This is a genomic window from Acinetobacter sp. ANC 5378 (genome assembly GCF_013004315.1).
Lineage (GTDB): Bacteria > Pseudomonadota > Gammaproteobacteria > Pseudomonadales > Moraxellaceae > Acinetobacter.
The window spans coordinates 1-56,728 of the sequence record NZ_JABERK010000011.1; the positions used below are offsets into that span (position 1 = coordinate 1).

Annotated in this window: 58 protein-coding genes and 4 tRNA genes; 31 read left to right on the forward strand and 31 right to left on the reverse strand. The window is 41.2% G+C overall.

Annotation, left to right across the window (positions count from 1 at the left end; all coding sequences use genetic code 11):
- Positions 1–167 precede the first annotated feature (167 nt).
- Positions 168–2,999 (reverse strand): excinuclease ABC subunit UvrA, encoded by a 2,832-nt coding sequence (gene uvrA / locus HLH16_RS03080; protein WP_171528203.1) that lies wholly within the window; start codon positions 2,997–2,999, stop codon positions 168–170.
- A gap of 259 nt (positions 3,000–3,258) precedes the next feature.
- Between uvrA and HLH16_RS03085 the strand changes: the two genes are divergently transcribed.
- Entirely contained in the window at positions 3,259–3,612 is a 354-nt protein-coding gene (locus HLH16_RS03085; RefSeq protein WP_171528204.1) for a DUF1304 domain-containing protein, read from the forward strand.
- 57 nt (positions 3,613–3,669) lie between these two features.
- Positions 3,670–4,011 (forward strand): GlpM family protein, encoded by a 342-nt coding sequence (locus HLH16_RS03090; protein WP_171528205.1) that lies wholly within the window; start codon positions 3,670–3,672, stop codon positions 4,009–4,011.
- Positions 4,012–4,415: 404 nt separating this feature from the next.
- On the opposite strand, the gene tenA is transcribed toward HLH16_RS03090, so the two are convergent.
- A complete protein-coding gene (gene tenA / locus HLH16_RS03095) occupies positions 4,416–5,087 on the reverse strand; it encodes a thiaminase II (RefSeq protein ID WP_171528206.1) in 672 nt (223 codons plus the stop codon).
- A gap of 238 nt (positions 5,088–5,325) precedes the next feature.
- Between tenA and HLH16_RS03100 the strand changes: the two genes are divergently transcribed.
- The 7 genes from HLH16_RS03100 (at position 5,326) to HLH16_RS03130 (ending at position 13,230) form a co-directional block, all read left to right on the forward strand.
- The gene (locus HLH16_RS03100) at positions 5,326–6,411 is read left to right on the forward strand and encodes a DUF475 domain-containing protein (RefSeq protein ID WP_171528207.1); all 1,086 of its coding nucleotides are present in this window, start codon (positions 5,326–5,328) and stop codon (positions 6,409–6,411) included.
- Positions 6,412–6,559: 148 nt separating this feature from the next.
- Positions 6,560–7,924, forward strand: coding sequence for an MFS transporter (locus HLH16_RS03105; protein WP_171528208.1), 1,365 nt, complete (start codon positions 6,560–6,562; stop codon positions 7,922–7,924).
- Between the two features lie 51 nt (positions 7,925–7,975).
- Entirely contained in the window at positions 7,976–8,572 is a 597-nt protein-coding gene (gene ssb, locus HLH16_RS03110; protein WP_171528209.1) for a single-stranded DNA-binding protein, read from the forward strand.
- A gap of 215 nt (positions 8,573–8,787) precedes the next feature.
- On the forward strand, positions 8,788–9,351 hold the full coding sequence (ahpC, locus tag HLH16_RS03115) for an alkyl hydroperoxide reductase subunit C (protein WP_171528210.1): 564 nt from the start codon (positions 8,788–8,790) through the stop codon (positions 9,349–9,351).
- Between the two features lie 443 nt (positions 9,352–9,794).
- Positions 9,795–10,682 (forward strand): pirin family protein, encoded by an 888-nt coding sequence (locus tag HLH16_RS03120; protein ID WP_171528211.1) that lies wholly within the window; start codon positions 9,795–9,797, stop codon positions 10,680–10,682.
- A 427-nt stretch (positions 10,683–11,109) separates the two neighbouring features.
- Complete coding sequence (locus HLH16_RS03125) at positions 11,110–12,408, forward strand: FAD-dependent oxidoreductase (protein ID WP_214646603.1); 1,299 nt, start codon at positions 11,110–11,112, stop codon at positions 12,406–12,408.
- A 3-nt stretch (positions 12,409–12,411) separates the two neighbouring features.
- Positions 12,412–13,230: an SAM-dependent methyltransferase gene (locus HLH16_RS03130; protein WP_171528212.1), complete on the forward strand. Its 819-nt coding sequence runs from the start codon at positions 12,412–12,414 to the stop codon at positions 13,228–13,230.
- Between the two features lie 85 nt (positions 13,231–13,315).
- Here HLH16_RS03130 and HLH16_RS03135 read toward each other — a convergent pair.
- Together HLH16_RS03135 and HLH16_RS03140 are read right to left on the reverse strand one after the other, a co-directional pair.
- Positions 13,316–13,391: transfer RNA gene (locus tag HLH16_RS03135), tRNA-Thr, on the reverse strand.
- A gap of 138 nt (positions 13,392–13,529) precedes the next feature.
- Positions 13,530–13,757: a hypothetical protein gene (locus HLH16_RS03140; protein ID WP_131290763.1), complete on the reverse strand. Its 228-nt coding sequence runs from the start codon at positions 13,755–13,757 to the stop codon at positions 13,530–13,532.
- Positions 13,758–15,263: 1,506 nt separating this feature from the next.
- Between HLH16_RS03140 and HLH16_RS03145 the strand changes: the two genes are divergently transcribed.
- The 4 genes from HLH16_RS03145 to HLH16_RS03160 all read left to right on the forward strand — a co-directional run bounded on the left by HLH16_RS03145 (position 15,264) and on the right by HLH16_RS03160 (position 20,003).
- Positions 15,264–16,673 carry a hypothetical protein gene (locus tag HLH16_RS03145; RefSeq protein WP_171528213.1) on the forward strand — a complete coding sequence of 470 codons (1,410 nt, stop codon included), beginning with the start codon at positions 15,264–15,266 and terminating at the stop codon, positions 16,671–16,673.
- Between the two features lie 7 nt (positions 16,674–16,680).
- The gene (locus tag HLH16_RS03150; RefSeq protein ID WP_171528214.1) at positions 16,681–17,355 is read left to right on the forward strand and encodes a glycoside hydrolase family 24 protein; all 675 of its coding nucleotides are present in this window, start codon (positions 16,681–16,683) and stop codon (positions 17,353–17,355) included.
- 4 nt (positions 17,356–17,359) lie between these two features.
- Complete coding sequence (locus tag HLH16_RS03155) at positions 17,360–19,540, forward strand: hypothetical protein (protein WP_171528215.1); 2,181 nt, start codon at positions 17,360–17,362, stop codon at positions 19,538–19,540.
- A gap of 73 nt (positions 19,541–19,613) precedes the next feature.
- Positions 19,614–20,003, forward strand: coding sequence for a DNA-packaging protein (locus tag HLH16_RS03160; protein WP_171528216.1), 390 nt, complete (start codon positions 19,614–19,616; stop codon positions 20,001–20,003).
- A gap of 88 nt (positions 20,004–20,091) precedes the next feature.
- Here the strand turns inward: HLH16_RS03160 and HLH16_RS03165 are convergent, their stop codons facing one another.
- The 13 genes from HLH16_RS03165 to HLH16_RS03225 all read right to left on the reverse strand — a co-directional run bounded on the left by HLH16_RS03165 (position 20,092) and on the right by HLH16_RS03225 (position 29,725).
- Positions 20,092–20,706 (reverse strand): hypothetical protein, encoded by a 615-nt coding sequence (locus HLH16_RS03165; protein WP_171528217.1) that lies wholly within the window; start codon positions 20,704–20,706, stop codon positions 20,092–20,094.
- Between the two features lie 618 nt (positions 20,707–21,324).
- Positions 21,325–21,942 (reverse strand): surface-adhesin E family protein, encoded by a 618-nt coding sequence (locus HLH16_RS03170; protein WP_171528218.1) that lies wholly within the window; start codon positions 21,940–21,942, stop codon positions 21,325–21,327.
- A 244-nt stretch (positions 21,943–22,186) separates the two neighbouring features.
- Positions 22,187–22,513 (reverse strand): single-stranded DNA-binding protein, encoded by a 327-nt coding sequence (gene ssb / locus HLH16_RS03175; protein WP_171528219.1) that lies wholly within the window; start codon positions 22,511–22,513, stop codon positions 22,187–22,189.
- Between the two features lie 33 nt (positions 22,514–22,546).
- The gene (locus tag HLH16_RS03180) at positions 22,547–22,996 is read right to left on the reverse strand and encodes a hypothetical protein (protein ID WP_171528220.1); all 450 of its coding nucleotides are present in this window, start codon (positions 22,994–22,996) and stop codon (positions 22,547–22,549) included.
- Positions 22,997–23,348: 352 nt separating this feature from the next.
- Positions 23,349–25,481, reverse strand: coding sequence for a DUF3987 domain-containing protein (locus tag HLH16_RS03185; protein WP_171528221.1), 2,133 nt, complete (start codon positions 25,479–25,481; stop codon positions 23,349–23,351).
- Positions 25,478–25,876 (reverse strand): hypothetical protein, encoded by a 399-nt coding sequence (locus tag HLH16_RS03190; RefSeq protein ID WP_171528222.1) that lies wholly within the window; start codon positions 25,874–25,876, stop codon positions 25,478–25,480. The genes HLH16_RS03185 and HLH16_RS03190 overlap by 4 nt, the downstream gene beginning before the upstream one ends.
- A complete protein-coding gene (locus tag HLH16_RS03195) occupies positions 25,869–26,219 on the reverse strand; it encodes a hypothetical protein (protein WP_171528223.1) in 351 nt (116 codons plus the stop codon). The genes HLH16_RS03190 and HLH16_RS03195 overlap by 8 nt, the downstream gene beginning before the upstream one ends.
- A gap of 3 nt (positions 26,220–26,222) precedes the next feature.
- Positions 26,223–26,699: a Rha family transcriptional regulator gene (locus HLH16_RS03200; RefSeq protein WP_171528224.1), complete on the reverse strand. Its 477-nt coding sequence runs from the start codon at positions 26,697–26,699 to the stop codon at positions 26,223–26,225.
- A complete protein-coding gene (locus HLH16_RS03205; protein ID WP_171528225.1) occupies positions 26,696–26,911 on the reverse strand; it encodes a helix-turn-helix domain-containing protein in 216 nt (71 codons plus the stop codon). The genes HLH16_RS03200 and HLH16_RS03205 overlap by 4 nt, the downstream gene beginning before the upstream one ends.
- Before the next feature lie 2 nt (positions 26,912–26,913).
- Positions 26,914–27,201, reverse strand: a complete 288-nt coding sequence (locus HLH16_RS03210) for a helix-turn-helix transcriptional regulator (protein WP_171528226.1) — start codon at positions 27,199–27,201, stop codon at positions 26,914–26,916.
- A 139-nt stretch (positions 27,202–27,340) separates the two neighbouring features.
- On the reverse strand, positions 27,341–28,033 hold the full coding sequence (locus tag HLH16_RS03215; RefSeq protein ID WP_171528227.1) for a hypothetical protein: 693 nt from the start codon (positions 28,031–28,033) through the stop codon (positions 27,341–27,343).
- Between the two features lie 103 nt (positions 28,034–28,136).
- A complete protein-coding gene (locus HLH16_RS03220; protein ID WP_171528228.1) occupies positions 28,137–29,426 on the reverse strand; it encodes a tyrosine-type recombinase/integrase in 1,290 nt (429 codons plus the stop codon).
- Between the two features lie 209 nt (positions 29,427–29,635).
- Positions 29,636–29,725, reverse strand: a tRNA-Ser gene (locus HLH16_RS03225).
- A 122-nt stretch (positions 29,726–29,847) separates the two neighbouring features.
- Between HLH16_RS03225 and HLH16_RS03230 the strand changes: the two genes are divergently transcribed.
- Positions 29,848–31,728 carry a potassium transporter Kup gene (locus HLH16_RS03230; RefSeq protein WP_171528229.1) on the forward strand — a complete coding sequence of 627 codons (1,881 nt, stop codon included), beginning with the start codon at positions 29,848–29,850 and terminating at the stop codon, positions 31,726–31,728.
- Between the two features lie 89 nt (positions 31,729–31,817).
- Here HLH16_RS03230 and HLH16_RS03235 read toward each other — a convergent pair whose 3' ends face one another.
- Complete coding sequence (locus HLH16_RS03235; protein WP_171528230.1) at positions 31,818–32,537, reverse strand: hypothetical protein; 720 nt, start codon at positions 32,535–32,537, stop codon at positions 31,818–31,820.
- 254 nt (positions 32,538–32,791) lie between these two features.
- On the opposite strand from HLH16_RS03235, the gene HLH16_RS03240 reads away from it, so the two are divergent.
- On the forward strand, positions 32,792–33,910 hold the full coding sequence (locus HLH16_RS03240; protein ID WP_171528361.1) for a DNA/RNA non-specific endonuclease: 1,119 nt from the start codon (positions 32,792–32,794) through the stop codon (positions 33,908–33,910).
- A 69-nt stretch (positions 33,911–33,979) separates the two neighbouring features.
- Positions 33,980–34,225 (forward strand): hypothetical protein, encoded by a 246-nt coding sequence (locus HLH16_RS03245; protein ID WP_171528231.1) that lies wholly within the window; start codon positions 33,980–33,982, stop codon positions 34,223–34,225.
- Between the two features lie 76 nt (positions 34,226–34,301).
- Here the strand turns inward: HLH16_RS03245 and aqpZ are convergent, their stop codons facing one another.
- Both aqpZ and HLH16_RS03255 read right to left on the reverse strand, forming a co-directional pair.
- Positions 34,302–34,991 (reverse strand): aquaporin Z, encoded by a 690-nt coding sequence (aqpZ, locus tag HLH16_RS03250; protein WP_171528232.1) that lies wholly within the window; start codon positions 34,989–34,991, stop codon positions 34,302–34,304.
- 130 nt (positions 34,992–35,121) lie between these two features.
- Positions 35,122–36,123 (reverse strand): AraC family transcriptional regulator, encoded by a 1,002-nt coding sequence (locus HLH16_RS03255; protein ID WP_171528233.1) that lies wholly within the window; start codon positions 36,121–36,123, stop codon positions 35,122–35,124.
- Positions 36,124–36,226: 103 nt separating this feature from the next.
- Between HLH16_RS03255 and HLH16_RS03260 the strand changes: the two genes are divergently transcribed.
- A complete protein-coding gene (locus HLH16_RS03260; protein WP_171528234.1) occupies positions 36,227–36,838 on the forward strand; it encodes a sterol desaturase family protein in 612 nt (203 codons plus the stop codon).
- 358 nt (positions 36,839–37,196) lie between these two features.
- Here the strand turns inward: HLH16_RS03260 and hisF are convergent, their stop codons facing one another.
- Positions 37,197–37,955, reverse strand: coding sequence for an imidazole glycerol phosphate synthase subunit HisF (hisF, locus tag HLH16_RS03265; protein ID WP_171528235.1), 759 nt, complete (start codon positions 37,953–37,955; stop codon positions 37,197–37,199).
- Between the two features lie 113 nt (positions 37,956–38,068).
- On the opposite strand from hisF, the gene HLH16_RS03270 reads away from it, so the two are divergent.
- The 3 genes from HLH16_RS03270 to HLH16_RS03280 are packed head-to-tail and all read left to right on the forward strand — an operon-like array spanning position 38,069 to position 40,081.
- Entirely contained in the window at positions 38,069–39,019 is a 951-nt protein-coding gene (locus tag HLH16_RS03270; RefSeq protein ID WP_171528236.1) for a homoserine kinase, read from the forward strand.
- A gap of 15 nt (positions 39,020–39,034) precedes the next feature.
- On the forward strand, positions 39,035–39,658 hold the full coding sequence (locus HLH16_RS03275; protein WP_171528237.1) for a DUF1294 domain-containing protein: 624 nt from the start codon (positions 39,035–39,037) through the stop codon (positions 39,656–39,658).
- Between the two features lie 30 nt (positions 39,659–39,688).
- Positions 39,689–40,081 (forward strand): DUF4870 family protein, encoded by a 393-nt coding sequence (locus tag HLH16_RS03280; protein ID WP_171528238.1) that lies wholly within the window; start codon positions 39,689–39,691, stop codon positions 40,079–40,081.
- Between the two features lie 178 nt (positions 40,082–40,259).
- Here the strand turns inward: HLH16_RS03280 and HLH16_RS03285 are convergent, their stop codons facing one another.
- The 5 genes from HLH16_RS03285 to hisB form a co-directional block, all read right to left on the reverse strand.
- A complete protein-coding gene (locus HLH16_RS03285; protein WP_171528239.1) occupies positions 40,260–41,162 on the reverse strand; it encodes a DMT family transporter in 903 nt (300 codons plus the stop codon).
- Between the two features lie 80 nt (positions 41,163–41,242).
- Positions 41,243–41,974, reverse strand: coding sequence for a 1-(5-phosphoribosyl)-5-[(5-phosphoribosylamino)methylideneamino]imidazole-4-carboxamide isomerase (gene hisA, locus HLH16_RS03290; RefSeq protein ID WP_171528240.1), 732 nt, complete (start codon positions 41,972–41,974; stop codon positions 41,243–41,245).
- 67 nt (positions 41,975–42,041) lie between these two features.
- On the reverse strand, positions 42,042–42,719 hold the full coding sequence (locus HLH16_RS03295) for a 3'-5' exonuclease (RefSeq protein WP_171528241.1): 678 nt from the start codon (positions 42,717–42,719) through the stop codon (positions 42,042–42,044).
- 109 nt (positions 42,720–42,828) lie between these two features.
- The gene (gene hisH, locus HLH16_RS03300) at positions 42,829–43,446 is read right to left on the reverse strand and encodes an imidazole glycerol phosphate synthase subunit HisH (protein ID WP_171528242.1); all 618 of its coding nucleotides are present in this window, start codon (positions 43,444–43,446) and stop codon (positions 42,829–42,831) included.
- Positions 43,446–44,039 (reverse strand): imidazoleglycerol-phosphate dehydratase HisB, encoded by a 594-nt coding sequence (gene hisB / locus HLH16_RS03305; RefSeq protein ID WP_067725592.1) that lies wholly within the window; start codon positions 44,037–44,039, stop codon positions 43,446–43,448. Before hisB ends, hisH begins: the two co-directional genes overlap by 1 nt.
- Positions 44,040–44,134: 95 nt before the next feature.
- Here hisB and HLH16_RS03310 point away from each other — a divergent pair, with 95 nt between their 5' ends.
- From HLH16_RS03310 to HLH16_RS03340, 7 genes are all read left to right on the forward strand, one after another.
- Complete coding sequence (locus HLH16_RS03310) at positions 44,135–44,512, forward strand: acetyl-CoA sensor PanZ family protein (RefSeq protein ID WP_131290718.1); 378 nt, start codon at positions 44,135–44,137, stop codon at positions 44,510–44,512.
- Between the two features lie 197 nt (positions 44,513–44,709).
- Positions 44,710–44,785: transfer RNA gene (locus HLH16_RS03315), tRNA-Phe, on the forward strand.
- A 135-nt stretch (positions 44,786–44,920) separates the two neighbouring features.
- Positions 44,921–44,996: transfer RNA gene (locus HLH16_RS03320), tRNA-Phe, on the forward strand.
- Between the two features lie 107 nt (positions 44,997–45,103).
- The gene (locus HLH16_RS03325; protein ID WP_171528243.1) at positions 45,104–45,556 is read left to right on the forward strand and encodes a hypothetical protein; all 453 of its coding nucleotides are present in this window, start codon (positions 45,104–45,106) and stop codon (positions 45,554–45,556) included.
- Positions 45,557–45,570: 14 nt separating this feature from the next.
- Positions 45,571–46,272, forward strand: coding sequence for a hypothetical protein (locus HLH16_RS03330; protein WP_171528244.1), 702 nt, complete (start codon positions 45,571–45,573; stop codon positions 46,270–46,272).
- A gap of 27 nt (positions 46,273–46,299) precedes the next feature.
- The gene (locus HLH16_RS03335) at positions 46,300–47,034 is read left to right on the forward strand and encodes a class I SAM-dependent methyltransferase (protein ID WP_171528245.1); all 735 of its coding nucleotides are present in this window, start codon (positions 46,300–46,302) and stop codon (positions 47,032–47,034) included.
- 270 nt (positions 47,035–47,304) lie between these two features.
- Positions 47,305–47,835: a hypothetical protein gene (locus HLH16_RS03340; protein WP_250850219.1), complete on the forward strand. Its 531-nt coding sequence runs from the start codon at positions 47,305–47,307 to the stop codon at positions 47,833–47,835.
- A 98-nt stretch (positions 47,836–47,933) separates the two neighbouring features.
- Here HLH16_RS03340 and HLH16_RS03345 read toward each other — a convergent pair whose 3' ends face one another.
- Positions 47,934–48,455, reverse strand: a complete 522-nt coding sequence (locus HLH16_RS03345; protein WP_171528246.1) for a hypothetical protein — start codon at positions 48,453–48,455, stop codon at positions 47,934–47,936.
- A 395-nt stretch (positions 48,456–48,850) separates the two neighbouring features.
- On the opposite strand from HLH16_RS03345, the gene HLH16_RS03350 reads away from it, so the two are divergent.
- From HLH16_RS03350 to HLH16_RS03365, 4 genes are all read left to right on the forward strand, one after another.
- Positions 48,851–49,123, forward strand: coding sequence for a hypothetical protein (locus tag HLH16_RS03350; protein WP_131290707.1), 273 nt, complete (start codon positions 48,851–48,853; stop codon positions 49,121–49,123).
- A 202-nt stretch (positions 49,124–49,325) separates the two neighbouring features.
- On the forward strand, positions 49,326–50,192 hold the full coding sequence (gene tehB / locus HLH16_RS03355; protein ID WP_171528247.1) for an SAM-dependent methyltransferase TehB: 867 nt from the start codon (positions 49,326–49,328) through the stop codon (positions 50,190–50,192).
- A 119-nt stretch (positions 50,193–50,311) separates the two neighbouring features.
- Positions 50,312–50,776 carry a hypothetical protein gene (locus tag HLH16_RS03360; protein ID WP_171528248.1) on the forward strand — a complete coding sequence of 155 codons (465 nt, stop codon included), beginning with the start codon at positions 50,312–50,314 and terminating at the stop codon, positions 50,774–50,776.
- The gene (locus HLH16_RS03365) at positions 50,767–51,075 is read left to right on the forward strand and encodes a hypothetical protein (protein WP_171528249.1); all 309 of its coding nucleotides are present in this window, start codon (positions 50,767–50,769) and stop codon (positions 51,073–51,075) included. Before HLH16_RS03360 ends, HLH16_RS03365 begins: the two co-directional genes overlap by 10 nt.
- A gap of 29 nt (positions 51,076–51,104) precedes the next feature.
- Here HLH16_RS03365 and HLH16_RS03370 read toward each other — a convergent pair whose 3' ends face one another.
- From HLH16_RS03370 to HLH16_RS03385, 4 genes are all read right to left on the reverse strand, one after another.
- Positions 51,105–51,608, reverse strand: coding sequence for a glycine-rich domain-containing protein (locus HLH16_RS03370; RefSeq protein ID WP_171528250.1), 504 nt, complete (start codon positions 51,606–51,608; stop codon positions 51,105–51,107).
- Positions 51,609–51,756: 148 nt separating this feature from the next.
- Complete coding sequence (fadA, locus tag HLH16_RS03375) at positions 51,757–52,929, reverse strand: acetyl-CoA C-acyltransferase FadA (RefSeq protein ID WP_171528251.1); 1,173 nt, start codon at positions 52,927–52,929, stop codon at positions 51,757–51,759.
- A 12-nt stretch (positions 52,930–52,941) separates the two neighbouring features.
- Positions 52,942–55,095, reverse strand: a complete 2,154-nt coding sequence (fadB, locus tag HLH16_RS03380; protein WP_171528252.1) for a fatty acid oxidation complex subunit alpha FadB — start codon at positions 55,093–55,095, stop codon at positions 52,942–52,944.
- 502 nt (positions 55,096–55,597) lie between these two features.
- Positions 55,598–56,647, reverse strand: a complete 1,050-nt coding sequence (locus HLH16_RS03385; protein WP_171528253.1) for an AAA family ATPase — start codon at positions 56,645–56,647, stop codon at positions 55,598–55,600.
- Positions 56,648–56,728 lie beyond the last annotated feature (81 nt).

The window sequence follows — 56,728 nt, forward strand, 5'->3', positions numbered from 1 at the left end:
TCCAAGTAAATCTGTTTGAGAGAAAAACCTTAAAAGCTTTATTCATGCCCGATAAAATACCGATAAAACAAAAGGAAGCTCAATTGAGCCTCCTTTTATGAAAAATTGTGGGACAGCAGTGGGGAATTTCCCCCTCTTTTACAAAGAGGGGGCTGGGGGGAGATTTTTTATTTCAATAAAGGTTTTAAGAACTTCGCCGTATGTGAAACTTTAGATTTCACTACCTGTTCAGGCGTACCTTCCGCAATAATCATACCGCCACCGGCACCACCTTCAGGACCCAGATCAATCACCCAGTCTGCAGTTTTAATCACATCCAGATTATGCTCAATCACCACAATGGTATTACCCTTATCGCGGAGCTGATGCAGAATGTCTAACAGCTTGGCGATGTCATGAAAATGCAGACCGGTGGTCGGTTCATCTAGGATATATAAGGTTTTACCCGTATCTCGTTTTGCAAGCTCACGTGCCAGTTTCACCCGTTGTGCTTCACCACCAGAAAGGGTGGTCGCAGATTGACCTAAACGGATATAACCCAAACCGACTTGAGTTAAAGTTTCTAGACGGCGGTGAATCACGGGAATGGCTTCGAAGAAATGCATCGCATCTTCAACAGTCATGCCTAAAACATCGGAAATGTTTTTACCTTTATAACCGACTTCTAGCGTTTCACGGTTATAACGATCGCCATGACAGGCATCACATGGTACGTACATATCTGGTAAGAAGTGCATCGCTACTTTAATCATACCGTCGCCTTCGCAGGCTTCACAACGTCCACCTTTCACGTTAAACGAGAAACGACCCGCAGCATAACCACGTGCTTTAGCTTCAGGCGTTTGCGCAAACAATTCACGAATCGGGGTGAACAAACCTGTATAGGTTGCAGGGTTGGAACGTGGAGTACGTCCAATCGGGCTTTGGTCAATATCCACGACTTTATCGAGGAATTGCAGACCATCAATCGAATCGAATTTTTCAGCGGTTAAAGTGGTTGCACCATTCAATTGTGTTGCTGCAAGCGGTAAAAGGGTACGGTTAATCAGCGTGGATTTACCAGAACCTGAAACCCCCGTCACACAAGTCATAATGCCTAAAGGAATGGTTAAATCAACATTCTGCAAGTTATGACCAGCAGCACCCATCAACTTGATTTTTTCTTCAGGTTTTGGTGGTTGAGTGCGAACTTTTGGTACTTCAATTTTTAACTTGCCTGATAAATATTGTCCGGTAAGCGATTCAGGATTCGCCAGAATTTCGTCATAAGTACCTTCGGCAATAATATGACCCCCGTGTACACCGGCACCCGGACCAATGTCAATAATATGATCCGCAGCACGAATTGCATCTTCATCATGTTCGACTACAAGTACGGTATTACCCAAGTCACGCAGGCGAACCAGAGTTTCAAGCAGACGGTCATTATCACGCTGATGCAAACCAATCGACGGTTCATCGAGGACATACATCACACCCATCAAGCCGGCACCAATTTGCGAGGCTAAACGGATACGCTGTGCTTCACCACCCGACAAGGTTTCGGCAGAACGTGAAAGACTTAAATAGTTCAAGCCGACAGAAACCAGGAAGTGCAGACGTTCACGGATTTCTTTAAAAATCTTGTCGGCAATTTCGCCTTTGGCACCTTCAAGCTGTAAGTCTTGATAATAAGCTTCAGCATCGCCAATCGACATTTTGGTAATCTGCGCGATGGTTTTGTCTTTGACCCGGACGTTACGTGAAATTTCATTCAGACGTGAACCGCCACAGGCATCACATGCAGCATTGGATAAATATTGCGCTAAATCATCACGGACATAATTAGATTCGGTTTCACGATAGCGACGTTCCAGATGCGGCAGAATGCCTTCAAAAGGTTGCACACGTTTATGCTGACGACCACGCTCATCGATATAACTTAAATCAACTTTGTCTTTGCCGGTTCCGTAGAGGAATTTCTTTTTGGTGTCGACATCCAGTTCATTCCAAGGTGTATCCAAAGAAAAGCCGAAATGTGCTGCGACTTTTTCAATCATGCTGTAGTAATACGGACGTTGTCTGTCCCAACCACGAATGGCACCTTGGCTGATTGAAACTTCATTGTTTGGAATCAGTTTGTCTGCACTAAAATGACTGCGGGTACCTAAACCATCACAGACTGGACAGGCACCAAATGGATTGTTGAAGGAGAACAACCGTGGTTCAAGTTCGGCAACGGCACGGTCACATTCAGGGCAAGAATGCTTTGCCGAGAACACACGATCCGCCTGTTCGCCTTTCATCCACGATAAAATCGCGATGTCACCGCCTAGGCGCAGTGCAGTTTCAAAAGATTCCGCAATACGATTGCCCAAATCATCACGGACTTTAAAGCGATCCACGACTACTTCAATGGTGTGTTTTTTCTTTTTATCCAGTTCAGGTGGGGTATCAATTTCGACAATTTCACCATCCACACGGGCACGGACAAAACCTTGGCTTTGCAATTGCTCAAACAGGTTGGTGTATTCGCCTTTACGTTCACGCACCACAGGCGCAAGCAGCATTAAAGCGGTGCCTTCTTCTAAGTTTTTAACTGCATCGACCATTTCTGAAACAGTTTGTGCCACCATCGGCAGGTCATGTTCAGGACAATACGGTGTTCCGACACGTGCATATAAAAGGCGTAAATAGTCGTAAATTTCCGTGATTGTTCCCACAGTTGAACGTGGGTTGTGGCTGGTTGATTTCTGTTCAATTGCAATAGCAGGGCTTAAGCCTTCAATAGAATCGACTTCTGGCTTTTCCATTTGCGAAAGGAACTGGCGTGCATAGGCAGAAAGCGATTCCACATAACGGCGCTGACCTTCAGCATATAAAGTGTCAAAAGCTAAGGAAGATTTACCTGAGCCTGAGAGTCCCGTAATGACCACGAATTTGTCGCGTGGAATATCGAGTGACACATTTTTTAAGTTATGGGTACGTGCGCCTCGAATACGGATATGACTTTGGCTCATAAAACATCTCGGTAATGTGCAAATTGAAGGTTATATATGATAGCGATTTAATTTTGTTCAAGCTGAATAAAATCGTTTTTTAACGACATATTATGTCGGCTGAATCAGTTGAGTTAAATTTTATAAGACTGTAGCGAGCTTTCGGAATAGTCACAAGCCTGAATAAGCTACTTTTAATGTGAATCGTGTTGCAGAGGGTGTCGCTAAAAAAGCAAAATCACCGCACAATAGCATGAAAATAAAAAGGGAAATGAAAACAATGATTGCCAAAATTTTAATCACACTGATTGCATTACTGCATGTTTATTTCTTGGTTCTTGAAATGTTCCTGTGGGATAAACCTGTTGGAATGAAAGCCTTTGGCAATAATGCAGAAAAGGCAAAATTGACCAAAGTTTTAGCGCAAAATCAGGGCTTATATAATGGTTTTCTAGCAGCCGGATTAATTTGGTCGCTGTTTGCACCAGAAGCTTATGCCACAGCACTGGCCAACTTCTTTTTAGGCTGTGTTTTGGTTGCCGGAATTTATGGTGGCATCACCGCCAGTAAAAAGATTATTTATATTCAGGCTATACCGGCATTGATTGCCTTGATTGTGATGAATGTATTCTAACTATAAGGATTGGCTAGAATTCATTTCTCAAAACGTTTGCCTGCTGGATCTGTGAATATGTTGTCTTTATTTTTAAAATGCAGTTTAGGGGCAGCCGTTGTTTTAATTATTTCTCTCCTTTCCAAGAGTAAAGCTTTTTATATTGCAGGATTGGTTCCTTTATTTCCGACTTTTGCCTTGATTGCACATGTGATTGTGTCGCAACAGCAGGGGGCAGAAGCTTTGCGTAAAACTGCATTATTCGGTTTATGGTCGCTTATTCCATATTTTATTTATCTGTTGATGGTGTATGTGCTGGCAACCAAGATGTCGATGTGGTCGTGCCTGGGTATAGCGACGCTATGCTGGATTGTGGCTGCGGCAGGGCTGATTTATGGATGGCAGATGTTTCAGCAGTAAAAAACAAATTTCTCCCCACCTATGCTTTATGAAAGGAGTTTAAGGGAAGGCTTAAATAATCTTTGTGACGGATTTTCACTTATTAAAAATATAAACGAACAACGTATTTCTTATGATTGATTATTAGATAATTTGTATAAGTCAAAAAAAGTTCAATATTAGGTTCTTTAAAATCAGCACTGCCTCATTTAATTGATTCAATTTCTATACCTTTGCGTAGGCATTAGCTCTACTTTTGAAAGGTCAAAAGTAGACAAAAACCTTTTTTTTCCCATACACGACATCCTTGTCGTGTATGGGAAACGTGTGGCATCCATGCCACACTCATGACTCGCTAAAATCTATTTTTAATTTTGACTTTAAGAACGACTTATAGTGATTGAAAAATGATTTATGAAAAAAGTCTATTCATCCAAACCTAACCACTGGCGTTGATCATAGGCACTATCCCAGAACAGCCATTCTAGTTTCGCAGCTTGAGTATAAGCGTGATGCATTTTCTCAAGCGTATCGGCATCACAACGTGCAGCAACTTTATCAACCGTGGCAATCACATTACGTACAGCCTCATTGAATTCTTCACCTGCATAGGTATCGACCCAAGCTTGGTACGGATTATTCGGTATTGAATTATCAACAATATCTTTACCCACTTCTGCATAAATCCAGAAACATGGCAGTAAAGAAGCCAAGACCACCGGATAGCTTTCAGACCAAGCCGTCGCGGTTAAAAATGAAGTGTAATGATGACAAGCCAAGGTTAAAGGAGTGGATTCAAATTCTTTTTTGGTGATATCAAATTCTTGCATAAAGCCATCATGCAGGCTGCGTTCAACCACAATGGCAATTCTGGCAGCATCAGCAAACTGAATCACGTCATCGGCTTCGAAGGCTTTGGCGGCACAGACTGCAAGTGATCGACCATAAGCCAGTAAATAATGCGCATCTTGAATCACATAATGACTAAAAACGTCTTTGCTCAAAGTACCTTGTGCAAGTTCTTGGTTAAATGGCAGGGCTAAAGTTTTTTGATATAAAGCCAGATTTCGCTGCCATACATCTTGAGAAAAGCTCATGTCATCATCCTGTCGAGAATAAAAGAAGAATTTACAGAAGCGGGACTATAACAAGAGTTTTCGCGCTAAGATATCAAGCTGCATAAATAGTGTATTTATCTTCAAAAAAAAATCATACGAAGAATTTTGGATTAATATCAAAAAGCCGTCATAATTGTGCACATAAAATCTTAAGCTTCTATTTTTAAGTTTTACCGAATTTATTCTCTATACATATTTGTTCATAGGTCGATCTATCATGATGAAACATTTTGGTTTCTCAATCATTTTTACGATCGTGTGTCTGGCTATATCTGCATATTGGGGCTTTACGCATGGCCCGGAAGCAGGTTTAAAGACCATGTTCACGGCGTTAACCATTACTGCCATTCTGGCCGTCATGGAAGTATCACTTTCTTTCGATAATGCCGTGGTGAATGCCTCGGTACTGCGCGGTTGGGATCATTTCTGGAAAATGATTTTCTTAACCGTCGGTATTGTTATTGCTGTATTTGGCATGCGTTTGGTGTTCCCGATTGTGATTGTTGCAGTCACTGCGGACATGGGCATGCTTGAAGTCGTGAAAATGGCGATCAATGATCCGATTAGTTATTCAGAAAAACTGATGGCACATCATGCTGAAATTGCAGCATTTGGTGGCTCATTCTTATTGCTCGTGTTCTTGAATTTCTTCCTGGATAGCGAAAAAGATACCCACTGGTTTAGATGGCTTGAGGCACGTTTGTCTAATCTAGCCAACGTACCTGCAATGTCAGTATTCCTTTCACTGGTTGGCTTGCTGATCATGGCAGCAAATGTAGAGGAAACTGCACGTTTAGCCGTGACCATGGCAGGAATCTGGGGGATTGTCATTTACATTGGGGTTCAAGTACTGAGTCACTTGTTAGGCGGTGAACCTGAAATTGATGAACAGGGTAATGCTGTGGCACATGATGCCAGTGGGGCATCTACAGGTGTGATTAAAGCCGGTTTTGGTGGTTTTATTTACCTTGAAGTACTTGATGCATCATTCAGTTTTGATGGTGTCATCGGTGCTTTTGCGATTACTTCGGATGTGGTCATCATTATGCTGGGTCTTGCGATTGGTGCAATGTTCGTGCGTTCAATGACCATTTATCTGGTTGAAAAAGGCACATTAGATGCTTATGTTTTCCTTGAACATGGCGCGCACTATGCCATTGGTGCTTTGGCATTCATTATGCTGGCGAGCGGTACTGGTCTACATGTACCAGAAGTCGTGACTGGTTTGATTGGCGTGGCATTTATTGTTTGGGCAGTCATTGCATCCATTCAATATAGTAAGCGTCAAGAACGGATCGGTTAATGGTTTTTTAAGAAAAACGGTTACAATAGGGGCGCATGAAAATGCGCCCTTTTTTATGATGGCTGATCTTTGAATAAATCAACATCCATAACATGAATGTTGTAGGATAGGCCATCGAAATTAAACTTATAAACCTAAGCTTATTGATATGATGAATGCTTTAGAACGCCGTTCAACCTTTGCCTTAAGCAGTATTTTTGCCCTGCGTATGTTGGGCTTGTTCATGATTATTCCTGTGTTTTCTGTGGCAGGGCAGTCATATCAAGGGGCAACACCTGCGCTGATTGGTTTGGCGGTAGGCGTATATGGTTTAACCCAAGCGATTTTACAAATCCCCTTTAGCTTGCTGGCTGACCGTTTTAGCCGTAAGCCTTTGGTGGTTTTAGGCTTATTGTTGTTTGCGCTAGGTGGTGCAATTGCCGCGATGTCCGAAACCATTTATGGCGTGATCATTGGTCGTGCGATTGCCGGTGGTGGCGCGGTTTCTGCCGTGGTGATGGCATTGTTAGCCGATGTCACCCGTGAAGAGCAGCGCAGCAAAGCCATGGCGGTAATGGGGATGAGTATTGGCGTATCCTTTATGGTGGCTTTCAGTCTTGGACCTTGGCTCACCAGTCTGGTGGGTATTTCCGGACTGTTCTGGGTGACGACGCTGATGGGTTTGGCGGCAATTTCGATGTTGCTGCTGGTTCCTAAAGTGACCCGTCATCATAAAAACTATCAGCAAGGTTATCTCGCACAATTGAAACAGGTACTGAAAATGGGCGATTTAAACCGCCTGCATGTTTCGGTATTTGCGCTGCATTTATTGTTGACTGCGATGTTTATTTATATGCCATCACAGTTGATTCAGTTTGCTGATATTCCATTGGCCAGTCATGGTTTGGTGTATTTGCCATTACTGATCATTAGCCTGTTTTTTGCTTTTCCAAGCATTATTTTGGCGGAAAAATATCGTAAAATGCGCGGCATTTTCCTGACTGCGATTGGTGGGATTATTCTGGGTTTACTGGTGCTGATTTTTGGCTATGAATCAAAATATATCTTACTGGCAGGTTTAGGATGCTTCTTTATTGCCTTTAACGTGATGGAAGCCTTATTGCCTTCGTGGTTGTCCAAATCTGCCCCGATTCAGTCCAAAGCGACGGCCATGGGTGTGAATGCCAGCAGCCAGTTTTTAGGGGCATTTTTTGGCGGCATGATTGGCGGTCAACTCTTGTTACTAAATAATACTTCGATGGGTTGGAGTATCTTGGCAGGGATCGCTGTAGTCTGGTTATTGATCAGCTTTGGCCTGGCTCAACCGCGTTATCTTTCATCGCTGGTATTGGCCTTGCCCGAGACAAAACAAACGGATGAGTGGACTTCTCAACTTTTGGCGATTCGTGGTATTGAAGAGGTTGTGGTGATGTCTGATCAGCAATTTGCTTATGTTAAAATTGATAAACAGCTTATAGATGAAGCTGCGCGACAAGATTTAACGCAGTTGTTGGGTAAAGAGGTAGCCATTTAAGCATAACTCTTATAAAGTAAAATACAGAAATAAATAGGAAGTGTACGTCTGATGCGTGGTGTTAATAAAGTAATTTTAGTCGGAACTTTAGGTAAAGATCCTGAAACCAAAACTTTTCCGAATGGTGGTTCTCTTACTCAGTTTTCAATTGCAACCAGCGATTCGTGGACTGATAAAAATACCGGTGAGCGTAAAGAGCAAACTGAATGGCATCGTATTGTGTTGCATAACCGCTTAGGTGAAATTGCACAGCAATATCTACGCAAAGGTTCAAAAGTTTATATCGAAGGTTCATTGCGTACGCGTCAGTGGACAGACCAAAGCGGTCAGGAACGCTACACCACAGAAATTCGTGGTGAACAAATGCAAATGCTAGATAGCAACCGTCAGCAAGGTGAACAAGCTGCGGGTGGTGACAACGCGGGTTATAACCAACCACGTTTCAACAACAATCAGGGCGGCGGTTATAACAACAATAATAACAACCAAGGCGGTTATGGCAATAATCAAGGTGGTGGTTTTAATAACAACCAGCAAGGTGGTTATGCCAACAATAACCCGTCTGCTTTCCAGCCGAAAGCACCGCAATCTGCACCTGCAGCACCTGTCGCTGCACCTGCTGATTTAGATGATGATCTACCATTTTAACTGAATTAAAACGGCAAATCGTCATCCAAAACCCTTTGTAACAACAAAGGGTTTTTTATTGTCTAAACCAATCACTTTTACAAAATGAACAGGAATTATTAATCGTGTAATTCGATTGTTTTTATAAAAAAGTACGGTTTTACCTATTTTGGAAACTTTTGTATTCTAGCTTCACAAGATAAGCAATCCCAGAAACGAGCTAGAGGAAATATCTCATGAGTTTAATCAATACTGAAGTAAAACCATTCAACGCAACAGCTTATAAAAATGGTGAATTCATTCAAGTGTCTGAAAAAGACATGATCGGTAAATGGTCAGTGGTGTTCTTCTATCCTGCAGACTTCACTTTTGTTTGTCCAACAGAACTCGGTGATTTGGCAGATAACTATGCTGAATTCCAAAAAATGGGCGTTGAGATTTATTCAGTATCTACAGATACCCACTTTACCCATAAAGCTTGGCATGACAGCTCAGACGAAATCAAGAAAATCCAATATACAATGATTGGCGATCCAACCTGGACTTTGGCGAAAAACTTTGAAGTTCTGATTGAGTCTGAAGGTTTGGCTGACCGTGGTACTTTTGTGATTGACCCAGAAGGTAAAATTCAGATTGTTGAAATCAATGCCGGTGGTATTGGTCGTGATGCACAAGAGCTTCTACGTAAAGTTAAAGCAGCGCAATATGTTCATGCACACCCGGGTGAAGTTTGCCCGGCAAAATGGAAAGAAGGTGATGCAACACTTGCACCTTCAATCGACTTGATTGGTAAAATTTAATCTTAAGTTAAAATACTCTCCCAAAAAATCCAGGACGTTGCTCCTGGATTTTTTATAGGTTGAATTTAATAAATAAAACTGGATTGCCAGGCTATTTGCCGCTCAATTTTTTGGTCTTCATCTTTAATGAATGATTTCTGCATGACTTTATTTTTTAGAGGGGTTTCTTATTGACTGCTTAAAGCAACTTAGACTTTTTTAGGGTAATACAGCTTCAACGACACTTCGCTCAATAGGATTAGACTGAATGGAGTGAATAGCTGGTTTCACGATTGGAAAAAGATGATGCAGATTAAAAGCCATTTATGCAGATTTTTATCATTTTAAAATAGTCAGCAGATTATCCTATGCTTGGGACGCTGTATATTGCTCATGCGCTAGGCTGGCTACTTTAAAAGTTTTAAGATAAATCCATATTATTTCCTAGTGATAGGAGCTTTGAAATGAAAAAAATTATTGGCGTTTACCGTAACCAGAACATGCATTGGGTGGGTGATGGCTTTCCGGTTAAAAACCTGTTTTCTTATGATCGTTTAGGGCAGGCGATTAGTCCATTTTTACTCTTGGACTATGCAGCACCGTATCATTTTAGCCCCACTACGCAGCAGCATGGGGTCGGTTCACATCCTCATCGTGGTTTTGAAACGGTGACGCTGGCCTATCAAGGTGGGGTTACTCACAAAGATTCAGCAGGCGGCGGCGGTCAGATTAAAACTGGCGATGTGCAGTGGATGACTGCAGGAGCAGGTTTGGTGCATGAAGAGTTTCACTCTGAAGAATTCGCCAAGAATGGCGGCTTGTTTGAAATGGTGCAGCTTTGGGTCAACTTGCCTGCGGCAGACAAGATGACGGCACCTAAATATCAGGCCATTGAAGCACAAGAAATTCCGGTTATTGAACTTGAAAATGGTGCAGGCCATCTCCGCGTGATTGCAGGTCGCTATATAGACGAGCATGCAGAACATTCAGGCCCTGCCTCTACTTATAGTCCTGTAAATGTATGGGATGGTGAGTTGAAAGCAGAACATGTGCATCACATTCATGTACCTGTCGATCACAATGTACTGGTTGTGGTGCTATCCGGTGAAATGCAGTTGAATGGAACACAGCATGTTCAAGACAGTTCCATTGTCCTATTTGCTCAAGATGGTGAAGCCGATATTCAACTGCAAGCGATTAAAGACAGCAAATTCCTGGTACTCACTGGTCAACCTTTGAATGAGCCCATTCAGGGCTATGGTCCATTTGTGATGAATACCAAAGATGAAATCGTGCAAGCCTTTAATGATTTTAATAACGGTAAGTTTGGTGAGATCCCGGTTGCCAGTTAATTTTGGCCATTCATTGCTCATTCAAGAAATAAAGAAGCCCCTAAAATATTTAGGGGCTTTTTGCGAAATAAATTTTGTTGTTTTTACAGCATTTGCATAGTTATAGGGGGTTAACAGTGGATCTGGTGGTCAAATTATTATGTGATGCATCATAGTGATATTTTGTGCTTTTGTAAAACGATCGTTATAATATTGGTTAATATATATATGCTTTTTAAAAGGTTTTTTTAATATATTTGGAAAAATTTTAATATTTCCTTGTATTTATTTTGGATTTTTTCTATGTAAATAAATGTAAAAATATTTCGGATCTCCATCATGATGACTTTTGTTAAAAAAACATATTCTGGAAGATTTTAATACCGCTTTTTAATCTCGCTTGGTTCATAATTTCAATAATCTTATGTGTAACTGACGGATAATAATTTTGGATATTGCAGTTATTGGTAGTGGCATGGCTGGGCTAGCTGCCGCCAGAATTCTTAAAGATGCAGGGCATAGTATAACTATTTTTGAAGCCTTGCCTGGACGTGGTATGGATAGCCATAGCATTGAATTTGAAGGCGGTTTAATTGATGCGCCCTTGCGTGTAATGAATCCTCATTTGTGGAAAAACACCCTCAGTTTGGCGACATATTTGGGTATCCCCACTTTCCCGGTGCGTACCTATATGGCATGCAGCTGGTTGTTTGAAGACCGCACTGAAACATGGCTGACCACCACGCGTAGTCGTATTGGTAACTTTCCGATTATTAACAACCGTAAAGGGCTTCAGCAATACGGTTGGCGCTTGGTCAAAGGCATGCTGCAACTGAAAGCGGCCATCACTCGATTCTTCAAATCAAAGAATCAAGATATTACCTTGGCTGAATTTATAAATAATAATGATATTGAAGAAGTATTCTGGCATGGCGCAGTGATGCCGGTGCTCTATACCATTTGTACCTGTAACCCGAAAACCATTGGCGAATGGCCAGCAAAACCTTTATTGACATTCTTGCGTCAATTAACTGATGGCGATGCTTTGCTGCGTCTCCAAGGTGGCACGCCGGCGTTGGTAGACAAGCTGATTGAAGGCATTGAAATTCATAATAGCTCTGCCATTACCCAGGTCAAAGAACAAGAAAATGGTGTCTTAGTTGAAAATGCGTTAGGTGAGCAACGCATTTTTGACCGTGTCATTGTAGCGACACCGACCAATAAAATTGAAACCTTTTTAAATAATGAACAATTTGCAGATGATATTGAGCTGTTAAAGAAATTCAAATTTGAACAGGGTCAATTGGTGATTCACACAGATCAAACCGTGATGCCACCCAAGCGTAAAGACTGGGCGGTACTCAGTTATATGATGGATCGTAAATTTACCCGTCAACAATTCACGGTATGGTTGAATTCGGTTGAGCCAAGTCTGGTCGGTAAAAATCCGGTATTCCAGACCTGGCAGCCGGTGACTGAAATTGATCCTAAAAAAATCATTTCTAGCGTTACCTTAACTCGTGCTGTGGTTGACTCACAAACAGTGGCTTTAAATAAAGAGCTGCAACAACGCCATAAAGATCTCAACCGTAAAGTGTTCTATTGTGGTTCTTGGTCTTGCGATGGTTTGCCACTTTTAGAATCGGCAGTGACTTCAGCAATTCATATTGCGGAAATTCTTAATGCCCCATTGCCGTTTATGGGATTAAAACCTAAAGTTGAGGTTGCCCCACAACTCGGCTACTAATACATGAAATGGCTTCAAACGATTCAGCAGCAGTTTTCACAACATAAGTATGCGATTAACGCAAAACAGTTAGGGGACGATGCTGAACTCGCTTGGAGTAATTTGGGCTATTGGGATGATGCAACATCGTCCTATCCCGATGCTTGTCGTCAATTGGCAGATCAGTTGGCGCAAGCAGTCCATTTAAATTCAAAAGACAGATTGCTCGATTTAGGCTGTGGGCAGGGCGCAAGTCTGCTTCATTGGCAGCAGCATTATCATGTTCAACACATTGAAGCTGTGGAATTACAATCCAGCTGTGTGATTCAAATTCAAAACCATTTTCCTCAAATTACTGCGATTCACCCACACTCTTTTTTAAATTTAAAACAGATTCAGTTCAAATCTGGCTTTGATGTGGTGCTCTGTATCGATGCTGCCTATCACTCTAATTTGAATTCATTTCTCGATTCAGTCGGGAGTGTTTTAAATTCAAAGGGCAGATTGGGTTTTCATTATTTAATATTGTCTGATCAATGGCTGAATTTAAATTCATTCCAAAAGAAAAAGTATCAGTGGTTGTTAAAAGCTGCGGATGTGAATTTAAATAATTTAATGACGGCATCAGTCTTGAAGCAAACTTTGCAGAGCTATGATTTTGAGGAGATTGAAATCCATGATTTATCTGAAGAAGTTTTACAGGGTTTTGCAAAATACTTTCAGCAATTACCCCAGCAGACTACAGATTTGGATGCATTTAAAATTCGTATGACAGCAAAATTATGTGCCAAGCTTTATGCAGATGGTTGGGTCAAGTATGTGCAAATCAGCGCGAAAAAATAATAAGCACTGACATTTTAGCTAGTCTTTGAAAAGCCAAAGCCCAGAAACAACAAAGCCTCACTAAAAAGCGAGGCTAAGTATAAAATGGTGCCGGCACACGGATTCGAACTGTGGACCTACTGATTACAAGTCAGTTGCTCTACCAACTGAGCTATGCCGGCAACGTGGGATGAATAATAGCGAATTTTGTTAAAAACGCAAGCCAAAAAATGAGCGATTGAATTGCATTCATATTTTTTGATATTTTGAAGAATCAAAAAAATGTATCGACGTAAAACAATCTTTCAATTTTAGCAGTGTTATTTATTCCTTAAAATTTGATATAAATCTTCAGCACATTCTTCTAATGTTAAGGCCATGTCGATTTGCATTTGTGGCTTGAGTTCATCTGCGAGCTTTCTCCATTGTTCAATTAAACGTATGGCTTTCTGAACTTTATGTTTATTAATATCTTTGGCAATGGTTGGGGTATAACCCCCACGTTTCGCATTTTTGATCTGTTTTACATAATTATGGCTGGTATTCATGCTTACTCCCGAATAGAAGTTTTTTATATGTTGAATATGCTTTTATGATTTGATTGAAGGTGCTGTAATACGATTATTATCAGCAGAATATTGCAGCTTTATGATAATTTTTTTAATTGTTATTTTATCATTGCTTGATTCGAAATTTTAAATAAGAAGATTAAAAAATTATTTATAGTCATGCATAAAAATTTTGAAAATAAATGAACCGAATAGGATTTTAAGCGATTTTATAAGCAATAAAAAAGACCTAAATCGTTCGATTTAGGTCTTTTTCAAATTCTGGCGGTGAGAGAGGAAGTCGTAATAAAAACATAACTTACTGAAATAAATAATAATAAATTTTGGTATTTTTAAATATACCGACAAATATACCGACAAGTGGAAAAAGTTGTGATGTTGGTACGCGTATCGTCAATTCGATTCCTTATCTCTCGATTTGGGTATTTTTGAATATAGAATTGAGTTTTTAGCTTAAAAAAATATAAAGAATAAGCATGTGAGTTGCTGCTCCATTTTATTGTACCGGGTAAGGCCAGATTTAGAATCCAATCCTCTATCTTCTCCCTTGCGCGTAGTTGTTCCGAAACTCATTGCTCCAGTTGATATGGATACCCATATTTTGGGTATCGGTATAGTTTCAGATACCCCAAAACTCGCTATGAGAAAAAGCGCAAACAAAAGTTAGTTAGCTTTAATACTGAGAATCCACACGATGCCGATCTATTGACTCATGCCAATAAGCTCAATGATTTTAGTGGATGGGTTAAAGAAAAATTGAATGAAGATATGACGCAAAAGAAAGGCTCACAATAGTGGGCCTTTTTAATGCCTTAAATTTACATGGTCTTATGCCACGATTTACGCTCTCAATAATTATTTATACCTGATCAATCCGACTGAGATAACTCGCTAAGAATATCGACATGAAGTTATATTTTTTATTTGACCAAAACATCGCATAAGGCATATCGTTTTGATGTGGTAACAGGAAAACAGATATACAAGTTTTGATGTGGTAACAGCATTTTTTTGATGTAGTAACATAGTCCACGTATATAAAATGATCAAAAGTACGGACATGGGGTATACGGTCATAATTTTGTTATCCATCCAAAAAATAGAAATATGAACCTGACAAAACCTGACAATTTTTCCAGTATAAAAAACCTGTCAAAACCTGTTATTTGAAAGTAAGTGATAGTAAGTATTTGAACCTAACAAAACTTAACCTTTGAACCTGATAAAACTTGAAATTAGAACCCTATTTTCTGATGAAAATATCAGTATAAAAACGTATAAAAATCATGTCTAATTTGTACGTAAAAACTTACATAAATTATTGAAAATTAGAGTTAATTTACTTGTTTTACGTGGTAAAATAATAACCAATTTAGAAGTGTTTTTTAATGATTTTTTTCCACCTAGTTAGGGTGAAGATTTGGGATTTTACTAAGCGTTATTAGGCCATCTCTATAGCCCTATAGATACAGCATGAGGTTATGTATGGCACTTGATCCGAGAATTATTACGGATGGCACTGCACAGGGATTGGCTATCCAGCAGCGTAATATGGAGCAGCTGCAAAATCTAATCGGGAATATTGGCCAGATTGGTTATGAAACCAAGCTGCGGAAAATGCGCCAACTTACCAACCCGGAAGACCAGCAAGCATTTGCAAATAATTCACTGTTTGCGAATAAGTTAAATACTCAACTCATAGCCGATCGAGCAGCGGCAGCAAAAGCAGCAAATGACCAGCTAGAATTTAATGCAAAGCTTGGCAAAACTTATGCTGAAACTGGAAAGCTAGGTGCTGAGTCTGGTGAGATTGATGCTAAGACTGGAAAGCTAAAAACCGAAACAGGTATTACACGCCAAAACAATACCGGCACCATCTGGAGCGCGTATTTAACCGGTGGCTCTTCTGTAGCAAAAGCACAGCTGGAAAATATGAAAAACAACGGTGCAATCAGTCCAGAAAGTTACCAGGTTGAATTGGCGGCATTAACTGATCTGGAAGGTAAGGACGCCAAGACGCAGCAACAATATGCGTTTGGTCGGTTTAAAAGCCTGCAGGATCCGAAATACTCACTCACTACTGCTGACAACGTTTTGGATAACAACACATCCGCCAAAAACAATATCCGGACTACTCAGGCGAGCATTTACGGCACTGACAAGCAGTTCCAGTCTAACCAAGATGAACTTGAGTTTAAAAAAAGCAAAGTTTCACCACTTTATACCGAGGGGCAGGCTGCCCTTAAAAATGGAGCAAAATTAGAAACCATTGGCGGGGTTACCTACATTGATTTAGGGGATGGCAAAGGCATTCCGTATGTTGATCAAGATGGAAAACCATTATCAGCAACAAGTAAAGCTAATGGTGTTCCAAAACTCAGTGATAATGCTCTAAAACAGGTAAATGAGGCTAACACACAACTATCACAAGCACGTCAGAGCTACACCAAGATTGGCGACCTAGTGAACGACCTGAAGGGTGGGAAGTTAGATTTAAGTGCATCCAATATTGTAGCAGCAAAGGGGCGCATGGCATTAGGCTTATCAACACCAAATGATTTAGCTATTGATAAATTCCAGGCTGCGCTGAATCAAGCTGCTAATGATGTGCTTATGATGGCTAAAGGCACTCAAACTGAGGGTGATGCTCAACGTGCTGTTGCAACTATTACAGCAAACCCACCTCGTGACAATAATGCGGCTATGCAGGCATTAAATACACTAGCAGGAATCCAGCGCAACACGATAAATACACTTAATGGGAACATTAATACTATTTACGACAACTATGGCATTGCTAGACCTGGAATAAATAAACCAAGTCAAAATGGCGGTGGGTCTCCAACGAATAACACTGGTGGTCGACCATCGTTATCATCAATCCTTTTCGAATAGGTGAAACATGACCAATCCTCAGCAGTATTTAAACAATCCAAATGTCCGAAAGATGCTTGATGTAATTGCTAGTGCTGAGGGTGTGAAGCATGGCTATAACACCATTTTTGGGAATGAGCGTTTTGGCAACTTATCATCACACCCAAATGTCAGAAAGCAATTTAAACAGACTGATGGAAAGATGAATGAAACCACGGCTGCAGGTCGCTATCAGTTCTTAAAACCAACCTGGGATGATACTTCTAGGCGCTATGGATTGAAGGACTTCTCCCCACAATCTCAAGATATTGCAGCTATCGGATTGCTTATGCAAAATGGTGCGCTGCCTTACGTCCTAAAAGGTGATTATCAGACAGCAGTGCGAAAGTCTGGTGGCACTTGGGCATCACTACCTTCATCTCCTTATGCACAACCAAAACGCTCACAAGCAGAAATTGATAAGCTTCTTGGTGGATATTCATCGCAATCACAGCAAAGCTATGAAGCTCAATATGTTGATTTGAATGCCCTAAGAAAGAAGCAGCAACCACAACAACAGTATGTTGACCTTAACACCTTAAGAGGACAGTTGCAGCAGCAACAGTATGTTGACTTGAATGCGCTACGTCAAAATACGCAATCTCAGTATGTCGATTTAAATGCCTTGAGAGGACAGCAACAAGGCGTGCTTACACAGGATTAGAATTATGGCATCACAACTTCAAGATAGAGTTGCAAGAGCAAAACAGGCGAATTACAAAGATTCTGAAATCTGGAACGAGTTGCGAAAAAATTCAGATTTTAATAATCGGGTAAAACAAGCGCGTGCAGCAGGATTTACACAAGATCAAATCGCACAGCAACTTGGCTTAAAAGTTAAGTTTATTGATTCCAAACCCAAACCAAAACCACAACCCGCTCCAAAACCTGAAAAACCATCCCTACTTGTCGATATTGGTGCGGGCATGGATGATATTTTTAGCGGCATAAAGCAAGGCGCATTATGGGCTGGAGATAGAGCTGCAAAGCAATCCAATATTAATCTTGGCACAAATTTCGATACTAACGACTATGGCAAATTCACCAAAGCCAAAGCTGAAGAAAAGGCGTTTTACGAGAAAACACGTAAAGAAAGTGGTGCTGGCATGAATGTTGGTCGTTTTATTGGTCAAACAGTGGCGACACTTCCAGTTTCTGCAGCAGCAAAAGGCTTTGGTACAGCAAAGGTTCTATCTGGCCCTGGTGCTAAAGTATTGGCTCAAAATGCTTTAGTTGGTGGTGCAATTGGTGGTGCTGGTTTCGCTGAAAATGCAGGGCAGCGAGGCTTGAATGTTGCTGCGGGTGCTGCGGGCGGTGCAGTTGGTGCAGTAGCTGGTGACAAGGTTGGTAAAGGTATTGCCAAGGTTGCTCAAAAGACTGTGCCAAGCGTTAAGGCTGCAGCTCAAACACGTGTGAGCCAAACAATTGACGACCAAATCGAGGCGGCACTAAAGCAAAGAAATATTAATATTGGAGACCTGTCAGACAACATTGTGAATGGATTGCGCAAAGACGTTGCAGCAGCGTTAAAGTCAGGCAAGGCAGTTAACCAGGAAGCGGTGGCCCGTAAAGTAGTGTTTGACCGTGTCGGCATCCGACCAACCAAGGCACAGCTTACCGGTGACCCGAAACTATGGCAGAAACAGGCAGAGCTTGCCAAGATTCAAGGTGCTGGCGATCCGCTACGTGAAAAGCTGATACAAGATAACCAGGTGCTCACTGGCTTACTTGATGATGTGACCACCAATACAGGCGGAAAGGCCGATGATGCTTATGGTGCTGCACAAAACGCGGTTACTTCTTTAAAGGCCCAGAATACGCAAAACAAGCAGTTCATTAACGCTGCTTATGACAATGCACGAAAAACACCGGGCAATGATGCTGTATTGGATGGCCGTGGCTTTGCGAATGACGCTATCACTAAACTGGACGAGCAATACGCCATGTCTAGCTTACCGCCAAGCGTAAGCAAGATTATTAAGGACATTGAAAAGACCCCGGATAGCTTCACCCTGGGCAAGTCGGAGGAGCTTGTTAAGATCCTAAACCGTGAGTACAAAGCATCTCTACAAAATGGTCAGCCTACAAGTGCAACTTATGCAATTGGTGTGGTCCGTGATGCGCTGGAAGGACGACAATCTGAAGCTATGCGCAATCTGGCTGCTACTGGTGGTAATGACGCAGCAACGGCGTACCAGTTTGCACGTAATGCCAATAAGTTTAACGCTCAGCAAATCGAAAGCATCCCGCTGCTCAAAGACGCGATTAAAGGAACTGAGCCTGACAAGTTATTTCAAAAGCATGTCCTGAATAGCAACGTAGCAGAACTGAAAAAGACAGTAGATTTACTTAACAACGTAGATCCGCAGTCAGTTGCAGATATTAAAGGCCAGGTGTTGAAACATATCTCCAACCAGTCCATTAATCAAAATGGGCAGTTTAGTCCGGCAGGGATGAAGCGTGTACTTGATTCAATCGGTGACCGCAGACTTAACACCTTGTTCTCACCTGAGGAGGTGTTGAAAATTAAAGATATTGGCATGGCGGGGCATTATCTGGTTACTCAGCCTGCTCATTCCTATGTAAACAACTCGAACACCTCTGCAGCCTTAATGAACTTCTTTCTAGGGGTGGTGGACTTACCTGGTGTGAAGTACGTGGCAGGACCATTCAAGCGAGCTGCTAACGCCGTCAAGGTGAATAATGCTTTAAAACCATCCATTACCAGCGGAACTAAGGTCCCAGAAGCCACACTTAACAACATGAGATATGGCAATGGTGAGAAGGCAGTGATTGAGCAACTGACCAAACTTGGCGTTATTGGTGGTGCTAATCAGGTCTCTCGATAATTATTAAAGATATGAGGTTTAAGCAATCGCTTAGGCCTCTATTGGATTCAAATTTGAGGTAGGGGTGGAAATAATGAAAAAAGAGCTCGGCAGACCAACATGTTTAACGGATGAAGTGATTGCCAAGGCCAAAGAATACTTAATCAGAGGCTTTGAGGACGTTGGTAATACCGTTCCAAGCGTTGCAGGACTTGGCTGTTATCTTGGTGCATCACGCTCTAGTCTGTATGAATGGGCAGGAAAAGATAAGGACTTCTCGGACACGTTAGACGCTATCAAGATGAAGCAGGAGATGATGTTGATTGACGGCGGCTTAGGTAGTTCAATGAACAGCACCATTGTTAAGCTGATGCTGGCCAATCATGGGTATTCTGATAAGCAGAAGATGGATATTAGTGCCAATGTGCAGCCGGCATTTAAAATCATATTTGAAGATGATGAGCCAAACGAATTACCTCACTGATTTCATGCTGTGTTGCAATCCTGAATAGAGAGAAATCTAGGGAAAGATTCTCTCGAAACTAAGGTCTGGAAAGATAATTGAGATGATTTTAGTAAGAAGATTTTTTTTCATTTAATTTTAAGTGAATGTACTTTAATTTGAGCTCATCAATTTTGGTTAGAATTTTAACAAATTTTCTATAAATTATTTTTTCATTCTCTACACTGGCCCACATAGCCAAATAGTCGTTGATAAACTCATCATCTATTTCATAATCACCGAAGCCGAAAGCAATGATTTTTTGCATTTCGAACTGAACGTCATCCTGATAATCCTCTCTCTTCGGCATATTTAATTTACTAAATTCGAGTGCAACTCCATAATTACAAACCCTTTCAAGTGTTAAATATGCAGCAGTACCAGGTGGAGGAGTTATTACTAAATTTTGGTCGGGAACAGGCTCAACATTACTTTTTTTATAAATATAAGCTTCTTTAAAAGTATATGTCTCACTTACACAATCGACTTGAGACCTTTGTAATGTGGTTTGTTGCTTATCTACTGTTTTTTGCCAAAACTCAAATTTGTAACCATTGAGTTTCTTTAACGAATCAATATCGTAATAGTGTTTTGTACCATCATAAGATTCTCCAATTTCACCCCATTCCTCTGCATAACTATTTGTTGCCAGTGCAATTAGCGCAATATAAATAAGATATTTCATTGTTATTCTCTTTCTGTAGTGATGGGGATATATCATTTAATTTTAATCAATTTACGGCGTAGGTTTGAATGGCCAGATCGGTATTAATAGAGCTATGCGGGTATTTATGAAAGCGCAATTTTGCGCCGTCAGCAGTAACCGACTATCTACTAGCTAGTTACTACACAAAAATTGTAGTTAAGAGATGCCAATATTTTGAGTCTCAGTAATCTCTGAAAGCCATGCAGGTGAAATAGATGCCCTCAAATTTGTGGTTATCTTTGTGAGTACCTGATAGTCACTTGCAAACCTCAATTTTGAGGTCTGTCCAGATTTGGACATGCCCCCCAATAGGGTGTATCCAGATTTGGATATACTCCACTCAGCGAAAAATTGCGCTCAGTGCCATTTGTGTAATTATCAGTTCCCAAAAATTTGGGGGTGGTCATCTTGACCATACCTTATTGTTTTCAAAGCAAAGCGCAAAATTGCGTTGACCTACTACGAAACTTTCGTAGTTCATTGCTACTACAAAAAACTACAGTTTTAGCCAGCGCAAAATTGCGTTCGCCACTCAGCGTAAAAATGCGCTCAGTTATGAGCACATCTCTCCAATATTAAAAACAACCCGAGGGTGGCTTATTTATAATTTTTAATAATATTTTGTTCTCTCAATTTATCTAGTTCTATTTTCACATCTTTAAGATATTCATCGTAACTATGGTAATTCTCTATTTTTACATGTGGTGTTAATTGGCCGAAAAATTGAATATTTGGCTGAGGCTTCATTCTCAGGTATGCATAAGATGCTCTCTGATATTCATGATAGTCGTTAAAATCTTCTAAATTCGCATACTTAAAATCCAAGCCTTTTGCAGGCGTTGCACATGCAACATCCCATAAAAGCTCACCGGTTGTATCTGGAAATACGGTTTCTGCCGGGAGTAGATAATTGTCTCTATAGGTATTTTCTGCCTCTCCTGATGCTAGGTACGTTATTGCAGATAATGTTCTGTAAGTTTTGCTGCCACAGTAGAATCTAGATAATGATTTTTTGTGTGTGAAGTATGTGGATCCATTCTGCCTTTCTTTTTTAAACCACATGTCAGCTGCATTAGTTTTCTTATCATATTTGTAATAGTCAAAATCAACATAATATGCATCCCCATCTTGACCGTTCCCAATGGCGACCCAATCTGCAGCATAGACACCACCACACACCAATGAGATTAACCAAGTCAAAGCTATTTTTTTCATAATTACCCCCTTATTAAAATAATCAAATTTATAGCACATAAGTTTGGTCGATTTATTATGCAGCTATCACAAAGGACTGTGTATAGAGAATCTAAATAGATTTTCATGATCTAACTTGATCTAACTGGGGTTAGTTATTTCTAGTCGTTTTTAGTTATTCGCATCGACACGTTATCGCTGTCATGTCGATTTATTGCTTTTTTATCGACATTAAAAAGCCCCCAGTGAAGGGAGCTATTATCATTTAAAGCAATTGCAGCTCATCGGCTCTAATCTCGGTTATTTCCTTTTCTGATCCGCTTTGGTCTTTCCACTTCCTTGTACGCAATGAGCCTTCGATATAAACCTTTCCGCCTTTCTTGAGGTACTTACTGGCAATCTCGGCTAAACGGTTGTTGGTGGTAATCCTGTGCCATTCTGTAGCCTGTTTACGTTCGCCAGTGGTCTTGCCCTTCCAATGCTCGGAAGTTGCAACGCTGAATGTTGTAATACTGCCACCGTTGGGGAAATTCTTAGTTTCAGGGTCACGACCCAAAATACCCATCACTGTCACTCTATTTAAGTTAGCCATCTCTTATCCCTCAATTATTAAATTATTTGTTATTTAGCAATAAACAAACTGTCTAGGTTTGGTCAGCAAAAAGTTCAAGTCAGCACATGCGTCCTCATTCATTGAGTGGTTAATTAGCTCTTGCTCTGAGGTGGTTAGAATCGTGTTTGAGTCATCCAGGTACTTGATGAGCTCATAGTGAATTAACATCCCTTGGATAATGTTCAACTCCGCATCACTGAGCTGTAGCGCCGTCTTAATGGTAGAGCGCCAATACAGGACCGGAACATAGCAGGACAATACACTGACATCATCAAAGGATTTTTGCATCTGATTAAGACAATACAGATACCCGTCAAACGCTCGAGTAAAGAAGTGGCCTATATATCTATCTGTGTACTGGAAGTATTCAACCAGTGCAGCGCTATGATCTGCCACCTCATCTAAAAATTCATGTGGAAGCGTACCTTCTCCACCCCAGCACAATTCATCAAGTGGGCCCATATATATAAAACACTGGTGCAATCTGGCTCTAAAGAGAAGCTCTAACGCTTTCTTAATATTATCGTCAAACCTAACGATGAACTTGTCTGGCTCATCACTGTGACACTGTTTTAAATCTGCCATTATTCAGACCTATTAATTTATATTTTCTAGATTTTTTGCGATTTTGCGATTTTTCCGTGTAAGCCTTGTCCTGTCTAGCTTTCCGTATCGCATTACCCTTGCGATTCGTATGCGGCACGTGCGATTTTTACCGGTTCATGTCGCATACATCGCATTGGAATCGCACACCCTTTGCGACATGGAGAACCTTACACCACAAGGGTTTCAGCCAAAAAACGCAAAATCGCAACTATTTCAGCAATGCCGGATTCAATTCAATGTAAGCGGATCGGTTAATGGTCACCAGTCGAACATAATTGAACTCGATTAACTCGTTTAAACAAGGGTCGAACTCCTTCGCTTTTCTTATTTGAAGTGGTGCGCCTTTCATTGCTATCGTTCTTTGCAACAGGTTGGTTTTTTCCTTTTTGCATTTGGTTAAGAGGTACTTAATCAGCTTCTCAGAATCACTCTCATCAGCAACCTCAATGTCCGAATACCTGAACCACTCAGACAATGAATGTCGAATGACGGCGCAAGCTGCCCGCATGGTTTCTAAATCAATTTCAGACCTGTTTTCAAAGTAAGCTAAGACCGCTCCTAAACGTCTGGCAAGTTCATTTGCACGACTGGCAAAAGGCTGCATAAATTCAAATTGTTTTCCGCTACCTTGTAAAATCTCACACTCATTGTAGAACTCAAGTTCCAGTAGCTCTGCTTCATTCGATAGCTGCATCACAGGGAAGTATGAAACCTCTCCTGAATCATTCAAAAGGACGGGTAACTCATCTTTTAAAATATCTCTACAACGATTCCAAAATTTAGTTAATCGAGGGTCATTGTGTGAGTTTTTCAGCTTTTGTCTAAACTCAACCGTATGCGTTCTTTGTCCAGCAATGCTCTCTGGAGCAGTTAAAATAAATCGAGGTAAAAAGCCTTGTCCTCTTAAAGTTGTGTCATTTAGCGCACTAGCAAGTACCGTTCGTTGCCCAAGTAGGTTGAAGGTCAGGCGAACATCATAGGCTGTTCCATTATCATCAGATGACGCCCGATTTCTCTGGCAATATCCATCATCAAACAACTTGGTGAATGTACCTAAGGCGCTTTTGGCTGTGTCGCCTTTCATGGTGTGACCATCAAAGAACTGTCCGGCCTCATCACTACTTAACGAAGCATTTTTAACTATTCCTTTAATATAAAACTTGGTTAAGGTTTCGATAGTAATGTCTGAAAAAATACTGGTCGGATCGGTTGGTCTTGGATTATCTAACGTCCATTGAGCAAACTCTTTTGATTCAATTGTTTTTGACCTAGCGTTCCAATCGTCCAGCACCTTTTTGTACTCGTCATTCTGTTGGCGCTCATGCTCCCGGATCGGTAGCTCAACCAGCTTTTGGCATGATGACTTACGCCCACCGCTACCACCTTCAGTTAAGAAAAATAGAGAGGAAGGCATTCCCTCCCTGTTGGTTTCTCTAGGTGCATTCACCTTACCTTGTGCTAAAAATGAAATACTGGCTAAAACGCATTGAGCTGCCATTGCTAGGGGAGCTTGAACGTATTCAGTGGTGGCTAAAATTGCCTCTCTGACAACTTCAGGAAGTTCATTAATAGGATAAGGTTTTGATTGAATTAAAGTGTCATTTCTCAGGCTCACTGGAGCCTGCCAGCTTCCTGAATTATCTACCTTCAGATTTACTGGAATCTCCTCAACTTGAGGTTGTACAGATGAATCAGATTCAATTGATTTTATGATTTGCTGCTTTTTTTCAGTAAAAAACTGCTTAATCTGATTGGTTGAAAGTGTCTTAAAATTCTCATTTACCTGAACAAATAAATCCTGATTATGTTTGGATGGATTAAAGCCCACCATCATTCTAAGTATTGATTCCGGCATACTGTTGTTTATAATCTGATACGCTGCATCAATATCCATATGAAGCACAATGGCCTCTCCAGCCTTCGCAAGTTGCACAAATAAATCTATATTGTCTGTACCTAAGACATACGGCATATATTTATTATTTGTGTTGCTTGCAAATACTCCATTTTTACCAATCGAAAAAGATACTTTTTTAGAGTCAATCTCTTTACAAGGTGTCTGGCTAATGTCGTATTTCTTGGCAATACCTCTGATTCCATACCCGATGACTTCAGTCAATTGCTGAGGATTGACCAGGGGGAGCGCTTCACATTCTTCGCAGTTATATTCTGGCAATTCAGAACAAATATAACTCTCAGGTTTAACCTTAAAAGCCTTCTCATCAATACAGCTTTGAGCAAAATCTTCAAGAGAATGATATTCGGTTTTAGTGCCTGTTACTGGATCGGTGCTGACTGCCAAAGTAATTGCAGTTTTATCGCAAGGGAGTTTTGCATTCATACAGCACCCCCTTTCATTACATAATCTACCGCAACTTCTAATAATTCATTTAATGAGCTACAAGCTAGGGTTAATCCGTTTATAGCTGCTGCTGTATAGCCTTTGGCTAAGTCTAAACGTGACAATTCTTCAAGCGTGTATAAGATGCCAGTGGCTCGGCTAACAATCATTGATATATCTAGTATTGTTTTTGCGCTCGCACTTTCAATATCTTCTAAAGCAGCACTTGCCAGCATTTCACATACACTAAGCATTGCCTTCGCTTTGGCATCGGATATATCGTGCTGGTCATAGCTCACATATAAGCGAAATATCGAGCCTTCTAATGATTCAAGAATGACTTGAGAATTTTCCAAAAAGTCTTGAGCTGTTTTATTTGAGATAGATTTAGGCATGAGAATGCGCTCCGTCTGAATTTAAAGGAGCCTTGCCTATTACTGTCAAATAATGGTGGCAAAGCTGAAAAGGGTTGACAGACAGGCTCAAACGGATACCTGCACACATAAATGTGTCCCTCTCCAGCTCCGCCATAACATGCGAATGCATAGAGATTTTACGCACAAAAAAACCGCAGGGAGCGGAATGTACGCCGTTTGAGAATTTACAGTCTGTCAAAACTGATTCACCATGTGGGTGAACGGTATTAGCATAAGCGGAACGTCCATAGCTTGCAACAAGAAAAACAGCTATTGCCCAGGCTAAAAACAGTTTTAATATGTTTAGGGGTAGGTCTTTCATACTTCAAACTCCCCCCAATAAAGGCAATTTCAACTGAATCTTATCCATTAATTCCTGAATCTTTCTTCGAAGCTCGGGCTTAACTTTTTTCCCCAAGTACTGGAGGTCACGCCCAGCGTTACTCGCTCCATCTTCAGCGTACATATACTGCAAAGTGAATTGGTTTAACTGGTAATGAAGTGATTCTTCTTCATGGCTTAATTGCTGGGCCATTTCTTCATAAGCATTGATATACATCTCAATATATTGGTCATTTACACGACCTGAAGTTCGAGAAATAAGGAAGGTAAAGCCCTGTTGAGTGATTTCATACATCGGGCGTTTTTCACCTTTAGCATCGGTGTATTCAACCAGCTCAAAGTTGCGCTCGTTAAATTCTTTAGAGCATTTGAAGCCACGAATAGTACGAAGTACATTTTTATGATGTAAGCCAAAATCTTTAGAAAACTTTAAACTGGAGATAGTGAGTTTTTTATTCATGCTTGCCACTCCTTCAGTTCATATCGTGCATGGCTGCCTTTGCCGTTAAGGTTGGGTTCGCTGTGCGTGACGATGTCATGCCTAGCATTGCGTAAACGCTTAATCACAGCACTCAGGCGGTAACAATCAAACAGATTAATAGCCTCTGCCTGGCTAAGAGTCTTGCCATTTTTAAGATGTGCCAAAACTTTGGCTTGATGGTTTTCACTCATGCTCAAGCCTCCAATCCTTTTGAAGCCATCCATGCTTCAACATCTTCAATGCGCCATGCGGTGATGCGTTCAGTTAGTTTGATCGGGGCAGGGAACTCGCCAGCACGCACCTTGTCCCATATGGTTGTTTCACCCATTGGAAGTAAGCCTTGACGCTCAGGACGTGCCTTGATGATTCGAGTTGTTCCTTCTTTGGTGGTGTACTTGCGTTCCTTGCGTGCAGCAGTAGTCGCAAGGCGCGACATGCGGTAAAAACCTTTTGGAGCAGTAGCTTGTTGTTGAGCAGACATAAAAAACCTCTAACTGTGTGCCGTAGTGCAACGGCGTTAGAGGTATTATGTTGTTGATAATTAAGGTTTAAAATCTATGTGCTAGCACAATGGTTAGTCTGCTAGCACAATGGGTAGTCTGCTAGCAGACAGGGTAAATCTATTTTTTACTGTATTTTCTGCTGAGCCATCCCTCTATTGTGCCCTGTGAGAGATTTAGTATTGGGGCAAAATGTCGAGCACATGCAGCATAACCATGAAATTGATGAGATTCCCAAGCTTTAAAAACAATCTCTTTTTTAGGTCTGTAATGTTTTTCAGCTCTGTAATCTCCACCTTTCTTTTGAGGTGCTCTTTCTTTTTGGATTGCTTTTTCTACGGCTTTGTCTATAAAGTGCTTAGCTATTTTATCGGTGAGATGCGTTGCTGAAATTTCTTCTAGGTCTGATAAATAATCGATTACATCAACAAGATAGTTATGAGTATCTGGGCCAAAAACTAATCTGTGTAATGAGTTATTGCTCTTAGCTGCATCTTCTTGGCAGCAGTACTTATAAGCAGCATCTAAAGTATCTAGAGCGTAGAAGTGAACCAAAAAATCCGATGATTGACTCTCTGGTGACCAAAACTCAACATAACTCATAAAGTCTTTGATATAGCTATCAGCGTAAGGCACATTCTCCAGTTTTAAAATATTTTCAAACACCTGCCTAGTTATTTCGCCGTCTTTAGCTTGTCTGGTAGAAAGGGTACAGACCTTATCAAATATTTTTCTAAAGAAATCGTAATGTTTCCCTTCTAAGCTTAGGACTTCGCTTATAGAAACAGTAGGAACATTGAATGACTTGATCATGTTTTTGTGCCTCCCACAGCATCCCCAAAAGTAGCTAGGTAAACAAGTTGGGTACTTGCTTGTCGGATGCCTCCTATACCTAGCAATTTGATAATACCGAAAATTATGCGGTTTTAGTGTTCTGTTTGAATTGAATCAGATTTTCACTGTCATCATTTGGCTTAAACTTCGATACATCCCCGCCTTGACGAAGGGTGTCCAGATAATCCGACCATAGCTGCATCATTTCGCGTCTGCGGCGTAAAAACTTAGTTCGGTTGTAAGCTGTACCGTTTGGGTCTTTAACCTTGTGTGCAAGCTGGTGTTCTACAATATCGGTTCTGTATTCAATTTCTTCATCGAGCAGCGTTCTCGCTGTTGCTCTGAATCCATGTACTGTGTGCTGTCCTTTAAAACCTACTCGTTTTAATACTTGGGTTAGAGTGCCGTCACTCATGCACTCAGATGAAGTTTTGACGCTTGGAAATACATATTTTGAAGTTGTCCGCAGCTCCTCAAGTTCTTTGAGAATGTCATAAGCTTGAATTGATAACGGCACTATGTGGTCTTGATTCGTTTTACTTGCAGCAAACGACAAGCATCTGTTTTCAAAATCTACTGATTCCCATAGTAAGGTTCTGACTTCCCCTGGGCGCTGATAGATATATGCTGATAACTTTATTGCTAACTCAGTTCGGATCCGTGTACGTGGAAAGTCTTTGGTTAAGTGCCACGTTTTACGGAGTAGATCGGCTAATTCTCTCTCATCCGTCACAGCATTGTGATTGCCCTTGATTGGTTGAGGCAGGCTAATGTCTGGAGCAGGGTTGTAGGTGATGATTCGGCGCTTTAATGGAAGTTTAAGCACCATATTGATAATTGACTTCACACGTCTAGCCGATTCAAGCGCACCACGTTCAACAAGTGCATCGGTTACATCACGTTCTAGTTGCTCAGTGGTTAGTTGTGCTACTGGTAACTTACCAATAAAGGGAAGTATGTCTTTATCAAGTTTGCGTATTGTTTCACTGTCCACCTTTCCTTCACGTCTGCGAATCTCTAACCATTCTGCTGCAAATTTACTAAAGGTGTTTTCTAGGGTTTCGAGCTGCTCACGTTTTTTATTATTGCGTTGCTCGGCTGGGTCGATACCGTCCGCCAGCATCTTTTTAAATTCTTCTCTCTTTGCTCGAGCCTGTTCAAGGCTAATGGTTGGATAAGTACCAATTGCAAGGGTATTGTATTTTTGCGTCACTGGTCGACGGTAATCCATACGCCAATATTTCGCTTCGGTATCATCAATCAATAAATACAGGCCACCGCCGTCAGGATGTCTTTGCTTCTTTGCCCCATTCACATCAAAGCTAAGGTTCTTGACCTCTTTAGCAGTCAGCTTATTAGACTGTTTTGCCATTCTGATTTCTCCTGGTTGTCGGTACAAAATCAGCACTTCTTTGGTTTGGTGGTCAAAATTTAGCTGATTTGAATTTATACCGACAAATATACCGACAAAGTTGTCGGTATACTACAGTTATCCATCGTAGTGTATCGGGCGTAAAAAAGGCTCAATCCCTTTGGAATCAAGCCTTTTGCACTACGGTAAACTACCGTAAAAGTCGAATTTGGCGGTGAGAGAGGGATTCGAACCCTCGATACGCGCAAACGTATACACACTTTCCAGGCGTGCTCCTTAAGCCACTCGGACACCTCACCATTGCGCCGCGATGATAACTAAAAAAATCAACTCTGCCAAGTTGAAACAATTGATTTAAAGCAAAAGTTTTTTCTCGGTGATATGATGGCGAAAAAATTGTGTCTACAAACGAAGACAAAATATGCAAAGTACTGCAAAGAAAGCCGCCTTACCTGTGATTACCCTCGCAGCACTTGGGGTTGTATTCGGAGACATTGGTACCAGTCCATTGTATGCCCTTCGGCAATGTTTCCTCACCGCCCATCTCGCTATCACTGAGGCCTCCGTGCTTGGAATTTTGTCGCTGATCTTTTGGTGCATGATGCTGACGATTAGTTTCAAATACGTCACCCTCATTATGCGTGCAGACAATAATGGTGAGGGCGGGATTATGTCATTATTGGCATTGAACCTGCGGACCTCACGTATTGCCGAGAACAAAAAGATTTATCTGATTGCTTTAGGCTTCATTGGGGCATCGCTGTTCTTTGGCGATGGCATTATTACCCCGGCAATTTCTGTCTTGTCAGCCATTGAAGGCTTGAGTATCGCGACACCCATGTTTAACCAATGGTTAATGCCTTTAGCGATTGGTATTTTGGCTGGATTGTTTCTCGTACAACGGCATGGTACGGCGACCATGGGGAAATATTTTGGCCCCTTAACCATGGCGTGGTTTTTATCTATTGGTGCACTGGGTGTGTGGAGTATTATCCAAACGCCATTTGTATTGACCATGGTGAGCCCGCATTGGGCCTTTAACTTTATTGTCCATCAACCGTATGTGGCTTTCCTGACCATGGGTGCAGTGATTCTGACCATAACCGGGGGTGAAGCCTTATATGCGGATATGGGACATTTTGGTCGCTTACCGATACGCCTCGCTTGGTTCATCATTGTTTTACCTTGTCTACTGTTTAACTATGCAGGACAGGGGGCACTGTTGCTCCGTAACCCAGATGCAATTGCCAATCCATTCTATATGCTGGTTCCGGATTGGGCTTTATTTCCCATGATTGGTTTAGCAACTGCAGCGGCAGTCATTGCATCACAAGCGGTCATTACTGGCGTGTTCTCAATGACCAATCAGGCGATTCAACTGCGCTATTTGCCGCGCTTAACCGTGCATCACACTTCGGATGTTGAACAAGGTCAAATCTATTTGCCGTTCATCAATTGGGTGTTATTCATTTCGGTGATTATCCTGATTTTATTGTTTGAAAATAGTGCCAACCTAGCCAGTGCTTATGGGGTTGCCGTTACCATGACCATGCTGTGCGGTACGATTTTAATTTCGTTCCTGGCCTATGGTTTTTGGCGTTGGCCAGTGTGGAAAGTTCTGTTATTTGCCGTACCCTTTTTGCTGATTGATTTTGTCTTTGTGGCATCAACATCATTGAAAATTATTGCCGGTGGTTGGGTACCAATTTTGATTGGTGCAGTGGTTTATACCATTTTGATGACCTGGAAAGCAGGACGAGAAATTGTACTTGCACGTTTGGAAAGAGATGCGTTGCCGATCAATCTGTTTATCAAAAGTATTGGCATGAGTGCAGAAACACACTTTGTTCCGGGTGCTGCAGTATTCCTGACCGGTACGCCAAATATTGTGCCACATGCCATGTTGCACAATATTAAGCACAATAAAGTACTGCATGAGTTGAATATTATGGTGACAGTCATCACCCGTGATATTCCTTATGTGGCAGAAGAAGAGCGTAATAAAGTCGAGAAACTGGATGAGCGTTTCTATCGTATTTCAGTGTATTACGGTTTTAAAGATCAGCCCAATATTCCAGAGGCACTGGAACAGGCATATCAACAGTTAGGTTTTGACTTCGACATGATGCAAATGAGCTTCTTTATTTCACGTGATCGACTGATTCATACAGTCGGAGATGGCTTATCTCCGTGGCGTGAAAAACTGTTTATTTCCATGCAACGCAATACCAGTCCAGTCAGCGATTTTTATCAAATCCCACCCAATCGCGTGGTCGAGCTGGGCAGTCAAATCGAAATTTAACGACCAGAAATGACAGACAATAAAAAACCAAGGTAGAAAATCCTTGGTTTTTTATTTGGAGGATGAAAGCCCTGAAAACGAGAGAGTGATTAGTTCTCTGTTTGTTCTGCAGCCGGCGCTCCTGGAGAGGCATTTACTGGTGCATCTGTAACATCAGCTTCAGGTGCTGCTTGTACCGCATCACTTGGCTGTGTAGCTTCAGGTGTAGCAGCAAATGCTTCATTTGTTTCAGCAGTATTCATCGGTGCCGCAGCGATAGCCTCGTTGGTTACATCTGTTTGCGACATATCCGTAGCATTGACAGGCGCAGCAGCCACATTTTCATTGGCATCATTCACTGGCGCTTGTGCAGCTGCAGCTTCTTGATCCATCACTTGTTCAGTTTGTTGTACAGCTAATTCAGCATTGGGCTGCATTGGATCCGCACTTTCAGGTGCAGCTTGAGTTGTTTGCTCGAGAGCAGGGGCGTTTGCTTGCTCAGGTGATGCTTCAACTGCTTGTGCTGTTGTATTTATATTCGCAGCTTGTGGTGCGGCTTGTGATGCATCTGCAGCTAAATTGGTTTGTACTTGTTGTGTCTCAGATCCAGCTTGAGTCGGTTCAGCAGCGATTTGGCTTGCATCGACAATACGGATTTGGCCACTTGTCACTAAATCTTGAATTGAACCTGCTTGACCATTCACGGTAGTAGTCACTTTAACTTTAGATAAACTTTCTAAAGAATCGCCAGGTTGAATTGCGGGTTCTGCGAATGCAGTTGCACTCATTAGTCCTGTAACCAAACTTAAACCTAACACCTTCGAATGCATAAAATACTCCGTAGAAATAATAATTCCGAATCTTGCGTATTTTTACCTTGTCATAATGAGGATCGGTTTTTCAATCAAACATACGTAAAGCCATTAAGAGTCTTTATAAAAGCTTTAGAAAATGAGACATACTGTTACAACAACTGTGTTTTTGTTAACCATGTTTTGCTTAAATGTTAAACAAACAACTTTCGCTACATATACTTCATTTTCCGTGCTTGTTAAGCTCATGGAAAATGAGTGTTTATCTAGAAATGGCAATTAAGAAACGTAAAACCGGTAAATCTTGGGTTCAACTTTTAAATCAAAATAGTTTAAAAATTATTTTAGGTTTGGTCGCGACCAGTAGTTTTGCGATTGCGTTTGGACAAGAAAAAATCCAGCAATTTGTTTCATTGCCATCTTCATCAAATTCGGCTTGTTTAGATCAGTTTTATCGTGATATTCCACCTTATTTAAAAAAAGAAAGTCTCAATAAAAATACCTATCCACTGTGTTTTAATGGTTTTAATGTAATGTATTCAGGGGTGTCGAAAACGCCTTTGTGGGTTGCAGAAGCTTTGACCCCACAACGCTTAAGTCAAAAAATTCCGCGTGAAGATAGCTTTCATGAAGAAACCAAAGTCAAAGTGGAGCATCAGGCGACATTAGCGGATTATAAAGCATCAGGTTATGACCGCGGACATATGGCACCGAATGCAGATATGCCCACTAAAGCTGCGCAATATGACAGCTTTTCTCTCGCCAATATGGTGCCGCAAGCACCTAAGAATAATCAGCAGGTCTGGCGTGAGTTAGAGGAAGCTACGCGGGCGATTGTGACCAAGCAGAAGCAGGAAGTTTATGTAGTCACAGGGCCAATATATTCTGCGAAAAAACTCAAAACGATTGGTAAGGGGGTCATTGTTCCAACAGCGACCTACAAAGCCATATATATGCCAAAAACAGGGGCTGCAGGGGTGTACTATGCCGACAATACCCTGAAAGATACTGCACCAAAAGTGCATGTGATCAGTATATGTGCATTGGAAGATCTCACAGGAATTAATATTTTTCCTCAGTTAACAGAAGACCAAAAGCGCAATACTTACAATTTGCCATTAAAGGCAAGTGCGGTCAAAGCGACGCAGAAAATTGCCTATTCACATTGGGATGCAGAAAGCCAGTGTGCCGAAGAAGTTAGTGCAGATGCACTTAGCACTTTGCAAAAACAGTTTAAATCTTCTTCGCTAAGCTCGTCTGCAACCGCTACGACTACAGCAGCGGGTGAGAACAAGAATGTGGCACCAACGATTGATCCCAATACTCAAGATACGATTGTTAAACAATTGATTGAAGGACTTTTACACTACATTTTACAGTTGTTGAAATAAGCCTTTTTTAGGTAGGATGAGGGAAATCATCCTACTTTTTAAATAACAACAAAGATCAGTGAGAATACAATGTTCAAGCCTTTTGTAAATGGTACCGAATCGCATGCTATTCACGACCTCACTTTAGAAAACCAAGAAGATTGTGTCAGTATTTATGGCAATTTGCAGCTGACTAAAGACCAGGCTGGCTTACAGGCTGCTAAGGCTTTACAGGCATTTTTAAACGATGTGGTCAGTGCCTTAGAGAACGAACCCAATTTGCCGGAGAAAATGGATCGTCAAGATGAACAGGAAATTGAAAATCCATTTTTATAAATAGCTATAAAAACAAAATGTTCCACATGGAACATAAAAAAGCTCACCTGATGTGAGCTTTTTTATGGGTGATATTTTAATCTTTTTCCGAGGCCACTACTTTATAAATGAGCGTGCCAAGAATGGCACCAAAAATCGGAGCGACCCAGAATAGCCAAAGCTGACTTAACGCAGCTGTTTCCGCAAAGAAAGCAACGCCGGTACTCCGTGCTGGATTAACCGAGGTGTTGGTCACTGGAATACTGATTAAATGGATCAGGGTCAAAGCCAGACCAATCGCAATAGGAGCAAAACCTACAGGTGCACGTTTGTCAGTCGCACCCATAATTACTATCAGGAAAATAGCGGTGAGTACCACTTCAATGATTAAAGCCGAGGTCATTGAATATTTACCCGGAGATAATTCACCAAATCCATTGCTGGCAAATCCACCTGTACCGACAAAACCAGCGTGACCTTGCACAATGACATATAAAACCAGCGCCGCTAAGGTGGCACCAATGACTTGGGAAATAATATAGGGAATCAGGTCTTTGGCATCGAAACGGCCACCAAACCATAAGCCTATACTGACTGCAGGATTAAAATGTCCGCCAGAAATATGACCCAAGGCATAGGCACCCGTCAGCACGGTCAAACCAAAAGCCAGCGCTACGCCGGCGAAACCAATGCCTAAATCAGGAAAGGCTGCTGCAAGTACCGCGCTACCACAACCACCAAACACCAGCCAGAATGTCCCAATCAATTCAGCAAGATATTTATTCATTTTATTCTCCAGATTTTTTATAAATTTTTTTAATAATCTCAGGTGACATTTTATATTTATCGAGAAATTGAACATTTCTCAATTCCAACATGATGAATAGACATGACACTGGTATGACCGGGACTCGATTTTAGCAATATTGTTGTTGTCGCCATTGTTGTGGTGTATAGCCAGTCCATTGTTTAAAAGCACGTTGAAAGGCGCTTTGTTCAGAATAGCTTAGCAATAAAGCAATGTCTTGCAGGCTTAAATGCGGATCTTTTAAATATTGTTCTGCCAGTAGATGTCGAACTTCCTGCATGCGCTGTTGATAGCTTGTGCCTTGTTGTTGTAAATGGCGTTGCAGTTGGCGTACCGACATGTTTAATTGCTGGGCAATGGGTTCGATTTGATACAGGTTTTTTTGTAAGCCAGTTAAAATTGCCTGTTGTAGACGTTGATCCAGTTGGGTGGAATTGGGAAGCTTGTCCAACAGCGCTTGAGCTTGTTGCATCAGCAGATGTTGCAGGGTTTGATCACCTTGCTGAAAAGGTCTGGCAAGCTCGTAAACAGGGACAACAATTTGCGCAACCGGTTGTGAAAAGCGAACTTTACAACGGAAATATTGCTCATATAGCGCGATATTCTTCGGTGCTGGATGAACAAAATGAACCTCATGCAGATGAATATCATCAAATTCCATGAAGTGTTTCACAAATTGAAACAGCAAGGCGATCGAAATTTCATGGGTGAGTTGGGTGGTCATATGAAAGGGAATATCCCCCCAACCAATGGTTAAATAGTCACCCTGCATATTGACATGTAAAGCACTGCCATCGTAAATCAAGCGGTGAAAATCATGATAACGTTGTAACATTTCCCCCAAGGTATTACAGGACAGCGCAATATAAGCAAGGATACCGAGATGTTTGGGTTGTACAAATTCGGCAATATCCAAGCCCAGTGCAGGCACTTGAATATGCTGTTGCATATCCGTCAGTAAGTCACGCCAAACACCGAATTCAAAACGTTCCAAGTTTTGAATTTGTTCCAGTTTTTTAGAAATAGTTATGCCTTTAGCCTGGCTATAGGCATAAAGTAAATGTCCAAGTCCTCCGTAAACGGAGCCTGTGTAATCCTTGAATTGTTGCATATTGATCTTTTTATTGTCGTAATTTGTCAATGAAGTTTTATATTATGGTCAATATTTAGCACAGTTCATGGCCTATATTCAATACAATTGAAGGAGAACTGATATGTGGAAAGGTTTTTTGGTTGGATTGGTGGTGGCCAATGGCTTTGAATGGATTGCACATAAATATATTTTGCATGGTACGCATCGTACTGGAAAGCCGCGTTATAGCCCTGTGCCAGAGAGTATGAAATCGCATTGGGAGCATCATCGTGAAGTACGAAAAACAGATTTTTATGATCATGGCTATGTCGAAGGCATTTCAAACTGGCGCACTAAAAATGAAATCGTTTCTCTGGCAGTAGTGGCGACGAGCACCAGTTTAATGTTTTATCCTGTCTCGAAAGGCATGGCTTTCGCCGCAGTCTATAGTGCCTGTAATTATTATTATATTCATCGCCGTGCCCATTTAGAGCCAGACTGGGCAATGAAAAAAATTCCCTGGCATTATGATCATCATATGAATTCTAATCAGGATGCCAATTGGTGTGTGACCAAACCTTGGTTTGATTATGTGCTCGGAACCCGGGTGATTTCATCGAAAGATTTGCAAGAACAGAATCCGCTGGGCATCTCATTGCCTCAACCTCTTTCAAAGGTATTGAATTTTGTGGCAGAGACTTACTTTCCAGCAAAATGGGTAGAAAAAGTGCCTCCATTATCGGTTGAGAAATAAAGCTAGCGTTTATGGTTTTTAATTTTAGCGAGTTTAAACACCTTTTGATTTTAAATGGACTATCAATACTCACTTTTTAAAGTCATGTCGTAAATTGTCAATATTTTTGGCATTGATGGTCAATATTCCACTGCTTTTTTATTCTATATTTGCTGCATCGTTAAGTTGTAAGCAAACTTGACCTGGTCAGTGTATATATCTTTTGTTTTATGTTGCAAGAAACCACGCGCTGTAGTTTTCTTGGTTTATAGGGAGTCTCTAAGACTCCTTTTTTTTATCTCAAATTTTATTCTGGCTTTATTAAAATAAAAAAGAGCGTTATTAAAACACTCTTTTTACATGACCAATCATTAAAATTTTAGAGACGCATTTCAATGCCTTGTGCTGCCAGATATTGTTTTGCTTCAGGAATGGTGTATTGACCAAAGTGGAAAATAGACGCTGCCAAAACTGCGTCTGCTCCGCCGAGTAAAATCCCATCCGCTAAATGTTGTAAACAGCCGACACCACCCGAAGCAATGGTAGGAATGTTCACGCGATCATTGATTTGACGCATTAATTTGAGGTCGTAACCCGATTTGGTGCCATCCGCATCCATAGAGGTAATCAGCAGTTCACCTGCGCCATATTCAGCCATTTTAACAGCCCATTCAATGGCATCAATACCGGTAGGTTTACGACCACCGTGAGTGAAAATTTCCCATTTATTTTCACCGGTTTTTTTCGCATCAATGGCGACTACAATACATTGTGCGCCAAAGCGTTGCGATGCTTCTTGTACAAATTCTGGATTAAATACCGCAGCCGAGTTAATGCTGACTTTATCTGCACCCGCATTGAGTAATGAGCGAATATCTTCGACTTTACGCACACCGCCACCCACGGTTAAGGGAACGAATACACTTTCTGCCATACGCTCAACAGTACGGTAAGTGGTGTCACGGCCGCTCGAGGTTGCAGTAATGTCTAAGAAGGTAATTTCATCGGCACCTTGTTCGTTATAGCGACGTGCAACTTCAACCGGGTCGCCTGCATCACGAATATCAAGGAATTGCACACCTTTCACCACTCGACCATTATCTACGTCAAGGCAAGGAATAATACGTTTAGCAAGCATAATTTTTTCCAAAAATAACAGCCGATTATGAAACTTCGCCACGAAGGTGCTACACCTTGGTAGTTGGAGAATGTATTCTATCAAAATTATGTGAGTTTTTTTGCAGGTTTTCTATGTCGGTTTATACCACTTTGACTTTACAGGAAGTTCAGGCTTTTGCAGCACCTTATGGATTAGAGGTGATTGACCTGATTCCAATTCAAGGAGGTATTCAGAATACAAACTATTTTTTAGTTTGTAAAAATGCTACGCAGTATGTACTCACTATATTTGAAGAGATGGATGAGCAAGGCGCAGGCGAGTTGGTTCCAGTACTTGAGCATTTAGGCAAAAATGGTTTAGCGGTGCCAGTGCCCCTAAATTATTATGGTAAAGCTATTCATACTCTAAAAAATAAGCCTGCTCAAATTGCACCACGCATGATCGGTCAACACCCGATGCCATCGACTGTGGAACAAGCACAAGCGATTGCCATTGCCCAGGCGAAAATGCATATCGCATTACAAGATTTTCCTTTAGAACGTGCAGAATATCGTAATCATGATTATTGGTTACAAGTCGCTAAAGAATTAAAACCGACTTTAAATCCTGCAGATGCTATTTTATTGAGTGAAGTTCTGGGTCTGTATGAGGCTTTAACTGCGGTCTATCCCAACCGTCCTAAAGGTTTTATTCATTCAGACTTATTTCGCGACAATACCTTGTTTGAAGGTAACGAATTAAAAGGTATTCTGGATTTTTACGAACTGAATAAAGATGAGTTTCTGTTTGATATCGCCATTACTTTAAATGACTTTTGTACCGAATATCCAGACGTGCATTTAAACGAAATTAAGGCACAAGCTTTCTTGGAAGCGTATGAAACTGTACGTCCATTAACGACTGATGAAAAAGCCTGTTTAGAGCTATATTTGGCTATGGCAGCAGCTCGGTTTTGGCTAATGCGTTTACAAGTTGCACAAAAAAATGCACAGCAGGGACGTACTGGAGATGATATTTTGCAGAAAAATCCACAAGAGATGCGTAATATGCTGGTAGAGAGACTAAAATTTGTGACTGCTTAAAAATAGGAAATAAAAATGCGCGATCAGGGGCGATTAGTCGAATGGTTTGATGAGAAAGGCTATGGTTTTATTCAACCGAATGATACCTCGAAAGATCGCGTGTTTTTACACATTAAGGATTTTGCTCGTCAAGGTCCACGTCCTATTATTGGTTGTGCACTTGAATACACGGTATTGCTGGATGGGGAAGGGCGTTTTCGTGCGCAACAGGTGATGTATCTCAAAGCATCGCAGACACAAAAAATATTGCCCAAACCGAAAAATGTAAATGTACAACAAAAAAAATTAAAACCCATGCAAATCGCCTGTGTGGGTTATATTTTGGCTTTGGCTGTTTTCACCCTATTGGGAATGTTGAGTGGTATGGTGTTGCTGTTTATCAGCATTATTAATGCCCTGACTTACTGGATGTATGCCCAAGATAAAGAGGCAGCTCTGCTGGGCAATCGCCGTGTGCCTGAGCAAACTTTGCATATTTTATCCTTTCTTGGGGGCTGGCCTACAGCATGGCTGGCACAGGAAAAAATGCGCCATAAAACACAAAAACAACCGTTTAGAAAGATTTATTTTTGTACCATAGCCTTAAACATTCTTTTGATTTTATGGCTGATTTCTCCTTTAAATGTCATTAAATTTTAAAAGAGAATAATTACTTTAAAAGGTATAACAATGAATTATTCTATAGATCAAGATTCTAATCGTACCCTGACTTTAATTCTTTATATCCTTTATATTATTGCTATTTTTTCAGGTGGCTTACTGGCGGTCATTGCATTAATCATTAACTATGTCAAACGCAGCGATGTACGCGGCTCTATTTTTGAAAGCCATTTTACCTGGCAAATTCGGACCTTCTGGTGGTATTTATTCTGGAATATTATCGCTTTTATTCCGTTCTTTTTCTTATTTTTTACCGGTGAAAATACTGATCTTTTCGCGGGTGTGGCACTTATTGCAACCACGTTCTGTCTAAGTGTTATTGGGATTTCCTGGATCTGGATCGTCTATCGTGCCATCAAAGGCATTATTCGCTTGAATGATAATGAGCCAATGTATCAATAACAATGTTTGATCATAAAAAGGCAGCGTAAAGCTGCTTTTTTTTATAAATAACATCGTTTTAAAAAATGGGTAGCTTACTTCTCACTTGCAGAGCAGTACTCTTCATCTCTTAATTTAGTTTGTTCCCTCTCCCTATGGGAAAGGGCTAGGGTGAGGGTTATAGAGAGTAATTAAATTTTTAAGGATTCACTTCTTTATTTTTCTTTAAAAATTTCGGTTTCCATTCACTGACAATCACGCCCAATACCACTAAAGCACCGCCAAGTATGGCAAGTAAGGGTAAACGTTCACCTGCGATACGGCCAATCAAGGCAGCCCAAACTGGCTCACCCGAATAGATAATCGCCGCTTGTGAAGGGGCAACTTCACGCTGTGCCCAGTTCATCACCAGTTGAATGGCTGCACTGGCCAATCCCAGTCCACAGAGAATGATAATAAGTGGCCATGAAAATACCGGATTCCAAGTGTCATTCGCCAGCGGCATCATGCAAAAAGCAAAAAGAGAAGCAAAACCCAGTTGAATTACGGTCACACGGCGGACATTGACTTTACCCGCAAAGAAACCAATCAGAATAATTTCAAGGGCGATGGCGATTGAACCGAGAATGGTAATGATCTGCCCAAAGTTCAGCTGGATTTGACCAAAGCCATTGCCGGTTAAAAATACTAAACCGAGAAAAGCTAAACCTGCACCGCACCAAGTCATGATTTGTGGCGTTTTACGAAACAACAGCCATAATAAAATCGGCACTAAAGGCACATACAATGCAGTTAAAAAAGCCGATTCACTGCTACTGATGGTTTTCAATCCAATCGTCTGGGTACCATAGCCAATGGCAATCACCAAGCCAATCAACGCACCTGCAGCAATTTCTTTCAGATTTATACCGCTTAAATCTTTCCATGAAAAAAGACAGACAAATAACATCGCTGCAGCAAAACGACAGCCGACAAAAAACATCGGGCTGGCAAAATTTAAACCGTATTGCACGGTAAGGAAAGACCCACCCCAAATCATGGTAATCAAAATTAAGGCAAGTTGCGGGGCTTTGGTTTTAAACCCGGAAGGAGTGTTTGACATATTTACACGAGGGAGAAATTCATCTGAGAATCTAAAAAATAAAAAAGAGGTCCGAAGACCTCTTTAGGAGGGATCAAATCTTAAATAGATTGGTCATCCCAAAGTGATTGCGCTTCACGAAGGTTCAGTGTGCCTTCGTAAATTGCACGACCGGTAATCGCACCTAAAATGCCCGGTTGGCCTTTTAAATTGCGAACGTCATCAAGATTGGTTACACCGCCAGAAGCAATGACTGGCAAACCTGAATAGGTTGCAAGATTGACCGTCTGTTCGATGTTTACACCTTGCATCATGCCATCACGGGCGATGTCTGTATAAACAATGCTCGATACACCTGCATCTGCAAAACGTTTGGCAAGATCGGTGGCTTTAATGTCAGTAACATTGGCCCAGCCATCCGTTGCCACCATGCCATTCATGGCATCGATACCGACAATGATGTGACCGGCAAATTTCTTGCATGCTTCTTCAACAAACTCAGGATTTTGAACTGCTTTAGTCCCGATAATCACAAAAGATACGCCGGCATCCAAGTAATGTTCGATGGTTTCAAACGAGCGAATACCACCCCCAATTTGAATTGGAAGGTCAGGTTGAGCTTTAGCAATCGCTTCAACCACAGGTTTATGGATGGGCGTTCCGGCAAAAGCACCGTTTAAATCAACCAAATGTAAGCGGCGCGCGCCTTCATTTACCCAATGCTGTGCAGTTGCAACTGGATCGTCTGAAAATACGGTATCGTCTTCCATACGGCCTTGTTTTAAACGGACACATTTGCCATCTTTCAGGTCAATTGCAGGGATGATCAGCATGCTTTCGCTCCTTGCCTAATCTCGTTAAATTCGTTGTATGCCATCTTAGCAAAGTATTGCTAAATCTCTAAGCCTCAGTTTCAGCTTTTATTTTATTCGGGCGAATGCGTAATTTTAATGAACTGTTGGGAATATGTTTAGGAAGTAAGCCCAAAGCAAGTAATTTTTCAAAGATCAGTACCGGTGCATAGGCATCGGCAGCCGCGTATTGAATTTGATGGGGTGTCAGTATTTTGCGCGCCCAATTGGAGGTACTGATTTTTTTACTTTTAGGAAAATTCACCTGAAATAAAAGTGCCATTGCATTTTTCAGCCCCATGGGATTGGAGAAACCAAAGGCGGAGAAGCATTTAGACAGTTCAATCACGCTATTCAGCTCAATACCTTTTTTACGAAACAGATGTGCATCATTCTTTAAACCGAAGCCCACTTTAACTTGATCTCGATTTTCAAAAACAGGTTTTAGAAATGCTAATATTTCAGGGTTAATTTGAAATAAATAGGCTTTATCCTGACTTGCCAATTGAATCAGATGCGGTCCTGTTGATACTTCACCGACTTTAAAGGTGGGTTTGGATTCGGTATCAAAACCAAGTAATGCACAGGTTTTCAGCTCTTGTTCAAGGGCAAGACATTGTTCAATGCTGTGAATCACATGAATCTGCTGTAAGGGAAGATTCTGAAATAAAGGCAATTCCTGAATTTGTTCTTTGCTGGGTAAGGTTTGAAGCAGAAGCTCTTCCATGATGAATTGATACAGTGATTTATTTTAAATTCAGCTTAATCGCTTTTCCGAGTTTAGGCAAAAATAAAGCCCACCGAAGTGAGCTTTTAAAATATCTAAAAATGGATGTTTAGATTTTCCATTCCACAAAGTTTTTCAGCAATTGCAAACCAGCAGTATGACTTTTTTCTGGATGGAACTGAGTAGCAAACAGGTTGTCTTTATGCAGCGCCGTACAGAACTTTAAACCGTAGTCACAGGTTGCAGCGACCAGAGCCGTATCTTTCGGTTCAACATAGAAACTATGCACGAAGTAGAAACGCGCATTCTGTTCAATGTCTTTCCACATTGGGTGACTTGGATCGACCTGATGCACTTGGTTCCAGCCCATGTGCGGCACCTTGAGGCCATCCATGTGTGGGAAGTGCTTCACTTCACCTTCAAAAATACCCAGCGCATCGGTACCGCCATTTTCTTCAGAGTGCTGCATCAAAGCTTGCATGCCGACACAAATCGCCAAAACAGGCTTGTTGAATACGGCATTGCGTACCACTTCATCAATACCCGCTTCATACATGCCTTGCATACAGTCACGCATGGCACCGACACCGGGAAATACAATTTTATCAGCTTGGGCAATCAATTTGGGATCATTGGTCACATCTACAGTTGCACCCACATGTTCCAGGGCTTTGGCTGCAGAGTGTAAATTTCCCATGCCATAGTCAAGAAGGGCAATACGGGTCATTACAAAGTACCTTTAGTTGAAGCAACAGTATTTTCTGCACGTGGATCAATTTCACATGCCATACGCAAAGCGCGTGCAAATGCTTTAAACACGCTTTCGATTTGGTGATGGCTGTTTTTACCTTTCAGGTTGTCAATATGCAACGTCATTAACGCGTGATTTACAAAACCCTGAAAAAATTCAGAGAATAAATCTACATCAAAACGACCAATCATCGAACGTGTAAATGGAATATCCATAAACAAGCCCGGACGACCGGATAAATCGACCACTACACGACTTAAAGACTCATCCAGTGGTGCATAAAAATGACCATAGCGTTTTAAGCCTTTTTTATCGCCAAGTGCTTGCGCAAATGCTTGTCCGAGTGTGATCCCGCAGTCTTCTACGGTATGATGATCATCGATATCCAGGTCACCATCACAGTGAATATCGATATCAAATAAGCCGTGTCGCTTGATTTGATCAATCATATGATCTAAAAATGGAACACCTGTGTTGAGGGTGCCTTGACCCGTACCATCAAGATTCACCCGAACTCGAATTTTGGTTTCGTTAGTGTTTCTTACCACTTCACTGATACGTTGCGTCATAGACACGTTCCTCAAAAAACGTCAAAAATGATGATGTAAAAATTTTTCGCGATGACGAAATCATCGCATATTAGATTGCTCAGGAGGGTTAATCAATGCCTATTACCGTACATGCTTATACTTCACTAGAAAATGACGAAGTGCGCAGCCAGCTTGAGCGACTGTATGACACAAGCCCGGAATTTGGAGATGGGCAGGATGCCATTGAACAACTAGAGCAAAACTTGGCTCAGTATACCTTAGTTTACACAGCAGAATTTAATACTAAGTTGATTGGGGCAATTTGGTGTACCGGACAAGGGGAAAGTAGAGTTTTGGAAAATATTGTAGTGCATCCAGCTAACCGTGGACGCGGGGTTGCGGAACGCCTGGTGAGCGAAGTCTGCCGACTGGAAGAAGAAAAAGGCGTTAAAGTTTTTGAACCGGGGTGTGGTGCCATTCATCGTTGCTTAGCGCATTTAGAAAAAATTTAAGCTTGAATACCTTATAAAAAAGCAGCGATTGCGCTGTTTTTTTATGCCTAAAAATAGTACTGGGTTAAATAATAAATTGAGTTTTAAATAAAAAATAAGCAAATAACTTGGAATTTGCTGCAAAAATAAACGTTTGTTTAAAAAAGCATAAAACCTGCTTGACTGAAAAACACTTAAACTGTTTAATACGCGACATCGGCGTGATAGCTCAGTAGGTAGAGCAACGGATTGAAAATCCGTGTGTCCCCAGTTCGATCCTGGGTCTCGCCACCATATTCAAAATCTATTCCAAGATTTCAATCCCTGATCCCATCAGGGATTTTTTTTGGGTAAAAAATATTCAATCAAATGAAAATGTGATGAATTATGTTGACTATTGATGACAGATACGGCTTAATACACCGCATCGGCGTGATAGCTCAGTAGGTAGAGCAACGGATTGAAAATCCGTGTGTCCCCAGTTCGATCCTGGGTCTCGCCACCATATTCGAAAAAACCTCAAACAATGTTTGAGGTTTTTTTTTGTCAGCATTTTTTTCGTCTGAACTTTTTTCATATAAAATAACCGCAATAACAATTCGAGAATAAAAAATGAAAAGAATCGGATGTTCAATATTCATTTTACTCTCTGTTCTGCTGACTGCCTGTGGTGGTAGCGGAAGTGGAGATCACTTTAACTCTTCTTTTGAGAAAACTTTTACCTTCGGTTCACAAACCTATGTTTGTCGCAGTGAAAAAGCGGCCAATGCTTGTGACGGTGCGAGTCAGGACTGTTCAGCATGTGAATTACATTCATCATCTTCGCCTGTGATTACTCAGGTATGTGCTCAGCCGGTAGAGAATACGCATAGAGTAACAACCGATGGCTGCGTGTTAAGACTCACCAATGATACCCAAACAGGCATTTGTAATTCTGAAGGGTTGAGATTGCTTTCAGGCATTAATTGGACTAAACAGCAAGTGAGTACTGGTATATTATTTTCACGTGGCAGTTTAAGTATCACGGTCGGAAACCTGACTGAAACCATCACCTGTAATCCATAATCATGAAATTTTTCATGGTGCTTCTGGTTGGCATCCTCTGCTTTGGATTGGGTTATTTTGTTGCCCCATCCAAGCCTGAATTTGTACCGCCTGTTCCTGAACCTCGTCAGGATATTGCTGTGGAAAATTTTATCCAGACAATCCAGCAAAAAGCGCAGGCTCAGCCTGAAGATGACCTTGCATTACAACGGCAGCTAAAAAATCAGAAAGTGCAGGTTAATTCAGTCATAGATAGCGCGACCACTGCACAGGTCAATAAATATCTGGAACAATCCTTTCCGGGCTATGACTTGTCCAATATTCAAAATAAGCACGTATTTGCCAAACGACTGGTCAGTGAATTTGTTGATGCAAAAAATGATCCGAATGAAGTCTTGGTAGGAAAAGCTACAGTGACGACTCAGCAACAATATTCAGCGGGTGGGGTGTTGCCGAGGCAGATTTATGCCGGACAGCAACTATTTGCGCATTTTGATACTTTGGGGAAAGTACCCAATAACGAGCAGGTCTTTGTACGCTGGAGCAACCGGTCTACAGGGGAAGTGCTATTTTTTATGCCACAGCGGGTCAGTGTCAATCGGGAGCAAAACTGGGTCAGCTTTAATCCAGTTAATGGATGGAAAGTGGGTAGTTACGATGTTAAATATTATCAGTTGAATGATCAGCTCAATTCGATTGCCCAAACCAGTTTTAAAATTGATCAGGTGATTGATTGAATTAAGGAATATTTTGAGAATAATTCAATGAAAGACCTGTTTTCCAATCATAGTCTTCGCTATAAACAAGCCCGCCCAAATTATTCCATCCAAATTGTGCAAGAAATTTTAAAGCATGTTCCGGAACGGAATTTCGCATGGGATTGTGGAGCGGGGTCTGGACAATTCACCCAATTATTAGCCCCGTATTTCGATCATGTAGTCGCAACCGATATCAGTGAAGCACAGTTGCAGCAAGCGCCTTATTTTGAAAATGTCAGCTATCAGGTGCAAGCAGCCGAGCAGACCAGTATTCCTGCACAATCCATTGATTTGGTTACGGTGGCTCAAGCCATTCACTGGTTTGACTTTGACGCATTTTATACAGAAGTCAAACGGGTGCTTAAACCGCAAGGTGTGTTTGCTGCCATTGGTTATGGTCTGATTGAGGTGCAGGATGCTGCGATTAACAGTTTGGTTCAACAACTGTACTTTGACACTTTAAACGACTATTGGGACAGTGAGCGCCGTTATATTGATGAGTTGTATCAAACCATTCCATTTCCTTTTAATGAACAGGCTGTAGCAGAGATGTATTTACAATATCAATGGTCACCACAGCAACTGTTGAATTATTTAAAAACATGGTCAGCACTGAAACATTATCAGGATAAAAATGCTCATGACCCGCTTCAACTCATTTCAAACGCTTTACAAGCTGTGCCTGAAAATTTAGATGTAACATTTCCTGTACTTTTACGCATTGGAATGCGAGAAAAATAACGATTGTGGCAGAGGTTTTATATCGGCAGGACAGCATAAGCAGCAGGAGATAAAAATCTGATTTATAGAAACATGATTCAGCGTACAGCTTTTTTATAGCAGCAGATCTGATGTTTTTTAAGATAGGAAATGAGATGGTTTTTTAACGAAAGTTAGAATGTCCCGCAAGACCACCGGTCTGGGGCAACTGGCTGAAAGGCATATACGCTATACAATTACAGGTGTCGACGGTTGTTTGTTTACTTCAATTCATTGTTGAGTAGAACTGCCATGAAGCTCCTAAAAAATTTGTCCTGTGCAATCGTAGCGCTTGCCGGAAGTTTTTCCATTTCCTCTACTTTTGCCGATATGGCGAATGCCCCTAGATTAAGTCCCTTAACAGAATCTGAGTTAAGAGCGGAAACCACACGCCTAATTCAATATAAAGAAGATCCTCAACAAGAGAGAGCTTTGCAGCATCGAATTATGCAGATCCAGATGGATACTCAAAACTTTGTTGTTGATCCCACGATTGTAGCGATGATAGATCTTGTGCCTGATGGACCAATGCCAGATATAAACAGCTTGCCATTGGCATTGCAGCAATATGTTTTGGCCATTGCACAAGGTTTGCAATCAGCTGATCCAAGAGAAGGCTTGTATATTATACTCGCGAATTTTGGTATAGACCGTAACGCAACCACTGTGCAAATTGCTCGAGAGCAACTTTCATTGGGTGTTTTGGAAAATACTTCGCTAAATGAAGCAATCAGAGAGTTGCAGCAACAGCGAAGAACGATACCAAATAATGGCATTCGCTAGTTGGGCAGTATTCAGATAAAAATATTTTTCCTTATCACTAAAAAAAGGATGCTCATCAATGGCATCCTTTTTTTACAGCTAAAATGCGTTACCGCAGATTAAGCAGCAGATTTTTTAAACCAAGAGAAGAATGATTTTTTCTCGGCTTTTACTTCAGTTTTAGCAGCATCCGCTTTTTCAGCAGTTACTTCTTTTACTTCGGCAGTTTTTTCAACAGTTGCATCTTTCATTTCAGCAGTTTTTTCTACAACTGCATCTTTTGCTTCAGTTGCTTTAGCAACAGTCACGTCTTTAGCCGCAACAGTTTTAGCGACAACTGCATTTTTAGCTGCTACGGTTTTAGTCACAGTTACATCTTTTCCGTTAACCGCTTTAGCGACTGCTGCATTTTTTGCAGCAACTGTTTTTTCTGCAGCAATTTCTGTTTTAACTTCAGCTTTTTCTTTTGTTATTGCAGCTGCTGCTTTAACAGTGCTGGCGGTGTGAATGGTATCTGCTTTTACTTGTGCTTTTAGCGCGGCTACTTGAGCCGCTGGAGTTGTTTCTACAGCGGTCGCAGCCATAGCAGATGTAGTCGCTGCAACTAAAGCGATAGCTAAAGTAGTCTTAATCGTATTCATGATGATTACTCAATTGTGAGAATAAAGAGAAATTTTGTACTTTTTATATTAACGCCTGAGATACTGATCTTTTTAAAGTGAAGGACTTAATGATGTTTAGTTGTGTGAATATTCAACTAAATTTACAGAGCGATAACAGGATGTTGCAGAGTGGTTACATGTGTTTGAGTTTGTAGTCCCATCCAGGTTTGATGAAATAGAAATTAATATTATTGATGTTAAATGGGTTGCAAGCTTTGGGTTTTGTCCAGAAAAGCTATCATGCAGTTGAACAAAACCATTTCATCCTTTCAAACATGACAGTTTTGCAATAACACTGTCATCTACTGTTCAAATTTTGTTGCTAGATTAAAACGGTCGTAAAGATCACAACATAAAATCTAGGCAGGTGAGTCATGAAAACCATACACGTTTTTGATGATATTCAGCATGTGTATAGTGAGTTTGTTGCTAATAAAAACTATCCAAAATTAGAAAGCTTAAACAACAGGGGTAAAAATCGTTTTTTCTTTAATCAATACTTTGAAATGATTGAAGGCTGGCATCATACCGAGCAGATTGTGATTCAGTTTAATCAGCAATATTTCAGTTTGGATACCGGTAGTGCTCCCGACTTTATGGATAAAGAAAAATATATGGAATGGTTGCGCGAAGAACTGTTGCAGTAAAAAATATTTTTATCTAGCTTTTTAAAGCCCCCCCAAAAAAAACTGTCCGTACCGGGCAGTTTTTTGCTTTTGATCCGGCAGGGAGTATGCATAAATGGAATGCAAGCAGCTTATTTCAATCTGCGGTTGAACGGGCTATGCTAAAACATCGTCAGCGAATTGATTTCAGCCCAACCACCGATGCTTTGGAGTGCAGTCTTTTATGCAACAGCTTATTTGTTATAAAGAACTTCCTGTCTGGACACAGCAGAGTATTCCGCAAGGTTTTAAAAATCAGCACAATACCAAAGCCGGTACCTGGGCAAAACTGACCGTATTCAAGGGTGAGCTGCATTTTGCCATGCTGGATGAATCGGGTAGCGTACAGTCCGAGCATGTGTTTAGCTCAGAGCAGCAACCTCCTTTTATTGAGCCACAGGCATGGCACAAGATTGTTTCTGCCAGTGATGATGTGCAATGTCAGCTCAAGTTTTACTGTACGCCACAAGATTATTTTTATAAAAAGTATCAGCTTTCACCCACTCACTCAGAAATCTTGGCTGCTACGCCGTATTTGCAAGGTAGCCGTGCTTTGGATGTCGGCTGCGGGCAGGGGCGTAATGCGCTGTATTTAAGTCAGCATGGTTTTGAAGTGGATGCCTGGGATGTCAATGAAAACAGTCTGCAAAAGTTGAGGCAGATTATTCAGAGCGAGCAGATTGATAATATTCATGTACAGCAGCGTGATTTAAATGTAGACCCAAGCATTACAGGTTGTTATGACTTTATTTGCTGTACTGTGGTGATGATGTTTTTGCAAGCCAAAACGGTGAAACCCCTCATTGCACAGATGCAACAAGCGACTAATGTGAATGGTTTTAACCTGATTGTCTGTGCGATGGATACAGATGATATTCCTGCACAGCCTGACTTTCCTTTTGCATTTAAAGCCGGGGAGTTAAGCGCTTTGTACGAAGGCTGGAAAATTGTGAAATACAATGAAGATATCGGTGAGTTGCACCGGGTCGATGCGCAGGGAAATCGGATTAAACAGCATTTTGCAACGTTGTTGGCGCAGAGGGTTAAATAATAATTATTGATCTTTAGTTGTTTTATTAGGAATTTTTTGTTATTTATCTTTTTGATTTATAATAGTAAAAATATTTTTTACTTAATAAAGTTAACTTTAGCATATAAGAAACTGTATCGATGAGTGAAATAGAGACAAATGGCTATTTAATATGCAATAAATGCAATTCAGCAAATAGGGTTGTTGAAATAGGCCGTCAGGGTATTTATAAATGCGGTACTTGTAGAAATGACATCTTGGTTATTAATAAAGAAAAAAAGGGTTCTAAATTAATTCCTCTTTTAGTTGCTTCTGTTTTTATTGGAGCGGTAGGAGTATTTGGTATTGATCAAATACAGGAAAAGCTCAAATCACCAGAGATCAGATACTCTGAATTAAATACGAGTTGGTCGGATTGGCAAATTGCAGTTTTTGATCGGAACTGTAAGGCAAATTACTCACAGTTAAAGCCAAACTGGTCCTCTGAAAAAATTGCTAAAACATGTACGTGTTTTGTGGGTTATATTGTTGAAAGAACTGATTATCCTAAATCAGGAAGGTTGAGTGACGTCATAGTGAATGAGAGCAATAAAGAATGCCGTTAAATGAAAATCAACAAAATGAGCATGTAACAAAATTTCTAGAATTATTGGAAGTATGTTATGACGGAAAATTAAAGACCTTTAGTGATGAGTTTTCAAATTTTGATGATACTTTTTATGAAAAATTAAAAAAAGAAATACAACGTGCAAAAGCTGGAGCGGTTACATTGAAAAAAGAAGATATATTTAAAAAATATAACTTTTTTTTAGAGTATAGGCTTTGGGAAAAGAATAATAAGGATGTAAAAATGAAAAATTTTGACTTAAAAGTTGATGGATTAATTAAGAGTTTATGTAAATAAGGAAGGGAGCAAGAAGCTCCCTAATCTGGTTATTTACATGCTCCAGGAACACGGCACGCACAGCTGGATGGAGCATGACACGCATGATCATCTCCACATCTTGCTGCTATTGTGAAATCTGGGTAAGGGCCATACCATATTTCGTATAACTCTTTTGTTCGTTTAAATGTGTTTTCTAAGTTTTGTTGATCTAACTCATCATGGATTCCAAAATATGGATAATGGTGTAGATAAGATCCAAAAACTTTTAAACAATCCATGTGGTAGTTTCGTGTATCCAAAATATGAGCATGCCAGAACTCATCTACTAATTTGTTTGGTACAAGTGTTTCTTTTGGATAGAAATATTTAAGAGCTAAAAATCTTTTATATTCTTGCTCAGCAAACTGACATACGTCTTTTGACATAACAGCTTCTTTAGCTGACGTAAGTTTAAACTTTAATTTGTCAAAATTTAAAGCCTCGATAGATGCAGGTAAAATGGTGCTTTGTAGAGTTGCGTCGATTGTTAAATTAATTGCTAAATTTGTCATGAACTTATCCCTTTTCGAATGGTTGAAGTTTTGTAGTGATTAGGCTACGAAAGGAATAATGCCAGTTTGAATATATTCAAAAAGGGACAAATAAGGGACAAAAAAAACCCCGCATTAAGCGGGGTTTTTTTATCTAGGTATTTAAATCTTAAACACGTTCGATAATCGTTGCGATACCTTGACCCAAACCGATACACATGGTCGCAAGACCGATTTGTGTATCTTGCTGTTCCATTACGTTCAGCAATGTCGTTGTGATACGTGCACCAGAACAACCGAGTGGATGACCCAATGCAATTGCACCACCGTTCAAGTTCACACGGTCTTGCTGGTCATAAATGCCTAAGCCTTTAAGAACCGACAAACCTTGTGCAGCGAACGCTTCGTTCAATTCAAATGTTTGAATATCAGAAATTGACAAGCCAGCACGTTTAAGCGCTTTTTGCGTAGCAGGTACAGGACCGTAACCCATGATTGCTGCATCACAACCTGCAACCGCCATAGAGCGAATTACAGCGCGTGGCTTAAGACCTAATGCTTGCGCACGTTCAGCAGACATCAATAACATTGCAGAAGCACCATCAGACAACGCTGAAGATGTAGCTGCAGTCACTGTACCGCCTTTCGGGTCAAATGCTGGACGTAAAGCCTGGAACGCTTCAAGGTTAGCATCTGGACGAATCACTTCGTCGATGTCGCACAGGATTTTAAAACCGTTCTGGTCGTGACCTTCAACACCAATAATTTCGTTTTTGAAACGACCTTCTTGCGTTGCAGCCCAAGCACGGCGGTGAGATTCCACACCGAACGCATCCTGTTCTTCACGGCTAATGCCGTTCATACGACCTAACATTTCAGCGGTTAAGCCCATCATGTTAGATGCTTTTGCATAGTGTTTAGACGCTTCAGGGTTGATGTCGATGCCGTGCATCATGCCAACGTGACCCATGTGCTCTACACCACCGATGATGAAGATATCACCTTGGTTGGTTGCAATTTGCGCCGCTGCAGCGTGGATTGCCTGCATTGAAGAACCGCAAAGACGGTTAATCGTTTGACCTGCAACTGTTTTTGGTAAGTCTGCCAATAACGAGATGTTACGGGCAATGTTCATGCCTTGTTCTAGAGTTTGGTTGACACAACCCCAGATCAGGTCTTCAACTTCGTTGACATCAAACTGGTTACGAGCAACCAAGGCACGAACTAACTCAGCAGATAAGCTGTCAGCACGTACATTGCGGAACATACCGTTTTTGGTTTTACCCATTGCTGAACGTACGCCATCAACGATGACAACGTCACGTGGATTTAAAGTAGCCATTCACGTTGCTCCTTAACCGTAGAATTTTTTGTTGTTAGCAGCCATGTCACGCAACATTTGTGGCGCTTCATAAGCTTTACCTAAGTGTGCATATTTGTCGCAAAGCGCAACGTATTCAGCAACACCAGTCTGGTCGATGTAACGGCATGGACCACCGCGGAATGGAGGGAAACCTACACCCATAATCATTGCCATATCTGCTTCAGACGCAGTCGCTACAATGTTGTCTTCCAGGCAACGAACTGTTTCGTTACAGAAAGCCAGCATCATACGGTCAATGATTTCTTGCGCGTCAAATTCACGTTTTTCGCCAGTCACTACAGATGCAATCAATTCATACGCTGTAGGATCAACTTTTTTCGCTTTCTTGCCTTTACGGTCTAACTCGTATTTGTAGAAACCAACGTCATTCTTTTGACCTAGACGTTTGTTTTCATACATGGTTTGAATCGAACCTTTGAAGTCCGGTTTCATACGGTCAGGGAAGCCTTCAGCCATGACTTCTGCACCGTGAACGCCGGTATCGATACCAACAACGTCCATCAAGTAAGCAGGACCCATAGGCCAGCCGAAACGTTCCATGACTTTATCGATTTGCTGGAAGTCAGCACCGTCTTTAAGCAATAGGTCAAACGCGCCGAAGTAAGGGAACAATACGCGATTTACCAGGAAGCCCGGGCAGTCATTCACGACGATTGGTGTTTTACCCATTTTTTGAGCAAGAACCACAGTCGTTGCAATCGCTTCGCTTGATGTTTTCTCACCACGGATCACTTCGACCAACGGCATCATGTGAACTGGGTTAAAGAAGTGCATACCGACGAAGTTTTCAGGACGTTGTAAGCTTTCTGCTAAACGTGTGATTGAAATCGTAGAGGTATTTGATGCAATGATGGTGTTTTCACGAACTGATTTTTCAGTGTCCGCAAGAACCGCAGCTTTGATTTTTGGATTTTCGGTCACTGCTTCGATCACGATGTCCACTTCTTTAAACTCTTCCAAGCTTAAAGTCGGGCGGATGCGAGCAAGGGTTTCACCCATTTTCGCAGGGGTCATTTTTTTGCGTTCAACTTGTTTGGTCAACAATTTGTTCGCTTCAGACATACCTAACGCAAGTTGCGGGTTACCAATGTCTTTCATGATGATTGGTGTGCCTTTGCTTGCCGCTTGGTAAGCAATACCGCCACCCATGATACCCGCGCCTAGAACAGCCGCCTGGTTCACTGGATGTGCACCTTTTTCATGTTTTTTCGAAGTTTTCTTCACCAGCTGGTCATTGATGAATAAACCAATCAATGCACCCGCTTGTGGAGTAACTGCAGCTTTAGCGAAACCTTCCGCTTCAACTTTTAATGCTTCGTTACGTGGAAGGCTTGCACCTGCTTGTAAAGAATCAAGAAGAAGTTTAGGCGCAGGGTATTGAGCAGGGTTTGCTTTCGCAAGAACCACGCCTTTAGATGAGTTAAACGCCATCATCTGTTCGATTGGGCTGAGTTTAACTGGATCGAGTTTTTCCTGACGTTTTGCTTTCCAGTCTAGGCGACCAGCAATGGCTTGTTTTACCAAGTCAATTGCAGCTGCTTGAAGTTTGTCAGCAGCAACCACCGCATCAACAGCACCATCTTTCAGTGCAGCATCAGGGCGTTTAGGATTAGCCATCGCCATCCATTCAACTGCATTGTCGATACCAATCACACGGCTTAAACGAACCGTACCACCAAAGCCCGGGTAGATACCAAGTTTGATTTCTGGAAGGCCGACTTGAGCAGCTTCAGACATGACACGGTAATCACATACCAGGCACATCTCAAAACCGCCGCCCAATGCCATACCATTGATTGCAGCAACTTTAGGAATATCTAAATCTTCAAAGCTGTTGAAGATTTCGTGAACAGGCATTGCCCAATCCACAATTGCTTTTTCGCCTTGAGCAAAGTTATCACCAAATTCAGTGATGTCTGCACCTACGATAAATGTTGATTTACCAGAGGTAACGATTAAACCTTTAATGTCGCTGTTGGCTTTAACGGCGTCAATTGCCGCTTTAAAGTCTTCAATCGTTGCACGGTTAAATTTGTTGACCGACTCACCTTGTAAGTCAAAGCGGAATTCTGCAATTCCGTCCGAAAGCATTTGGACGGTAATGGCATTGCCAGCGTGGATCATGCCTGATCTCCTTTATTTTGGAGGACTTATTAAGTTGATGTTTTGAAGCATGTACGCATTTCCCGCGCACATCGAGCTTCGCTAATCTTACGATAACTATATCCAAAAAGAACATAACAAGTTGTATCAAGCGGTGACGCAAGGGTCATCAATTTTTTTTCAACACACCCTTGTAGTGGATCGCTCTGCTTTTACTGTACTTTGTAAAAATGTGATGAACTTTTTGTTTAAATTAAGGTTTTTTAATCATTTTGTGGCTATTTATATCGGGTATAAGTTTTCAATTTCAAGTTTTTTATGGGGCAGTTTTAGTCAAAATGGTCAATTGAGCTCAATTTTTCCCTCAATGAAGTCGTAGTTGTTGCAAAGTTTTAAGCTGAAGATTGCAAATCGGCAGTGTTGACGCGTATTGCATTGAGATAAAAGTGAACGAAGGTTGCAGTCAAATGCTCTGCCAAATGTTTGACTGCATAGAGGGGGATTTAAAGGATTGTTTAGATGATTATTCGGGATGAATCATCAATTGCCCATCCGCATGGCTCACAGTAAGCAGCGATTTTTCCGGATAATTTAAAAAATAAATTGCCAGAATCGGTTCCAGTTCAGTGCGCATTTTACGCGCCAAATGGCGTGCGCCAAAACGAATATCGTGATCTTTGTAGAAGTGTGCTTTGGCAGCATCAGTTAAAACTACAGCACGCTTTTGATGTTGCAGGCGTTGATTGAGTTTTTCCAGTTCAATTTCCACCAGCTTCGGCAGGGCATTTTTCTGAACCGCCTGATAATGCAAAGTGCGATCAATCCGGTTTAAAAATTCAGGATCGAATTTTTTAAACATCACTTTTTCAATAATAGTTTTAGTCGGTATTTTTTTAAGGCAAATATCCTGCATTTTCTTGGGTAGAAAATTCAGTTTATCCAGATATTGCTGCGCAGCTTGTGCACCGACATTACTGGTCATAAAGATCATGCAGTTACGAAAGTCGATGGTTTTTGTACCGGACGTCAGGGTGAGTTTTCCAGTATCCAGTATATTCATTAAGCCACGAATCACTTCGGTGGAGGCTTTTTCCAATTCATCAAACAGCACAATCCCTGGGCGGGTATGTGAACCGGCAATCGCTGTTTCATCAAACAGGCTATGACCTTCTTTGGAACCGACATAACCGGGAGGTGCACCGGTAATGGCTGCGGCATAATGTTCTTGCGCCAAGGTGTTCATATCAATACGGCAAAAAGCATCCGGGCGAGCATAAATTGCCTCGGAAATTAAACGCACGGTTTCGGTTTTCCCGACACCAGTTGGCCCCAGCATTAAAGTCACCGATAGCGGACGTTCAGGACTGGAAAAATCGGCTTTGACCACATGCAGCATTTTTTCGATTTCTTGCAGTGCAGCATCCTGTCCAATAATGCGAGCATGTAACAATTGCATCACCTGTTTAGGTTCAAAATGAAAACGCGATTTGCCAATCAATTTATCTTTTTCAGATGTGCTATGCGTTGCGGTTACCGGCTTAACGATATGCATGGCATGATTGTGGTTCGTCATTCAGTTTGATCCAAATTTTTCAGATGACTTGAGCATAGCAAAATAAGCGCAATTGACTTATAGCTTTTAGCAATCAGGTGA

Excerpts from the sequence above, each read along its gene's own strand:
- uvrA (WP_171528203.1), bottom strand. The coding sequence starts at position 2,999 with ATGAGCCAAAGTCATATCCGTATTCGAGGCGCACGTACCCATAACTTA.
- HLH16_RS03085 (WP_171528204.1), top strand. The coding sequence starts at position 3,259 with ATGATTGCCAAAATTTTAATCACACTGATTGCATTACTGCATGTTTAT.
- HLH16_RS03090 (WP_171528205.1), top strand. The coding sequence starts at position 3,670 with ATGTTGTCTTTATTTTTAAAATGCAGTTTAGGGGCAGCCGTTGTTTTA.
- tenA (WP_171528206.1), bottom strand. The coding sequence starts at position 5,087 with ATGAGCTTTTCTCAAGATGTATGGCAGCGAAATCTGGCTTTATATCAA.
- HLH16_RS03100 (WP_171528207.1), top strand. The coding sequence starts at position 5,326 with ATGATGAAACATTTTGGTTTCTCAATCATTTTTACGATCGTGTGTCTG.
- HLH16_RS03105 (WP_171528208.1), top strand. The coding sequence starts at position 6,560 with ATGATGAATGCTTTAGAACGCCGTTCAACCTTTGCCTTAAGCAGTATT.
- ssb (WP_171528209.1), top strand. The coding sequence starts at position 7,976 with ATGCGTGGTGTTAATAAAGTAATTTTAGTCGGAACTTTAGGTAAAGAT.
- ahpC (WP_171528210.1), top strand. The coding sequence starts at position 8,788 with ATGAGTTTAATCAATACTGAAGTAAAACCATTCAACGCAACAGCTTAT.
- HLH16_RS03120 (WP_171528211.1), top strand. The coding sequence starts at position 9,795 with ATGAAAAAAATTATTGGCGTTTACCGTAACCAGAACATGCATTGGGTG.
- HLH16_RS03130 (WP_171528212.1), top strand. The coding sequence starts at position 12,412 with ATGAAATGGCTTCAAACGATTCAGCAGCAGTTTTCACAACATAAGTAT.
- HLH16_RS03140 (WP_131290763.1), bottom strand. The coding sequence starts at position 13,757 with ATGAATACCAGCCATAATTATGTAAAACAGATCAAAAATGCGAAACGT.
- HLH16_RS03145 (WP_171528213.1), top strand. The coding sequence starts at position 15,264 with ATGGCACTTGATCCGAGAATTATTACGGATGGCACTGCACAGGGATTG.
- HLH16_RS03150 (WP_171528214.1), top strand. The coding sequence starts at position 16,681 with ATGACCAATCCTCAGCAGTATTTAAACAATCCAAATGTCCGAAAGATG.
- HLH16_RS03155 (WP_171528215.1), top strand. The coding sequence starts at position 17,360 with ATGGCATCACAACTTCAAGATAGAGTTGCAAGAGCAAAACAGGCGAAT.
- HLH16_RS03160 (WP_171528216.1), top strand. The coding sequence starts at position 19,614 with ATGAAAAAAGAGCTCGGCAGACCAACATGTTTAACGGATGAAGTGATT.
- HLH16_RS03165 (WP_171528217.1), bottom strand. The coding sequence starts at position 20,706 with ATGAAATATCTTATTTATATTGCGCTAATTGCACTGGCAACAAATAGT.
- HLH16_RS03170 (WP_171528218.1), bottom strand. The coding sequence starts at position 21,942 with ATGAAAAAAATAGCTTTGACTTGGTTAATCTCATTGGTGTGTGGTGGT.
- ssb (WP_171528219.1), bottom strand. The coding sequence starts at position 22,513 with ATGGCTAACTTAAATAGAGTGACAGTGATGGGTATTTTGGGTCGTGAC.
- HLH16_RS03180 (WP_171528220.1), bottom strand. The coding sequence starts at position 22,996 with ATGGGCCCACTTGATGAATTGTGCTGGGGTGGAGAAGGTACGCTTCCA.
- HLH16_RS03185 (WP_171528221.1), bottom strand. The coding sequence starts at position 25,481 with ATGAATGCAAAACTCCCTTGCGATAAAACTGCAATTACTTTGGCAGTC.
- HLH16_RS03190 (WP_171528222.1), bottom strand. The coding sequence starts at position 25,876 with ATGCCTAAATCTATCTCAAATAAAACAGCTCAAGACTTTTTGGAAAAT.
- HLH16_RS03195 (WP_171528223.1), bottom strand. The coding sequence starts at position 26,219 with ATGAAAGACCTACCCCTAAACATATTAAAACTGTTTTTAGCCTGGGCA.
- HLH16_RS03200 (WP_171528224.1), bottom strand. The coding sequence starts at position 26,699 with ATGAATAAAAAACTCACTATCTCCAGTTTAAAGTTTTCTAAAGATTTT.
- HLH16_RS03205 (WP_171528225.1), bottom strand. The coding sequence starts at position 26,911 with ATGAGTGAAAACCATCAAGCCAAAGTTTTGGCACATCTTAAAAATGGC.
- HLH16_RS03210 (WP_171528226.1), bottom strand. The coding sequence starts at position 27,201 with ATGTCTGCTCAACAACAAGCTACTGCTCCAAAAGGTTTTTACCGCATG.
- HLH16_RS03215 (WP_171528227.1), bottom strand. The coding sequence starts at position 28,033 with ATGATCAAGTCATTCAATGTTCCTACTGTTTCTATAAGCGAAGTCCTA.
- HLH16_RS03220 (WP_171528228.1), bottom strand. The coding sequence starts at position 29,426 with ATGGCAAAACAGTCTAATAAGCTGACTGCTAAAGAGGTCAAGAACCTT.
- HLH16_RS03230 (WP_171528229.1), top strand. The coding sequence starts at position 29,848 with ATGCAAAGTACTGCAAAGAAAGCCGCCTTACCTGTGATTACCCTCGCA.
- HLH16_RS03235 (WP_171528230.1), bottom strand. The coding sequence starts at position 32,537 with ATGCATTCGAAGGTGTTAGGTTTAAGTTTGGTTACAGGACTAATGAGT.
- HLH16_RS03240 (WP_171528361.1), top strand. The coding sequence starts at position 32,792 with ATGGCAATTAAGAAACGTAAAACCGGTAAATCTTGGGTTCAACTTTTA.
- HLH16_RS03245 (WP_171528231.1), top strand. The coding sequence starts at position 33,980 with ATGTTCAAGCCTTTTGTAAATGGTACCGAATCGCATGCTATTCACGAC.
- aqpZ (WP_171528232.1), bottom strand. The coding sequence starts at position 34,991 with ATGAATAAATATCTTGCTGAATTGATTGGGACATTCTGGCTGGTGTTT.
- HLH16_RS03255 (WP_171528233.1), bottom strand. The coding sequence starts at position 36,123 with ATGCAACAATTCAAGGATTACACAGGCTCCGTTTACGGAGGACTTGGA.
- HLH16_RS03260 (WP_171528234.1), top strand. The coding sequence starts at position 36,227 with ATGTGGAAAGGTTTTTTGGTTGGATTGGTGGTGGCCAATGGCTTTGAA.
- hisF (WP_171528235.1), bottom strand. The coding sequence starts at position 37,955 with ATGCTTGCTAAACGTATTATTCCTTGCCTTGACGTAGATAATGGTCGA.
- HLH16_RS03270 (WP_171528236.1), top strand. The coding sequence starts at position 38,069 with ATGTCGGTTTATACCACTTTGACTTTACAGGAAGTTCAGGCTTTTGCA.
- HLH16_RS03275 (WP_171528237.1), top strand. The coding sequence starts at position 39,035 with ATGCGCGATCAGGGGCGATTAGTCGAATGGTTTGATGAGAAAGGCTAT.
- HLH16_RS03280 (WP_171528238.1), top strand. The coding sequence starts at position 39,689 with ATGAATTATTCTATAGATCAAGATTCTAATCGTACCCTGACTTTAATT.
- HLH16_RS03285 (WP_171528239.1), bottom strand. The coding sequence starts at position 41,162 with ATGTCAAACACTCCTTCCGGGTTTAAAACCAAAGCCCCGCAACTTGCC.
- hisA (WP_171528240.1), bottom strand. The coding sequence starts at position 41,974 with ATGCTGATCATCCCTGCAATTGACCTGAAAGATGGCAAATGTGTCCGT.
- HLH16_RS03295 (WP_171528241.1), bottom strand. The coding sequence starts at position 42,719 with ATGGAAGAGCTTCTGCTTCAAACCTTACCCAGCAAAGAACAAATTCAG.
- hisH (WP_171528242.1), bottom strand. The coding sequence starts at position 43,446 with ATGACCCGTATTGCCCTTCTTGACTATGGCATGGGAAATTTACACTCT.
- hisB (WP_067725592.1), bottom strand. The coding sequence starts at position 44,039 with ATGACGCAACGTATCAGTGAAGTGGTAAGAAACACTAACGAAACCAAA.
- HLH16_RS03310 (WP_131290718.1), top strand. The coding sequence starts at position 44,135 with ATGCCTATTACCGTACATGCTTATACTTCACTAGAAAATGACGAAGTG.
- HLH16_RS03325 (WP_171528243.1), top strand. The coding sequence starts at position 45,104 with ATGAAAAGAATCGGATGTTCAATATTCATTTTACTCTCTGTTCTGCTG.
- HLH16_RS03330 (WP_171528244.1), top strand. The coding sequence starts at position 45,571 with ATGGTGCTTCTGGTTGGCATCCTCTGCTTTGGATTGGGTTATTTTGTT.
- HLH16_RS03335 (WP_171528245.1), top strand. The coding sequence starts at position 46,300 with ATGAAAGACCTGTTTTCCAATCATAGTCTTCGCTATAAACAAGCCCGC.
- HLH16_RS03340 (WP_250850219.1), top strand. The coding sequence starts at position 47,305 with ATGAAGCTCCTAAAAAATTTGTCCTGTGCAATCGTAGCGCTTGCCGGA.
- HLH16_RS03345 (WP_171528246.1), bottom strand. The coding sequence starts at position 48,455 with ATGAATACGATTAAGACTACTTTAGCTATCGCTTTAGTTGCAGCGACT.
- HLH16_RS03350 (WP_131290707.1), top strand. The coding sequence starts at position 48,851 with ATGAAAACCATACACGTTTTTGATGATATTCAGCATGTGTATAGTGAG.
- tehB (WP_171528247.1), top strand. The coding sequence starts at position 49,326 with ATGCAACAGCTTATTTGTTATAAAGAACTTCCTGTCTGGACACAGCAG.
- HLH16_RS03360 (WP_171528248.1), top strand. The coding sequence starts at position 50,312 with ATGAGTGAAATAGAGACAAATGGCTATTTAATATGCAATAAATGCAAT.
- HLH16_RS03365 (WP_171528249.1), top strand. The coding sequence starts at position 50,767 with ATGCCGTTAAATGAAAATCAACAAAATGAGCATGTAACAAAATTTCTA.
- HLH16_RS03370 (WP_171528250.1), bottom strand. The coding sequence starts at position 51,608 with ATGACAAATTTAGCAATTAATTTAACAATCGACGCAACTCTACAAAGC.
- fadA (WP_171528251.1), bottom strand. The coding sequence starts at position 52,929 with ATGGCTACTTTAAATCCACGTGACGTTGTCATCGTTGATGGCGTACGT.
- fadB (WP_171528252.1), bottom strand. The coding sequence starts at position 55,095 with ATGATCCACGCTGGCAATGCCATTACCGTCCAAATGCTTTCGGACGGA.
- HLH16_RS03385 (WP_171528253.1), bottom strand. The coding sequence starts at position 56,647 with ATGACGAACCACAATCATGCCATGCATATCGTTAAGCCGGTAACCGCA.